A 57,671-nucleotide genomic window follows, 5' to 3' on the forward strand; every position below is an offset into this window, starting at 1 on the left:
TTATATTGAACTAGTTGACCGTGTTAAAAAGAGTCAAGAAAAGAAAGAAATTGTCAAGAAATAAAAATTGTGTGAAAAATAATTAAAATTCTTTTTAAGAAAAGATATTAATATTCTCTATAATTAAAAGCAAACGGAAGTTCGCCGTTTGCTCATCTTTTGGTATTTTTAATAAATATTAAAATAATACGTATTATATATTTTTTTTGTATTTAAATTAGATAATTTTTCCTGTATTAAACCAATCTTTTTTAGAAAAAACAATTTTTTCTACATTTATAATTTTTTTTCCAGGAAACTGTATTTTTTGAAGGTTTAATATTTGATGAGCTGTATTTATCTGAATTCCACATTTGTTAAAAGAAACTATTTCTCCTATAGAAATACCTTTTTTAACATTTGGTATAATTTTTGCTTTCCATACCTTTATTCGCGTTTTATTGACTATAAAATAACAAATAGGCCAAGGATTAAAAGCACGTATTGATCTTTCTAAAAGATATGCTTTAGTATTCCAATTTAGCAAAGCATCTTTTTTAGATATTTTTTTTGAAAAAGTTGCATATTTTTCATTTTGTTCTTTTTCAAAAATAGTGTTTTTCTTTATATAATATAAAGTTTCTAATAATGCCTTAATTCCAATTTTAATTAATTTAAATGTTAAGGTTTCAGTTGTGTCTTTACAAGAAATACTGCATTTAACTGAGTTTATTATAGGTCCAGCGTCCATTTTTTCATTCATTTTAATTATACTTATACCTGTTTCTTTGTCTCCGAATAGAATTGCTGATTGAATAGGACTTGCACCTCTCCATCTTGGCAACAATGAAGTATGAACGTTAATACAACCGTTTGGAAACATAGTCAGTATTTTTTTTGGTATTAGTTTTCCATAGGAAACGACTACCATTATATCTGGATTAAAAGTTAATATTTTATTTTGTATTTCTTCGTTATTTAGTTCTAATGGTTGCAAAAAAGGAATGTTTTTTTTTATAGATAGTATTTTTACAGGAGAAAAAATTATTTTTTGACCTCTTCCAGAAGGACGATCAGGTTGAGTAAACACAGCTACTACTTTGTGTTCAGATTTTATTAACTCGTCTAAGTATTTCATAGAAAAATGTGATGTCCCGGCAAAAATAATTTTTAATTTTTTCAAATTTATTTTTCCTTTTTTACTTTTTTTAAAAATTTTTATTTCATTCTTTTTTTAATTTTTTTTATTTTTTTTAAAAATCTTTCTTTTTTGAGGGCAGAAAGATAGTCTATAAAAAGCTTTCCGTTTAAATGATCTATTTCATGTTGTATACAAATAGACAGAATTGAATCTGCTTCTATTTTTATTTTGTTTCCATTTAAATTTATAGCTTCAATTTTTATATAATTAAAACGTGGAACAAAAGCACGATATTCTGGAATTGATAAACATCCTTCTTCAATACTACTGCTGCCTTTTTTTTCAATAATTTTTGGATTAATAAGAATTAAATTATTTTCTCTTTGATTCGTTTTATTAATCACAATTATTTGTAACTGAATATTTACTTGTGTTGCTGCTAAACCAATTCCTTCTTCTTGATACATCGTATCTATCATATTACTAGCAATAATACGTATTTCTTTAGTTATGTTTGAAACAGGTTTAGCTATAAGTCTTAGTCGTGGATCAGGATAATGTAGTATTTTTAAAACAGACATATATTTAGATATAAAATAATTTAATTTTATATACTAGTATAAACTTTTTTTTAATAATTAAAAGTTAACTTTTTATTCTTTTTTAAATTTTTAGAAAAAAGATAATTATTTTTTAATAAATGTGTAATCAATTATTAAATATTACATGTTATGTATATAACAATATTGATGAAAAAGTAATATAATGTATAAAATATTATATAAAAATTTAAACTTTTTAATATGTGATTGAGGATGTAATGTTTGAAATATTAATATATTTATTTGAAACTTATGTTCATAGTGAATCAGAAATTTCTATTGATTATGAAAGTTTAACTAGTGATTTATCGGATATAGGTTTCCGATCAAAAGATATTTATAAAGCTTTACATTGGTTAAAAAATTTGTCTTGTTATAAAAAAAATATTATTTCATCAATTAATTTATCTTTAAATCATACTACAACTCGCATTTATACTAAAGAAGAAGAATTGAAATTAAATTCTGATTGTCGTGGTTTTATACTTTTTTTGGAACAGTTGGAAATATTAACATTAAATACACGTGAAATAATTATTGAAAGAATTATGGCTCTAGATATTAGTTACTTAAACCTTGAGGATTTGAAATGGATTGTTTTAATTATATTATTCAACATTCCAGGATGTGAAATTGTTTACAGAAAACTTGAAAATTTATTATTTAATTTTAAAGCTGAAATTGTTCATTAAATTTTTATTATGAGAAATCTTTTAATGAGTAAAGATTATGTTTTTAGTTCGTTAATTCGATGTATACGTGTTCTGTATGATAAAAAAATTATTGCATATCCTACTGAATCAATGTTTGGATTAGGATGTGATCCTACAAGTGAAAAAGCGGTTAAAAGACTATTATGTTTGAAGAAGAGAAGTATAAAAAAAGGACTGATATTAGTTGCTTCAAATTATAATCAGATAAAAATGTACATTAATGAAAGTAAATTATCTGTACAGCAAAAAAAAACGATTTTTTTTCATTGGCCTGGACCTTATACTTTTTTACTTCCTGCAAACTCTTTAGTACCTTATTGGTTGACTGGTCAGTTTGATACAGTAGCTGTTCGAATCAGCGCCCATTTGGGTATAATTAAGTTATGTAATATTTTTGGAAAAGCATTAGTTTCTACAAGTGCTAATTTTTCAAATATGTCTCCATGTCTTACTCAAAAGGATGTTTTTAAAAATTTTGGAAAAAATTTTCCATTATTTTATGGTCCTATAGGAAATGAACGTCATCCCTCTAAAATCATTAATATTATTAATGGAAAATTAATTCGTTATGTGCAAACTTGAAAAGTTTAATTATGCTTTATTTGGAAATCCGATTGATCATAGCCAATCTCCTAAAATCCATGATTTTTTTTCTATACAGACAGGTATTTTACATATTTATAAAGCAATTAATATTCCATTAGGTCAGTTTTCTTTAGAAGTTTCTAATTTGTTTAAAAAAAACGTTAAAGGCGCTAATGTAACAGCACCTTTTAAAAAAGAAGCGTATTTTTTTTCTAGCAAATTAACTAAAAGAGCAAATATTGCGCAATCTGTAAATACTTTGAAAAAAGTAAACGATAAATGTATTTTAGGAGATAACACTGATGGTATAGGATTGTTATCTGATTTAATTAGATTAAAGTTTATAAAAAAAAATTTTTCTATATTAATACTTGGTGCAGGAGGTGCTGTTAAGGGAGTTCTTTTACCTCTTTTGTCATTAGGTTGTTCAATTTATATTCTGAATCGAACTGTTTCAAATGCTGAGAATTTAGTTAAACAATTTAATACATATGGAAAAATTTTTGTTTTTGAAAAAAAAGTTTTTAAAAAACAAAATTTTGATTTAGTTATTAACGCTATGTCAAGAAATATTAAGAAAAAAAACTTCGTACCATTATCTTTAATATCTGCTAAAACTTTTTTTTATGATATGAACTATAGTACAGAAAATACACCTTTTATTGATTGGTGTTCCAGAATAGGAGTAGATTTTGTTTCTAATGGAATAGGAATGTTAGTTTTTCAAGCAGCTTATTCTTTTTTAGAATGGCATAATGTATTTCCAGAAACAAACTATATTATTAATACTTTAAGTCGGAATTGATTTTTCTTTTATATTAATTTTTAAAAAAAATTTAATATTTACTTTTTATATTTTTATAAATGATTTTTTTATATATTCTCTTATATTATTAAAGAAAACACTTGACTCTTTTTTTTCGATCTGTATTATTTAATGTAATACTTTTAAAAAAATAAATTAAAAACTTATTTTATATTTTAAAAAAGTCCCCTTCGTCTAGAGGTTAGGACATCGCCCTTTCACGGCGGCAACAGGGGTTCAAATCCCCTAGGGGACGATAAATAAAAATATTTAAAAATATTTTAAAAAATATTGTATACTATTTTAAATTCTTGTGTTATCATTAAAAAATATTGAAAAAAATATTTTATTTTTTTTCAAAAAGCTCTTTAAAAATTCGGAAAACAAGCATAAATAATATTTATTGCAAAAAAAACACCTGTGGGTTGTAAGGTTAAGCAAATAAGCGTACATGGTGAATGCCTTGGCAGTCAGAGGCGAAGAAGGACGTGCTAATCTGCGAAAAGCGACGGCAAGCTGATATGAAGCGCTATAACCGTCGGTTTCCGAATGGGGAAACCCGATACATTTTATGTATCATTATTAGTTGAATTAAATAGACTAATAAAGCAAACCAAGGGAACTGAAACATCTAAGTACCTTGAGGAAAAGAAATCAACCGAGATTCCCTTAGTAGTGGCGAGCGAAAAGGGAAAAGCCCAGAACTATAATCAATTCTATATTATAGCAGAATGATTTGGAAAATTCAGCGATACAAGGTGATAGCCCCGTATGCGAAATAATTTTTATTGTGAGTTCAAAAAGTAGAGCGGGACACGAGAAATCCTGTTTGAATATGGGGGGACCATCCTCCAAGGCTAAATACTCCTGACTGACCGATAGTGAACTAGTACCGTAAGGGAAAGGCGAAAAGAACCCCGGCGAGGGGAGTGAAATAGAACCTGAAACCGTGTACGTACAAGCAGTGGAAGCATTAAGTATTTTAGAAATGTGACTGCGTACCTTTTGTATAATGGGTCAGCGACTTGTACTCTGTAGCAAGGTTAACCGAATAGGGGAGCCGAAGGGAAACCGAGTCCTAAATAGGCGTTAAGTTTCAGGGTACAGACCCGAAACCCGGTGATCTAGCCATGGGCAGGTTGAAGGTTGGGTAAAACCAACTGGAGGACCGAACCGACTGATGTTGAAAAATCAGCGGATGACCTGTGGCTAGGGGTGAAAGGCCAATCAAACCGGGAGATAGCTGGTTCTCCCCGAAAGCTATTTAGGTAGCGCCTCGTGAATTCATCTACGGGGGTAGAGCACTGTTTCGGTTAGGGGGCCATCCCGGCTTACCAATCCGATGCAAACTCCGAATACCGTAGAATGTTATCACGGGAGACACACAGCGGGTGCTAACGTTCGTTGTGGAAAGGGAAACAACCCAGACCGCCAGCTAAGGTCCCAAAGTCATAATTAAGTGGGAAACGATGTGGGAAGGCATAAACAGCCAGGATGTTGGCTTAGAAGCAGCCATCATTTAAAGAAAGCGTAATAGCTCACTGGTCAAGTCGGCCTGCGCGGAAGATGTAACGGGGCTCAAATTATGCACCGAAGCTGCGGCAATAAAAATTATTTTTTATTGGGTAGGGGAGCGTTCTGTAAGCCTATGAAGATGTATTGTAAAATATGTTGGAGGTATCAGAAGTGCGAATGCTGACATGAGTAACGATAAAGCAGGTGAAAAACCTGCTCGCCGAAAAACTAAGGTTTCCTGTCCAACGTTAATCGGGGCAGGGTAAGCCGACCCCTAAGGCGAGGCTGTAAAGCGTAGTCGATGGAAAACAGGTTAATATTCCTGTGCTTAATTTTACTGCGAAGGGGGGACGAAGAAGGTTAGATTATCCAGGTGACGGTAATCCTGGTTTAAATGTGTAGGTATGATAATTAGGCAAATCCGATTATCTTTAATCTGAGACATGATGACGAATCACTACGGTGATGAAGTAATTAATACCACGCTTCCAAGAAAATCCTCTAAGCATCAGGTAATATTAAATCGTACCTCAAACCGACACAGGTAGTTAGGTAGAGAATACTAAGGCGCTTGAGAGAACCCAGGTGAAGGAACTAGGCAAAATAGTGCCGTAACTTCGGGAGAAGGCACGCTAGTTTTAGGTGAAAGGATTTTACTCCTAGAGCCGAATCTAGTCGAAGATACCAGCTGGCTGCAACTGTTTATTAAAAACACAGCACTGTGCAAACACGAAAGTGGAAGTATACGGTGTGACGCCTGCCCGGTGCCGGAAGGTTAATCGAAGGGGTTAAAGGAAACTTGAAGCTCTAGACTGAAGCCCCGGTAAACGGCGGCCGTAACTATAACGGTCCTAAGGTAGCGAAATTCCTTGTCGGGTAAGTTCCGACCTGCACGAATGGCGTAATGATGGCCAGGCTGTCTCCACCTGGGACTCAGTGAAATTGAAATTGCTGTGAAGATGCAGCATATCCGCGGCAAGACGGAAAGACCCCGTGAACCTTTACTATAGCTTGACACTGAATTCTGAATTTTAATGTGTAGGATAGGTGGGAGGCTAAGAAGTTAAAACGCCAGTTTTAATGGAGCCAAACTTGAAATACCACCCTTTACAATTCGGTATTCTAACCTAGTGCCGTAATCCGGTGCAGAGACAGTGTCTGGTGGGTAGTTTGACTGGGGCGGTCTCCTCCCAAAGAGTAACGGAGGAGTACGAAGATTGGCTAATCACGGTCGGACATCGTGAGGTTAGTGCAAAGGCATAAGCCAGTTTGACTGTGAGCGTGATGACGCGAGCAGGTGCGAAAGCAGGTCTTAGTGATCCGGTGGTTCTGTATGGAAGGGCCATCGCTCAACGGATAAAAGGTACTCCGGGGATAACAGGCTGATACCGCCCAAGAGTTCATATCGACGGCGGTGTTTGGCACCTCGATGTCGGCTCATCACATCCTGGGGCTGAAGCAGGTCCCAAGGGTATGGCTGTTCGCCATTTAAAGTGGTACGCGAGCTGGGTTTAGAACGTCGTGAGACAGTTCGGTCCCTATCTGCCGTGGGCGTTGGAAGATTGAGGGGGGCTGCTTCTAGTACGAGAGGACCGAAGTGGACGTATCACTGGTGTTCGGGTTGTCATGCCAATGGCATTGCCCGGTAGCTATATACGGAAAAGATAAGTGCTGAACGCATATAAGCACGAAACTTGCCCCAAGATTAATCTTCCCTGAAACAGAAATGTTTACTGAAGGGACGTTGAAGACTACAACGTTAATAGGCTAGATGTGTAAGCATAGCAATATGTTGAGCTAACTAGTACTAATGACCCAAGAGGCTTAACCTTACAACACCAGAGGTGTTTTTTATAAAAAAATATAAAAAAGCTTGTTTTACTGAATTTATTGTTGTATTAATATATATATATTATAATAGCATTAAAAATGCCTGGTAAAAATAGTGTAGTGGTACCACCTGAATCCATTCCGAACTCAGAAGTGAAACGCTACAACGCCAATGGTAGTACGGGGTCTCCCCGTGTGAGAGTAGGTACCCTCCAGGCAAATACAAAAAAACCCGAAAATTTTCGGGTTTTTTTGTATTTGAAATAAAATTGTGTCAAATATTTACTTAAATAAATAGTTTTAATATGTAGAAAGTATAATTTTATTTTTTTAAATAACTTTTAGTGTTATTTTTAAAATAAATTACTTTCTGGCTAACAATAAATTTACATGTTAATCTATTAAAAATTTTCTATTATTTTTGATTTTTTTATAAAAAAATCATTTATAATTGTTTCAATGTGTTTTTTCAATTTAGTATATTTTTTTCATGTGAAGGTAATATAGATGTCCAAGATTAAAGGTAATGTTAAGTGGTTTAATGAATCTAAAGGGTTTGGTTTTATTACTCCAGAAGATGGTAGTAAAGATGTATTTGTTCACTTCTCAGCTATACAAAGTAATGGATTTAAAACTCTAGCAGAAGGTCAAAGTGTTGAATTTGAAATTACTGAGGGAGCAAAAGGGCCATCTGCTGCTAATGTTATTAGTTTATAGATTTTATTTTATTTTTTAACTAAAAAATAAAAATCTTTTTTAGTACGGCTCTTTATCGAGCTGTACTATGTAAGATCTTATATTTTTTATAAAACCATTCTTACCATATTTATTTTACTAATATCATGATATAGTGTTTCAATCTGTTCAAAATTTTTTGCACATATTGTAATAGAAACAGAAAGATAATTACCTCGATTACTTGACTTTACTTGAGGTGTATAATCTCCAGGAATCTGAATTTGAATGACTTTTATTATTTGATCAATAAGTTCAGGTTGTGCTAAACCAATGATCTTATAAGTAAAAAAACAAGGGAATTTTAACATTTCTCGTAATTTTGTCTTCATTAATTAATCCTGGTTTTATTTTTAATAAATTTTTTTAATTTTAAAAAAATGAATTAATCTGTTATATTTTTCATATAAACATATTATTTAAAATGTTTTACAAAAAAATAAATATTAATATATGTAATTATTTTAGCATATTGATATTATAGAAAATAATATATTTTTTTTATTTTTTTTTAAATATTGCATGAGAAATTTATGTTAAAAATTTTTAATACAGCAACTTCTAAAAAAGAAGTTTTTCAACCTATTAAAAACAAAAAAATTAATTTATATGTTTGTGGAGTTACTGTATATGATTTTTGTCATATCGGTCATGCACGTACTTTTGTCGTTTTCGATATGATAGTGCGTTATTTGCGCTTAATAGGATTTCAAGTAAAATATGTTCGTAATATTACAGATATTGATGATAAAATTATTTTAAAATCATTAAAAGAAAAAATTGATATTAATACTTTTACAAATACGATGATAAGAGAGATGAATAAAGATTTTTCTTTATTAGGTATTTCTCCTCCTGATGAACAGCCTCGAGTTACCAATTATATTAGCGATATAATTAAAGTTATTAAACAACTTATTGAAAATAAAAACGCATATGTTAATAATCATGGTGATGTAATTTTTTCAATAAATAGTGATTCATTATATGGAACTTTGTCTCGTCAATCCGTAGATAAACTAATATCCGGAAAACGTATTACTATAAATAAAACAAAACAAAACTTATTAGATTTTATACTTTGGAAAAAATCTAAAAAAGAAGAAAAACTTTTTTGGGATTCACCTTGGGGTAAAGGACGTCCTGGTTGGCATATTGAATGTACAGCTATAACTAATAGTTTTTTTAAAGATTGCATAGATATTCATGGAGGAGGTTCAGATCTTCTTTTTCCTCATCATGAAAACGAAATATCTCAATCAAGATGTTTAAATAAAAAATTTAAAGTAAAATTTTGGATGCATTCAGGATTAGTTATCGTTAAAAATCAAAAAATGTCTAAATCTTTAGGTAATTCATTTTTTTTAAAGGATGTTTTAATAAAATACAAAGCTGAAGTATTGCGTTTTTTCTTTTTGTCTACTCATTATCGGCATCCTATTTATTATACTGAAGAAAATTTAAAAAAATCTCAAATATCATTAGAATATTTATATATGACGTTATTTAATACAAAACCTATATTTAATGCCGTAGAAGGTTTAAATTTTGAAACAGATTTTTATAACGCTTTAAATGATGATTTTAATACACCTCAAGCTTTTTCTATTTTATTTAAATTAGCTCGAAAAATTAATTATTTAAAAAAAACAAATTTATCTAAATCAAATTTTTTTGCGTTTAGATTACAAAAATTAGCTGGTGATTTAGGTTTTTTGTTGAATGCATCACAATATTTGTTACAAAAAAAATCATTTTTTGATAATCAAACTATAGAAAGAATTGAATCTTTAATTAAAAAACGGAATCTTGCTAGAAAATTAAAGTTATGGAAAGAAGCTGATCAATTACGTAATGAATTAATGAAATTCAATATTCAATTAGAAGATTTACCTGAGAAAACCTTATGGTATTATAAAAAATAATATATTTTTAAATTTTTAACAATCATGATATTTTTCACATGCTTCTAAAGTGTTTTCAAGCAGTGTTGCAACTGTAATCGGACCAACTCCTCCCGGTACTGGAGTAATATAAGAAGCTTTTAGACATGCTGATTTAAAATCTACATCACCTACTATAGATCCATCTTTTAATCTATTAATACCTACGTCTATAACTATAGCACCTTCTTTTATCCAATCTCCATGTAAAAAATTTGGTTTTCCAACTGCTACTACTAATAGATCAGCATGTTTAACATGATCTTTTAAATTTTTGGTAAATCTGTGTGTTACTGTAGTAGTGCATCCAGCTAATAATAATTCCATGCTCATCGGTCTTCCTACTATATTAGACGCTCCTATCATTACGGCATTAAGTCCATTAGTTTTAATTTTTTGATGATTTAACATTGTGACTATTCCCTTAGGTGTGCAAGCTCTTAAGATAGGATTTCTTTGACATAAAGAACCTACATTATATGGATGAAAACCATCTACATCTTTATCAATTCTGATACTACTGAATATTTTATAATAATTTATTTTTTTAGGTATAGGTAATTGTACTAAAATACCATCTATATTGATATCATCATTCAATTTTTTAATAAGATTTAATATTTCTTTTTCATTAATGTCTATAGGAAAACTCCAATATTTAGAAATAAATCCAACATTTTTACACGCTGATATTTTTCTTTTTACATAAATTTCAGAAGCAGGATTTTTTCCTATTAAAATTACTGCTAATCCTGGTATTCTTTTTTTCTTTTCTTTTCTTTTTTCTATTTTTTTTAAAATGTTTGTTTCTATTTTTTTTGCAATTTTTTTGCCATTTATGATTATTGCGGACATTAAGTTCATAGCTCAGTTAATTTTTTGTTTTTTAATAAAAAATTTTTTAAATTTTGATATAATTTTTTATATACAATATATAAAATATTCATATTAATTTAGTTGCATATATGTTGTTTTAATGTTAAATTTTACTTTGATTAAAAAAATTATGTGCGTTCTTAGCTCAGATGGATAGAGCAACGGCCTTCTAAGCCGTAGGTCACAGGTTCGAATCCTGTAGAACGCAAAAAAATAAATATTTATCTTTTTTTTAAAATCATATTTATTTTTTTTTGAATATTTAAAATATCTTTTTTTCCGTCAATTTTAAAATAGTTTAACTTTTTTAAGTTTTTTTCTTTTAAATAATATTGATTTAATAAATAAGCATTTTCTTCATAATTCTCTAATCTTTTTTTAATAATCTCAATTTTATCATCTTCTCTTATACTTAATTTTTCTTGAGTTAAATCATCTTTTCCTTCTTCCTTTGGTGGATTAAAGTTTATGTTGTAAATTCTTCCAGATGGAGTATGTACTCTTCTTCCGCATATTCTTTTTAAGATCAATTCATATGGAACTATTAATTCTAAGACATAATCAATTTTTATTTTAAGATTTGATATATATTTAGCCTGTTCCCGTGTTCTTGGAAATCCATCTAATAAAAAACCATTAATACAATCTTTTTCTTGAATTCTGTTTCCTATTAAATTAGAAACAATCTCGTCAGAAACTAATTCTCCATTCTTTAAAAGATTATGTATTTCTTTACCAATTATATTTTTTTTTTGAATTTGTTCTCTTAATATATCTCCTGTTGATATTTTAGGGATATTATAATTTTCTGCAATCAATTTTGCTTGCGTTCCTTTTCCTGTACCTGGAGCACCTAATAAAATAACACGCATAATTGTCTTTTTATATTTAAAAAATAGTTTTAGATGTGAGATTACTACTATAAAAAAGTAGTAATCATATTTTTATTGTTCTAAAATTAATTTATTCATTCTAGCAATAAATTCATGTGGATTTTCTAAATTTCCTTTTTCAGCAAATAATGCTTGATCTAGCAATAATTTAATCCATTCATCAAATTTTTCATCTTCTTTTATTTTGCAAATTTTTTTTATTAATTCATGTTCTGGATTAATTTCAAATATATACTTTAATTCTGGAACAGTTTGTCCTGCTGCACTAAATAATTTTGCCATTTGAGTACTCATTTCATTTGAATCGCTTAATACAATACATGGCGTTTCTGTTAATCGATACGTTAATCGTACTGATTTTACTTTATCTCCTAAAGTTTTTTTTACTTTTTTTAAAAATTCTATTATTTCTATTGATTTTTCTTTTTGAGTTTTATTTTCTTTTATTAATTTATTTAACGACAAGTCTTCTTTACTGATAGATTGAAATTTTTTTCCTTTGAATTCAGTAAGATAGTTCATCATCCACTCATCGATTCTATCTGATAATAATAAAACATCAATGTTTTTCTTATTAAATAATTCTAAATGAGGACTATTCTTTGCTGATGTATAGCTATCTGCGGTAATATAATATATTTTTTCTTGTTTTTCATGCATATTAGACATATATTTTTCGAGCGAAATAGTTTGTTCGGAACTTTTATTTTGAACAGATGTAAATCGTAATAGATCTGCAATTAAATTTAGATTTTTACTATCTTCTGCTGGACCTTCTTTTAAAACTAATCCAAATTGATTCCAGAATTTTTGATATTTTTTATCATCTTTTTTTGATAGTGTTTGAAGCATTTTTAATGATCGTTTTATTAATGCTTTTTTTAAGTTTTGTGTAATAGAGTTATCTTGTAATATTTCTCGAGAAACGTTTAAAGGTAAATTATTTGAATCTATTAATCCTCTAATAAATCTTAAGTAGTTTGGAAGAAATTCTTGAGAGTTATCCATAATATAGACACGTTTTACATATAATTTTAAACCGGATTTATTGTCTCTATTCCAAATATCCCAAGCTGCTTTTTCAGGAATAAATAACAAACTAATGTATTCATTAGTTCCTTCTACATGATTATGACTCCAAAAAAGTGGATTGTTTTGATCATTTGTAAGGTGTTTATAAAATTCTTGATATTCTTTTTCGCTGATAGAAGATTTGTTTTTCGTCCATAATGCTTTAGCTTTATTAATTTGTTCCCAAAAATATATTTTATTTTTTTCATCATATTTTTGTATTTGAACTGGTACAGTAATATGATCGGAATATTTACTAACTATATTTTGAATTCTCCACAATTCTAAAAATTCTTCTTCTTCTTCTTTTAAGAATAAAGTAATTTCAGTACCTCTTGTTTTTTTCTTTACGTCAGTAACATTGTATTTACCTTCTCCAGATGATTCCCATAATACACCTAGATCAGATTTATTCCCTGCAAATCTTGTTCTTACTGACACTTTTTTTGACACTATAAAAGACGAATAAAAACCAACACCAAATTCTCCAATTAATTCATTTTTTACATTTTTTTCTTTTTTCTCTAAAGATTTTATAAATGATTTAGTGCCTGATTTGGCAATGGTTCCTAAGTTTTCAATTACATCTTGACGTGTCATTCCAATGCCATTATCACTAATAATTAAAGTTCGTTGCGATTTATTAATAGATATTTGAATTTTAACATCACTATTATTTTCATATAATTCTGGATTTGATATAGATTGAAATCTTAATTTATCTATTGCATCTGATGCATTAGATATTAATTCTCTTAAAAATATTTCTTTATTTGAGTATAAAGAATGAATCATTAAATGTAATAGCTGTTTGACTTCAGATTGAAAATTATAGACTTCTTTTTTTTGTGTATTCATATAAAAATCTCTTTTTAAAAAATAAATTATATAATTTATTTTAAAAATTTTTTTATTAAAAATTCCAATGAATTTTTAATAGATGTAAATTTTTTTAGTGTATTAAATAGAAAAATATGAAGTATAAATTAATTATAAATCTTAAAAAAAGATTTATTAAAAATCTATTATCTAGTAAATGATATTTCTTATTTTTTTTATCTTATATAATTTATTTATACTGGTATGTTAAATCCTGCAGGTAATTGCATTCCTGTAGATATAGCAGACATTTTTTTCTTTTGAACTTCAGATATTCTTCTAGTAGCATCGTTGAAAGCAGCAGCAGCTAAATCTTCTAGCATATCCTTATCATCTTTTAATAAACTAGGATCTACTTCTACACGTCTACAATTATGTGCTCCATTAATAGTTACCTTTACCAATCCTGCTCCTGCTTCTCCTGTAACTTCCATTTTAGCTATTTCTTCTTGTATTTTAGCCATTTTTTCTTGCATTTGTTGAGCTTGTTGCATAAGAGTTCCTAATCCACCTTTAGTAAACATATTTATTTTCTCTTTTTTTAAATTCTAATTTTAATAAATAATTTTTATTTTTTTATTTCTGTAATTGCTTGGAGTAAAGTCATTTCTACTCCCATTTTATGATTAGGTGAAAAACATAATTCTTTTCTACCTTTTAATAAAATTTTATAACATAACTGAATATTATACTTGCTGTTGTTTTCTGCAATTTTTTTAATTTCATTTTCATTTTTTTTTATGAAAATTTGATTCCATGTTTTTGGATAAGATTTTAACATAGCAATATGGTGTAAAAAGCGTAACATTTCTATTAAAATATTTTGCCATTCTAAACCTATCTTACTTATTTTATTCAATAAACACATCATTTTTTTTGAATCTTTTTCTAATAAAAATTTTGTTAATAAGAAAGCATTTTTTTTGTTTGGTATACCTAACATTTCAGTTGTATTTTTTAAATTAATATTATTTTCACTTAAATGTATAGCATGTTCTAATAAATTGAGTGCATCTCTCATGCTTCCATTAGCATAATAAGATATTATTTTTAATGCTTCTTGGTCAAAGTTATTACCTTCTTTTTCTAAAATATATTTTATATAATTAAAAATATCTTCTTCAGATAATATATTTAATTTAAAATACAAACAACGAGATATAATTGTTTTAGGTATTTTTTCTATATTTGTTGTAGCTAAAATAAATTTTATATGTTGAGGCGGTTCTTCAAGAGTTTTAAGAAGAGCATTAAAACTATGTTTAGATAACATATGAACTTCGTCAATTAAATATATTTTAAAACGACTTTTAGAAGGCGAGTAATAAATGTTATCTAAAATTTCTCGCATTTCTTCTACTTTCGTACGTGATGCTGCATCTATTTCAATAAAATCAAGACAAATACCTTTTTCTATTTCTTGACAAATAGTACATTTTCTACATGGAAAAGGTGTTATACCTTTTCTACAATTTAAGCTTTTAGCGATTAAACGAGCAATTGTAGTTTTTCCTACACCTCTTGTTCCAGATAGTAACCATGCATGATGAATTCTTCCGAGAGAAAATGCATTAGATATAGCTTTAACTATATATTTTTGACCAATGATTTCTTTAAAAGACTGAGGACGCCATTTTCTTGCTAGTATTTGATAAATCATATATTATTTTTCTTTATAAAAATATTATTATGCTATCAATATTTTTAATAATATGAAAGTATTCTCTTTTTATTGTAAAAACTTTATTTAATTTTTGTAATATTAAAAATATTAGTTGTCAAATATATATTTGGTCTATAAAATATAGAATTATATTCTATACCATAAAATTTAAAAATTTAATTATAAAATAGAGTTTTCTGTTAGCTCCAAGCACTGTTAAATTGAAAAATTGGTCAGATCTGGAAAGAAGCAGCCACATCAGTTGATACAGGTGTTTTGATAAAGCTAACAGGAACTCCTAAATGTTAACATTTAGATAGTTGAAAACTGTACATTTTCCAATAAAAACCTTTTTTTTCTAATAATTGATTGTGTTTTCCAAATTCAACAACATTTCCTTTATTTAGTACTACGATAGTATCAGCTTCAATAATCGTTGAAAGTCTATGAGCTATCACAATTAATGTGGTCTTCTTTCTTATAGAAGATAAAGTTTTTTGAATTAATTGCTCAGTTCCTGAATCAATATTAGCAGTTGCTTCATCTAATATAAGTATTTTAGGATTGCGTACTAGTATTCTTGCAATAGATAATAATTGTTTTTGTCCAAGAGATAAATTATTTCCTTCTTCTCCTAAAATAGAGTAAATGCCTTTTGGCATCGATTGAACTAAAGAAGAAAGGTGAACAGTTTTTAATACATTCCATATTTTTTCTTCAGATATTTTTTTTCCCAGTGTAATGTTAGAAAAGAAAGTGTCTGCTAGAATTATTGGATCTTGTTGTACCATCAGAATGTTTTTTCGTAAAACGTCATGAGATATACAATCAATAGATTTATCATCTAAATATATTTTTCCATTTTTTATAGGATAATATCCCATTAACAGATTAGCTAAGGTACTTTTTCCACTTCCTGTTTGACCTACAAATGCTACAAAACTTTTAGATGGAATGTAGATATTAATGTTATTAAGTATATTTTTTTCATCTTTTTTATATTTGAAACTTAGATTTTTAATGTTTATTTTTCCACTTTTTATTTCTTCTTTATTTTTTCCGTACTTTTGTTTTGGTGAATCTATAAGAGAAAATATTCTTTCTCCTGCTACTACGGCTTGTTGTAATATAGACTGTTGAATGGTAATTGAAATTAATGGTTCATTAAGACGACCAAGATACGTAATAAAAGCGTATAATATACCTACTTCAAGAAATCTATTAGAAAAACAACTGAATAAAAACATAAAACTACAAAGTACTAAAGCTGATAATAAACTCAACAGCGGTCTTAGTAAAAAACCATCTAATTTTAATATTTTCATTCTAGCTAAATAATGTAATTCGCTGCTTTCTTTTATGTTTTTTTCAAATCTTATTTGTTGTCTAAATTGTTGAATAACATTCATACCATTAATAGTTTCATTAAATTTATTATTAATATTAGCTACATAATATCGTACATTTCTTAATAGTGGAGTGCTATAGTATTGGTATACTGACATTACGATAATTACTAAAGGAATAATGAATATAGCTATCATTGCCATATGCCATTCTAGAGTAAACATTGCAAATAATATAATTATAATTAAAGTTATACTTCGAAAGAAAGTAGGGCCCACTGTATCGTACAATTCTTTAATAACTTCAGTATCATTAGTTACTTTTGAGATCATTTGTCCGATAGGTTGAGAATCAAATTGATTGATAGGTTGATTTAGTGCTGCATTCATGACATCATTGCGGAGTTTATTAATTATTCCTACAGCTATTTTATTAAAGAAAATACTTTGAAAGTAGTTAAAAAAAACTGCTAATATTTGTAGTACTATAAAAAATATTATAATCATCAGTATTAACTTAAAATTTAATGCATGTTTAGATAAAACATTATTAATGAAATAACTTATTAAAATTGGCCCTAAAACTTCACAGGTCGCACCACTGAAAAGTAAAAAAAATGCTAATATTATTTTTTTTTTCCAAGGTATTGCATAAATTGTTAAACGTTTTAAAATTGGCCAAAATTGTATTAAATGATCCATATTATAAATTTCTCGCTTATTTTTTAAATATCCTCAATTTCTGTTTCTAGCTTTTGATAGCGATACATAGACTGATACCAATTTTCTTCTTTTATTAATTTCGCATGATTACCCCTTTGAATAATACTACCTTTTTTTATTACTATAATTTCATCTGCATTAATTAATGCAGATAATCGATGTGCTACAATTATTAAAGAATATCCTTTTTCTTTCCATTTTTTTAAATTTTTTAAAATGTTGTTTTCTGTTTTACCATCTACTGCGGATAAAGCGTCATCTAAAATTAGTATTTCTGTACTTAACAATAGTGCACGTGCAATGGCTATTCTTTGTTTTTGACCACCAGAAAGCATTACGCCCCGTTCTCCTACTTGAGTATTATATCCTTGAGGTAAACATATAATATCTTTGTGTATATCAGCTAATTTAGCTGCTTTTTCGATTTCTTTTTTAGAAGCATTAGGTTTACCTAAAGCAATATTGTTTGATATACTATCTGAAAATAAAAATGAAGTTTGATTTACAACTGCTATTTTACTTCTCCAATAATCAATTTTTAGTTCCAACAATGACAAAGAATTATAAAGTATTTCTCCTTTATTAATTTTAAATTGTCGTTGAATTAGTTTTAACAGCGTGCTCTTTCCAGATCCTGTAGGACCACAAATTCCTAAAGTTTGTCCAGGATTAAGATTTAAATAAATTTTTTTTAAAGATGGTTTTTTACTTTTAGGATAAAAAAACATATCAATATTAATATTTAATTTTCTATTTATATTTAGTATTGTTTTTTTTCCATCTTCTATATATAAATTTTTATTAATAATAGAATGAATTCTATCCCAAGCTGCGCTACCTCTTTCAACAATGTTAAACATCCATGCTAATGCTAACATTGGCCAAATCATTAGACCTAAATACATAATAAAACTAGTCAATTGTCCGATTGTAATAGTACTATTCCAAACTAACCATCCTCCTGCTGCAATAGCTAATAAATTAGAGAATGCAACTGATAAATAAATTACTGGATCAAAACGAGCATCTATTTCTGCAACTTGCATGTTTTTTTTTCCAGTTTCATTAACAATTTGATTAAATTTTTTCAATTGATTTTTTTCTAATCCAAATGCTCTAATCATTCGAATACTAGTTAATATTTCTTGTGTTTGATTATTTAATAAAGAAAATGCACTTTGAGCATTTCGAAAAGTATTATGAAGTTCTTTTCCATATTTTTTTATTAAAATTGCCATAATTGGCATTGGTATTAATGATATTATAGTTAATAACCAACTAATTTGAGTTATCATGACTATTAATACTGAAATACCCATTACAGATGAATCTACTAGTGTTAAGACCCCTTCTCCTGCTGCAAATACCACTCGATCAACATCATTAGTGGCTCTAGCGATTAAATCTCCAGTACGATTTTTCAAAAAAAATATTTCACTTTGTTTGCTGAGATAAGAATAAAATTTTACTCGTAACTCTGTAGCTAATTTGTACGAGGCACCAAATAAAAGAATTCTCCATAAATAACGCAGTATGTAAACTATAATAGCAATAAAAAGAATAATCGAAATCCACGGTAGTATTTTAAAACCACTCATTTTTTCTTTTATGATTAAATCTATTAAAATTCCAATTATCTTAGGTGGCAACAATTGTAAAAAAGCTATTATTATTAATAATAAAATTGATCCTAAATAACGTTTCCATTCTTTTATAAAATACCATTTTAGTTGATTGAACAATCTCACAAAGGAATCCTAAAATTTAAATATTTAAAATATATATTTTTAATATTACATGTTTTTTTATTTAATTTTTAATTTTTTCTAAATTAAAAAAAAATTATATTTAAATTATTTTTATTCAAGTAGAAATTGAATTTTTTTTATAAAATGAATTTATATTTAAATATATTTTTGTAAATTAATCATATACAATATTAATTTCTAAATCGTTTTTATAAATTAATTATAAATAATTAAATGACTTAAAAATCATGAAAAAAATACTAATAATTTTTAGTGGTGGACAAGATTCAACTACTTGTTTGATACATTACAGTAATATATGTAAACAAATTTACTGTATTACATTTGATTACAATCAATTACATAAATCTGAAATTGATTCTGCTCGTTTTATATCAAATTATTTTAATGTTAAAAAACATATATTCGTAGATGTAAAATTCTTACAGAATCTTTCCACAAGTAGTTTAACAGATGAAAAACTTTCTATTTTTGATAATCATCCGTTAAATAATTTTTTACCAAGTACATTTGTTCCAGGTCGTAATATTCTATTTTTAACTTTGTCTTCTATATATGCTTTTAATAATGAAATTGATTCAATTGTTTTAGGGGTAAATGAAATCGATTTTTCTGGTTATCCAGATTGTCGAAACGACTTTTTAAAAAAATGAATGATGTAATTCAAGTTGGTATGAACTGTAAGATTAACTTTTTATCTCCTTTAATTAATTTAAGTAAAGCAGAAATATGGGCTTTGTCAGATTATTGGAATTCTACTCAATTTATTCTTGATAATACAGTAACTTGTTATAAAGGTATTCAAGGAAAAGGATGTGGTCAATGTCAATCATGTATTCTTCGAAACGATGGATTCAATAAGTGGAAATCTAATTCTTCTTATTATATGAAAAAATTAAAAGAAAAATTCAATTTCTATAATTAATTTTAGAAATTAAATATATAAATTTATTTAAATTGATAACAAGTTTTATTAATTTTTTTATAAATCATCTATTCTATTATATAGAATTGTTGATGTTTTATGTAAGTTTTGGAGAAAACATTGAAATATTGTATCTATATTATTTTTTTCTAAGTATTGAATAATAATTTTTTCTTCTTCTTCTGAAAATTTTTCATTATAAACTTTTTCCAATAACGCGATAACAAAATTTTTGTTTTTATTTTGATACATAGTATAAATTTTTTTTCCTTTTATTGGATATGGCATTGAAAAAATTATAGATAGATTTGGGTTTTCGTCATATCGAGATACAGTTTCATATTCTTTAAAAACAATGTTTTCTTGTTTTAAAATATTTTCGTTTCCATTATTTAATTGAAATAAAATTTTTTTTGATTTGTTTCTTATTTTTTCTGTTGCTTTCATGTATTTTATTCTGTTTATAATATTTTGCTTAACATCTTGAAGTTTTTTAATTTTTTTTTCTTGATAATTTTTTATACTTAATAGAAAAGATTTATGATTATTTAATATGATTAGACCAGAGTGCGATTTTAGTTTTTTTTGTCTATCTAATAGACCTTTTTTAAAAATCATTGTTTTTAGTATAGGATTTTTTAATTCTTTAGGAATAGAATTTTGATCAAACCAATTTGTTTCTGAAGGAATAATGTGAGCTTCTTTGAGAATTAAATCAAATCTATTAATATGTTTTTTTGCGATAGTAGAAATTTTATTTTTTAATTTGTGATACATATTTAAAGATTTTTTATATTTTATCTCTTTTTCAATAATATTTGCGACTTCATATATTTTCTTATATTTTTTCGGTAATATTTTGTTTAATTTAATTATTAAAAAATTTTTATTAAATTTAATAATGTTAGAGATTTGATTTATTTTTTCTAAATTAGAATTTTTTATTTCATTTGGTATTGAATTTATCTCTATCAATCCAATATTGCCTCCTCTTTTAGAGGAAATAGGGTCTATTGATTGTTCCTTAGCTATTTTTGAAAAATCTTCTCCTTTTTTTAGTTTTGATAAAATTGATAATGCTTCATTCTTAGTATTAATTTGGATAATACTGTACTCTCTTTTTTCTTGATTTGAATATTTTTCTATATTTTTTTTATACCAATTTTTTATTTCTTTGTTGTCACAATTTGTTTTAAATTGATTAGGTGTTAGTTGAATGTAACTAATTTTAAATTTTTCTGGAATATAAAATTCGTTTTTATGTTGATAAAAGTAATCATGTATTTCTGGTTCACTTACTTTTTGAGTATGAATAATAGGATTAACTTTTAGAATTGCTTTTTTAATAATTCTTTTTTCAGATAATAATTTTATTATATTTTTTTGTTCATTATCTAATATAAATTCTGTTGCAGAAATAGCGTTTATTAAATATGTAGTGTTTAATTTTTTTCTAATTAAATTTATATATTCATAATGTGTTAAATTTTTTGATACAAGATAATCTAAATATTTTTTTTTGTTAAATTTTTTATTTTCTTGAAACATCGATGTATTTAGTATTATTTTTTTTATTTTATTATCTTGTATATTAAAGTTAATTTTTTTCGTATACTGCTCTAAAAGAATATTATTTATTAATTGAGATAATACATAGTTATATGTTTCTTCTTTGAATTTTTTATTTTTTTTAATTTTTAAAAAATCCCCCCCTAATATTTTCTCTTGTTTTTTCCTTTCATCAGTATACATTTTTTGCAGTGTTGTAAAACTAATTTCTTCCCCGTTTATTTTAGCAATGTATTCTATTTTATCTTTATTAAAGTAATTACTTATAGTACCAAACGCTAATGATAAAATAATTATTCCCAAAATACATTTAACTAAAATTACATTTAATCGGGATTTTAAATATTTAATCATAATATAACTATCCTAGATAGTTTCAATTTTATATTGAAATTTTTAATTTTTTATTTAAGTTATAAAGGCTGACAATTCTTTGTCAGCCAAATTTCGATTTTTTTATACGTAAGGTGTTTTTTCTAATGCTATTTTTAAAACTTCTTCAATATTTTTCACTGGATGAATTATTAATCCTTCAATAATATTTTTTGGTATTTCTTCTAAATTACGTTTATTTTCATATGGTATTAACACAGTTTTAACACCTCCACGATGTGCTGCGAGTAATTTCTCTTTTAATCCTCCAATTGTTAATACTTTTCCTCTTAGTGTAATTTCTCCTGTCATAGCGATGTTAGATTTGACGGGATTTTTTGTTAAAGAAGAGACTATAGCTGTACACATCGCAATACCTGCACTTGGTCCATCTTTCGGTGTAGCACCTTCAGGAACATGGACATGAATATCATGTTTTTCATGGAAGTCTTTTTTAATTCCTAGTTTTTTAGCTTGAGAACGAACTACAGTCAATGCCGCTTGAATTGATTCTTGCATGACTTCTCCTAAAGAACCAGTATAAGTAAGTTTTCCCTTCCCTGAAACACATGCTGTTTCAATTGTTAACAGTTCTCCACCTACTTCTGTCCATGCTAATCCAACAACTTGTCCAATTTGATTTAAATTGTTTGTTTTACCGTAATCAAATCGTTTTATTCCTAAAAATTTTTTTAAATTTTTACTATTGATTTCTATTTTTTTCAAAGATTTGTTTAAAATTAACAGTTTTACTACTTTTCTACATATTTTAGATATTTCTCGTTCTAAACTACGTACTCCTGCTTCACGAGTATAATACTGAATTATACTAATAATAGCGCAGTCAGTAATCGTTAATTCATTCTTTTTTAATGCATTTCTTTCTATTTGTTTTGGATATAAATAGCACTTTGCTATATTTAATTTTTCACTTTCTGTATAACCAGAAAGACGAATTACCTCCATTCTATCAAGTAATGGTGCAGGTATATTCATAGAGTTAGAAGTTGCTACAAACATAACGTCTGAAAGATCATAGTCTACTTCTAGATAGTGATCGTTGAAATTTACATTTTGTTCGGGATCTAGTACTTCTAATAATGCAGATGCTGGGTCAACTCTTATATCGCAAGACATTTTGTCAATTTCGTCAAGTAAAAACAAAGGATTTTTTACCTTTGCTTTTACCATTTTTTGGATTAATTTTCCAGGCATTGAACCAATATATGTACGTCTATGACCTCTAATTTCAGCTTCGTCTCGTATTCCACCTAAAGCCATTCTTACATATTTTCTACCTGTTGACCTAGCAATAGATTTTCCTAAAGATGTTTTACCTACTCCAGGAGGACCTATTAAACATAAAATAGGACCTTTAACTTTATTTGTTCTGCTTTGTACAGCTAAATATTCTAATATTCGTTCTTTTACTTTTTCTAGACCAAAATGGTCTATATCAAGAATTTTTTTAGCTTCTTGAATGTCTTTTTTTATTTTTGTTTTTACATTCCAAGGAACTTGTATCATCCAATCAATATAACTTCGTACTACTGTCGCTTCTGCTGACATTGGTGACATCATCTTTAATTTTTGTAATTCTGATTCTGTTTTTTCTTTTGCTTCTTTAGGCATTTTTGAATTTTTAATTTTACGTTTTAAAACTTTGTTTTCATCTGGAATTTCGTCCATATCTCCAAGTTCTTTTTGAATAGCTTTTATTTGTTCGTTTAAATAATATTCTCTTTGACTTTTTTCCATTTGTTTTTTAACACGATTTCTAATTCTTTTTTCAACTTTTAATAAATCTATTTCTGTTTCCATTATAGCCATTAAAAATTCTAATCTTTCATTTACATTGTATATTTCTAGTACTGATTGTTTATCAGATAATTTTAATGGCATATGAGAAGCAATTGTATCTGCTAATTTTTCTGCATTTTTCGTATTACTAAGAGTATTAAGTATCTCTGACGGAATTTTTTTATTAAGTTTAATATAAGATTCAAATTGATTAATTGTTGTTCGAATTAATACTTCTTGTTCTTTATCTATAAGAGTAGGAGAAACAATCAATTCTACTTCTGCGACGAAATGTTCTCCATTGTTTTTTACATTTTTAATACAAGCACGTTGTAAACCTTCCACTAGTACTTTCACTGTTCCATCTGGTAGTTTTAACATTTGTAAAATTGAGCTAATAGTTCCTATATTAAATAAATCGTTTGTGCTAGGTTCGTCTTTTGATGCTTCTTTTTGTGCGATTAACATGATTTTTTTATCATTATTCATAGATGTTTCAATACACTGAATCGATTTTTTACGACCTACAAATAATGGAATAACCATATGAGGATACACAACTACATCTCTTAATGGTAAAACGGGAATTTTAATGCGTTCAGAACGCTCAGAATTCATAGAGCTCTCTCTTAGTTGAATTTCCGCTATTTATATTTATTAAAAACGGCAATATATTAAAATATGCAGCTATATTTATAATTAAGCCAAGTATATTGGAATTGTCGCTTGACATTTAATCTGAAGCGTTTGGCAAAATAAAGGGAGAATGCCTTTTTTTGAGATTATCTGATGTCTTTATTTTTTATTCACCGGATGCTTTTTTGGATTTATTTTTTTCTTCATATATTATTTTTGGTAGTGAATGAGAGTTTACAACTGATTCATCAATTAATACTTTTTTTACATTTTTCATAGATGGTAACTCGTACATGGTATCTAATAAAATATTTTCAACAATAGATCTTAATCCTCTTGCCCCTGTTTGTTTAGATAATGCTTTTTTTGAAATTGATAAAATAGCTTCTTTTGTGAATTCTAATTTGACTTTTTCTAAATTAAATAATGCTTGATATTGTTTGATCAAAGCATTTTTTGGTTTACATAATATCTTAACAAGAGCATCTTCATTTAATTCGTTTAAAATAGTTATTATAGGCAAACGACCAATGAATTCAGGAATTAATCCAAATGTTATTAAATCTTTTGATTGCACTTGTTGCAACAAATATTGTTCTGACTCTTTCTTTTTTTTCTTTTTAATACTAGCGTTAAAACCGATTGTATTTCCAGTATCAATTCTTTTAGAAATAATTTTAGAAAGTTCTGAAAATGCTCCTGCACATATGAATAAGATATTTGAAGTATTAACTTGTAAAAATTCCTGTTGTGGATGTTTTCTCCCACCTTGTGGTGGAATTGATGCTAAGGTTCCTTCAATTAGCTTTAATAAAGCTTGTTGTACCCCTTCTCCAGAAACGTCTCTAGTAATAGAAGGATTATCAGATTTTCTTGCAATTTTATCTATTTCGTCTATATAAACAATTCCTAATTCTGCTTTTTTAACATTGTATTTGCATTTTTGAAGTAGTTTTTGTATCACATTTTCTACGTCTTCTCCAACGTATCCTGCTTCAGTTAAAGTAGTTGCATCAGCAATACTAAAAGGTACATTTAATAATTTTGCTAGTGTTTCTGCTAATAAGGTTTTTCCACTTCCAGTCGGTCCAATTAATAAAATATTACTTTTTCCCATCTCAACTTTATCTGAATTTTTAGAAATATTACGGATACGTTGATAGTGATTGTAAACAGCTACAGATAGAACCTTTTTTGTATGGTTTTGACCGACTACGTAATTATCAAGATGTTTTTTAATTTCATGCGGTGTAGGCAAGTAATTTAATTCATCATTTTCTTTTTCTTTTTTAGTTTTTATTTCTTTAATAATGTCATTACATAATCTTATGCATTCATCACATATATAGACTGCTGGACCAGCTATTAATTTTTTCACTTCTTTTTGGTTTTTACCACAAAAAGAACATTGAAGTAATTTTTTAGAATTGTCTTTACTCTTATCTGTCATATTCTTAACCTCGTTATTAACATATTTATTGATTTTTTGAGTAAATAGATTCTATTTTATTCTCTTTAAATAAAAATTTTTTATCAACGTTGAGTTAAAATTAAATCAATTAATCCATATTTTATAGATTCATGTGCTGATAAAAAACAATCTCGTTCTGTATCTTTATTAATTTTTTTAATAGATTGACCAGTATGAAAAGACATTAGTTGGTTTAATTTTTTTTTCATTTTTATAATTTCTTGTGCATGGATAGCGATGTCTGATGCTTGTCCTTGGTATCCACCTAAAGGTTGATGAATCATAATTCTTGAATTTGGTAAGCAAGATCTTTTACCCTTAGTTCCAGATGAAAGTAAAAAAGCTGCCATTGAACATGCTTGTCCGATACAAATAGTATGAACTTCAGGTTTTATAAATTGCATAGTGTCGTAAATAGACATTCCTGATGTGATAATACCACCTGGTGAATTTATATATAAAAATATGTCTTTTTCTGAATCTTCTGATTCTAGAAACAACATTTGTGCTATAATTGTGCTTGCCATGTTGTCTTCAATGGCACCTGTTATAAAAATTATTCGTTCTTTTAACAATCTAGAATATATGTCATACGAACGTTCCCCTCTTGAATGTTGTTCGACTACCATGGGAATTAATACTGATTTAGATCTCATTTAATTTTCTCTATAAATATAGTAGTACATATTTTTGTTAAAATTATTTAAAATTTAATTTTCTAATATAAAATATGTTATTTAAAATTATTTTTCTAATATATTAGAATTTTTAAAAAAACACCATTTTTAGATAAAAAGTTCTTCATTACGTTTCCAGTTATAATTCATAATTTCATCTAGAGTCCACTTTTTTTTAATAATTTTAACTTTTTTTATTAAAAATTGCATAACTTGCATTTCTACTTCTATATCTTTTATCGTTTGTCTTAATGTTTCATTATTTTTATATATATTAATAATTTCTAATGGTTTTTTATAGTTTGAAGATATTTTTTTTATTAAAAGTTCTACTTTTTTTTCATTTACTGATATTTGGTTATCTTTAATAATTTTTTCTATAATTAATTTTATGTGCAATCTTTTTTTAGCTTTTGATTCAAGATTAGTATGATATTTTCTTTCCAAAATATTATCTTTTTTTTCTTTATATTCGTTTATAAATTTATTATGTAAAAAAGCTATTTCTTCTTTTAATAAAATTGGAGGTATATTTATAGGATTTTCTATTATTAATTTTTTTATGATTTGATTTTGCAAATGATTTTGAGTTAATCTTTTTATTTGTTCAATAAGATTATTTTTTATCGTCTGATACTGTAATTCAGTAATCTTACTTTTTTTAATTTTTTTTATATCATTTTCTGATTCAATATTTTCTTGTCTTTCTTCAATATTCAATATTTTAATTTTAAATGTTATATCTTTACTACATAATTCTTTTTCTGGATGAAACTTACAAAAGTTAATTTTAAAAAAAATAATATCGTTTATAAAATGATTTATTATTTTATTGTTTACTTCATGTATAAAATTATTTTGAGACACGATAAATTTAAGTTTTTCTACGTTAAATTTTTCTATTTTTTTATTTTTTTCATAAATACAATAATTAATTGTTACTAAATCATTAACTTTAACTGCTCTATTGACTTTATTCCATGTTTCTTCTTTATATTTTTGTTTTTCTATGTTTTTTTTTATATCTTCATCTGTAATATTTACTATTATTTTTTCTGCTGTAATAAATGTTATATTTTTTATTTCGAATTCTGGGTAAATTTCATAGTTTACAGAATATTTAAAATATTCTTTTTCATCTTCATTTTCATGCATAAAGTATTTTGGAAAACCAATTATTTTTATTTTTTCTTTTTTTATAAATTCATAAAAAAATTTTTGCATTAGTTTATTAAATACATCATAATAAACTTTATTACCATATTTTTCTTGTATAATTTTAATAGGAGTTTTTCCTTTTCTAAAACCATTTATTTTTGTTGTTTTATTAATTTGAATGAATTCTCGAATAAGGTCATTATTCACTATTTTTTTCGGAATATTAATTGTGACACAATGACTATTGTTTTTGTTTTTTTCCATAAAAAACTTCATTTCTTTGCCTCAAATAATTATATTTATTTAGTTTTTAAAAATTCTGTAATTTTAAAAAATATTCTACGTTTTTACGTATTTCATTTTTTTAAAGTGAAAAATTGATTTTTTTTTAAACCTATAAAAATTTCTGATATATTTTTTAATTTTCTTGAGTATTTTAGAAAAATATTTCTAAAAATTTTATAATTTAAAGTTTATCCTGCTAAATAGTTTTTTAAAACATTTGTTTTAATAATTTTAAAAATATATTAAATAATTATTTTTTTAGAGTTAAATTTTTTATTATTTTTTAATACATTTTATGGAACTAAATTCTTTATTTTTTTTATCTTTCCATTCATTTAAAGTATAAGTGTATAGTGTGATTGAGTATATACCTTCCTTTTCTATTTCTTTTAAAGCTTTAAAAATTATACGATGTCTAGTAATTAAATTTTTATTAATAAAATCGTTGCTAACGATAATAATTTTCAGATGACTAATCATATTTTTATTCGTAGAATAATTATGGAGTTTGCTATCGTTGCAAATTTTAATAGAACTTATATTAATTTTTGATTCTAAGTGTTTCTTTATTTTTTCTAAATACATGAAGTTATTGTTATATCCTAATTAATTTTAGATGAAAGATAGAAATTGTGATACAAAATATTTTGTATTATATTTATAGTGTTTTTTTAAAAAAAATTGTTTTTTTGAATGAAAATTCAATGGAGAATTTATTTTATTGATAAAAATATATTTTTTTTATTTTAAATGTTATCAATTTTTAAAAAATAATTCAATTATTTCACAAATTATTGATTTTATAAGAGTATTTCTTTTTAGTTTATTATTAAATAAAAAATTTAATTAGGATTTAATTAAGAATAATTTTTTATAAGATAAAAGTTTTTAATAATAAATATTATATTTTGAGGTTTTTTGATGATATCTATAAATTTTAATAATTTTTTTAAGACATTATTATTAATTTCAGTTTTTTTTACGTTACATGGTTGCAACAGTGTTGTATTAAATCCTCATGGAACAATTGCTATAAAAGAATGTTCAATATTATTAGTATCTTTTTTAATGATGTTGGTTGTAATCATTCCTGTAATTTTTATGACTATATATTTTTCAGTTAAATATCGTGCCTCTAATATAAATGAAAAATATAAACCAGATTGGTCTGATTCTAAAAAAATAGAAGTAGTAGTATGGACAGTTCCAGTTTTAATAATTTCTTTTTTAGCTTTTTTAACATGGAATTATAGTCATATACTAGATCCTCAAAAATCTATAATTTCTAAAAATAAACCTATAAAAATAGATGTTATATCATTAGATTGGAGATGGTTATTTATTTATCCGGAATATCATATAGCAACAATCAATGAAATTATGTTTCCTGTAAATACACCTATAATTTTTCATATTACTTCTAATTCTGTCATGAATTCTTTTTTTATTCCATCTCTTGGTAGTCAAATATATGCTATGCCTGGAATGATAACTAAATTGAATTTAATTGCTAATGATCCTGGAAAATATAAAGGAATATCATCTAATTACAGTGGTAGAGGTTTTTCGAATATGAAATTTACCGCAATCTCTGTATTAAATATAAAAACTTTTGAAAATTGGATTAAAAAAGCACAAAAATCTCCTAAAAAATTAAATAATATAAACATTTTTAATCTCATTTCTTTTCCTAGCGAAAATCATTTCATAGAATATTTTTCTGATGTTAAGAAAAATTTATTTAATGAGATAATTAATGACACTTATTTAAATAAAAAAGTATTCAAACATTAGAAAGATTTAATATAAAATATTAAGTGTAGAGGAAATAAAAATGTTTGGAAAATTGACATTAAATGCTATACCTTTTGATGAACCAATTATAATGGTTACATATATATCTATTATTTTAATTGGATTATGTGTTTCTTTCAGTATTACTTATTTTAAAAAATGGAAATATTTATGGTTTGAGTGGTTTACTACTGTTGATCATAAAAAAATATCTATTATGTATGGAATACTTGCATTTATTATGTTGTTTCGTGGTTTTGTTGATGCAATATTAATGCGAACTCAACAGGTAATTGCATCTTCAGGAAATATAGGTTTTTTACCACCTCATCATTACGATCAAATTTTTACAGCTCACGGTGTTATAATGATTTTTTTTGTAGCTATGCCTCTTGTAATTGGATTAATGAATTTAGTTGTTCCATTACAAATTGGGGCTCGTGATGTAGCTTTTCCTTTTCTTAATAATCTAAGTTTTTGGTTGAATGTTAGCGGTGCTATTTTGCTCACTCTTTCGTTAGGTATAGGCGAATTTGCACAAACAGGATGGCTAGCTTATCCGCCATTGTCTGGGATAAAATATAGTCCAGGAGTAGGAGTAGATTACTGGATTTGGAGTCTTCAAATTTCTGGTATTGGAACTACTTTAACAGGTGTTAATTTTTTAGTAACAATTTTAAAAATGAGAGCACCAGGAATGTCCTTTTTTAAAATGCCAGTTTTTACCTGGGCTTCTTTATGTACTAATATTCTTATTGTAATTTCTTTCCCAGTTTTGACTACCACTCTTTTATTATTAACTTTAGATCGTTGTTTTGATTTTCATTTCTTTACTAATGATTTTGGTGGAAATGCAATGATGTATGTTAATTTAATATGGATTTGGGGTCATCCAGAAGTTTATATTTTAGTTCTTCCAGTATTTGGTGTTTTCTCAGAAGTAGTTGCTACTTTTTCAAAAAAACGTTTATTTGGATACGTATCTTTAGTTTGGGCGACTTTAGCTATTACTATTCTATCTTTTATAGTTTGGCTTCATCATTTTTTTACTATGGGTGCTGGCGCGAATGTTAATGCTTTTTTTGGCATTACTACTATGATTATAGCAATTCCTACTGGAGTAAAGATTTTCAATTGGTTATTTACTATGTATCAAGGTCGTGTTTATATGCATTCTTCTATGCTATGGACAATTGGATTTTTAATTACTTTTTCTATCGGTGGAATGACAGGTGTATTATTATCTATACCTCCTGCTGATTTTATTTTGCATAATAGTTTGTTTTTAGTCGCTCATTTTCACAATGTAATAATTGGTGGTGTTGTTTTTGGTTGTTTTGCTGGAATTAATTATTGGTTTCCTAAATTGTTTGGTTTTATTTTAAATGAAGTTTGGGGTAAGCGTGCTTTTTGGTTCTGGATTATAGGTTTTTTTACTGCTTTTATGCCATTATATTTTTTAGGTTTTATGGGAATGACTCGTCGTTTAAGTCAAAATATTGACATGGAATTTCACTTTTTGTTATCTATTGCTGCTATTGGTGCTGTTCTTATTGGTATAGGTATACTATGTCAAATAATTCAATTTTGGGTGTCAGTAAGAGATCGTCATGTTAATTTGGACATTACTGGTGATCCATGGGATGGAAGAACTCTAGAATGGTCTACTTCTTCTCCTGCTCCATTATATAATTTTGCCATTATTCCTAATGTTAAAAACAAAGATGATTTTTGGGAAAGAAAAAAACAAAAAAATCAAGTTCAAAAAAATCAATACAATGAAATTCATATGCCTAAAAATACAGGACTAGGTGTCTTCATTAGTTTTTTTTCTTTAATGTTTGGTTTTTCTGCAGTATGGAATATTATCTGGTTATGCTGTTTATCTTTTTTAATTATTATTATAAGTTTAATTGTTAAAAGTATAGATGAAAATAGTGAATACACTATATCAGTTAAAGAAATTAAAAGTATTGAAAATAAATACTTAGAAAATTGTAAAAAAGCAGGTTTAAAATGATAAAAGAAAAAATAAGAAATAATAAGTTATTTGGTCTATGGATATATTTGATGAGTGATTGTATCATATTTGCTGTGTTGTTTGCTGTATATGCGATTTTTTCTTCAAATTTTTCTACAAATTTTATTAATCATAAAATTTTTAATTTATCTTATGTTTTTTTTGAAACATTTATTTTATTATTAAGTTCATTATCATGTGGTATGTTAACTATACAAAAAAATAAAAAAAACATTAAAATAATATATTTTTATTTATTTGTAACATTTTTTTTAGGTTTATCTTTTTTGTTAATGGAAATAAATGAATTTCATGAACTTATTTTAGAAAAATTTAGTCCTAGTCAGCATGCTTTTTTTTCTATTTTTTTCACTCTTGTTGGTGTTCATGGAGCTCATGTTTTTTTGGGTTTAATTTTTATATTATCTATTTTGTATCAATTATTTAATTTAGGAATAACTGAAACTATTCGTATTAGAATATTATGTTTTAGTTTATTTTGGCATTTTTTAGATATTATATGGATCTGTGTTTTTACTTTTGTTTATTTAAATGGAGTTATTTAATGAATAAATGTGAAAAAATAAAAAATAACTTTAATAAAGAAAAAAATTCTTATATAGTAGGTTTTTTACTCTCTTTGTGTTTAACTATTATTCCATTTTTCTGTACTTTAAATCATTTATTTTCTAGAGAAATTAATTTTTTTATAATTTTACTGTGTGCTTTAAGTCAAATTATAATTCATTTCGTATTTTTTTTACATTTGAGTTTTTCCAAAAAAAACTCATGGAACATTATATCTTTGTTATTTGTATTAATTATTGTTTTTATTGTTGTATTTGGTTCTATATGGATTATGTATAATTTAAATCATCATCTGATGTTTTAACTACTATTTACTTTAAAGATATCGTGTTTATATGTTGAAAAATTACTTAGAAATAACAAAACCTCGTATTATTATTGGAAATATTATTTTAATAATAGGTAGTTTTTTATTTTCATCTTTTCCTTTTTTTAATTTTTTTTTATTTTTGTTTACTATTTTTGGAACTTCTCTAGTAATTGCTTCAAGCTGTGTTTTGAACAATCTTATTGACATAGATATAGATAACAAAATGAATAGGACTAAAAATAGAGTTTTAGTAAGGAACTTAATAAACCCCACATCAGCATTAATTTTTGCTTTTTTTATCGGAATTGTGGGGTTTTTTATATTAGGTTTTTTAGTAAATATTTTATCAATGTTTTTAGCTTTTATAGGGTTTATTATCTATGTTTTTTTCTATACATTTTTATTTAAAAGAAAATCAATATATTCAACTTTTATTGGAAGTTTTTCAGGTTCTATTCCTCCTGTTATTGGACATACTGCTGTTAGCAATGATGTGAATTTATTTTGTTTTTTGCTATTTATTATTTTTATTTTTTGGCAAATGTCTCATTTTTATGCTATTTCTATTTTTTACATTAATGATTATAGAAAAGCACATTTACCTTTTTTTCCTGTGGTAAAAGGTATTTCAAAAGCTAAAAAACATATTTTTTATTATATAATATGCTTTATTGTTTCTACTTCGATGTTAACTTTTTTAGGTTATTTAAGTTATATTTTTCTTTTGTTTTTTTCTTTTTTTAGTTTTTATTGGTTGTATATATCTTATTTAAGTATTCGAAAAAACGATGACAAAAAATTTTCCAGTAAACTTTTTCATTTTTCTATTTTAATAGTTATGTTATTTAATTTTTTAATATCTATAGATTATTATATATTTTAAATTTTATAAACATTGTGAAGGTTTTGGTATACCAGCTATTTTACTTGCTTGTTTAGCTGGTCCTTCAGGAAAAAGTTTAAATAAATAAATACTATTACTTTTTTCTCGACCTATTTCTTTTTCTATGCTTGTAATTAACATTCTCATAGATGGTGAGATATTAAATTTAAAATAAAATTTCCTTATAAAATTTATTACCTTCCAATGATCGTCTTGTAAAATAATTTTTTCTTTTTTTGCAATTTCTTTTGCTAATTCTGTACTCCAATCTGTAGTTTTCTTTAAATATCCTTCGCTATCTTTTTCTATTTTTTTATGACTTATTTTTAACATAATGTAAATAAAATATAAAATTATTAATAATAATTGAGTTGAATATGAAAAATTATAAAATGAATTTTATAGAATTACAAGTCACGTTAAGTTTTTGTATTGTTTTCTTATTACGGATGTTAGGTGTATTTTCAGTTCTTCCTATTTTAAGTAAATATGGCTTGTATCTAAATGGTGGAAACAAATTTTTAATTGGATTATCTATTGGTATTTATGGAGTAACTCAAATAATATTTCAAATTCCTTTTGGAATATTATCTGATAGGTTTGGTCGAAAACAATTGATTATATTTGGTCTTTTTGTTTTTTTCGTTGGAAGTCTTGTTTCTGTTAGTACTAATTCAATTTGGAGTTTGATAATTGGTAGAGCTATACAAGGATCTGGAGCTATCTCTGGTGTTTCTATGGCACTTTTATCTGATTTAATTAGTGAAGAAAACCGTGTAAAATCAATTTCTGTTATAGGCGCAAGTTTTGCTATTTCTTTTTTAATTTCTATTGTTTCTGCTCCAATTATTACTGAAAATTTTGGTTTTTTTTCTATTTTTTGGATTTCGGCTATATTTTCTATCTTTTGTATTTTAATTGTTTTTTTTCTTATTCCCTCTTCTCGAAATGAAAAGTTCAGACATCGAAAAAAAAACATTTATCAAAAAAAAATAAAATATATTTTTAATAAAAAATTTTTTAGATTTTATTTAGGTGTATTTTTTCTTCATTTTTTATTAACTATGAGTTTTTTAATTATACCTTATGAGTTGGAATTATCTGGTCTTTTGTTGCATAATCACTGGATAGTTTATTTTACTACTATAATTATTTCTTTTTTTATTTTATTTTTTATTGTTTTTTATTTTAAATTTTATTTTTTTTTAAAAAATGTTATTGAAATATGTATTTTTTTTATTTTTTTATCATTTCTGTTTTTTTTGTTATCACAACACAATTTGATATGTTTAATATTTGCTTTGCAAATTTTTTTTATTGCTTTTAATATATTAGAAATTTTTTTTCCTTCACGTTTAAGTCAAGAAATAACTATAAATGATTACAAAGGAAGTATTATGAGTATTTATTCTACAAGTCAGTTTTTAGGAATAGCTTGTGGAGGTATTTTAAATGGATGGTTATATACTTTTTTAAGTGTTACAGATCTTTTTTTGTTCGAAATTTTTATTACTTTTATATGGTTGATATTTAGTTTTTTTTGTAAGAAATAATTTTTTTGTAGTATAATTTACATAAATATTATAAATATTTTAAGTTTATTTTTTTCTTGATCTAACAATTAATATTGTTTTAGGTGTCAGAATATGAATTTTTCTCATGTATATGAGATTTATTGTAATCGCATAAATAAAAAGTTATTCGAAATAATACAAGACTTGCCTTTTCAAAACTCTGTTCTTTTAAAAGCTATGAAATATAGTACATTATTAGGAGGTAAAAGATTACGTTCATGTTTAATATATGCTACTGGAGAAATATTTCAAATAAATATTACTACACTTGATGTTATATCTGCAGCTGTTGAATTAGTTCATTCATATTCTTTAATTCACGATGATTTACCGTGCATTGATAATGATTATTATAGAAGAGGAAAAATATCTTGTCACATAAAATATGGTGAAAATATTGCTTTATTGGCAGGTGATGCATTACAGGGATTAGCATTTAATATTTTGTCAAATAATAATATGCCAGGAGTACATGATGCTATTCGTTTAAAAATGATTTCTGAGTTTTCCAATTCAATTGGTTATTCCGGAATGTGTATTGGTCAAATGCTAGACTTAGAAAAAACAAGAAAAGAAATAAATATATCTGAATTAAAAAAGATTAATTTATATAAAACCGCATTTTTAATTCGATGTTCTATACGTTTAGCTTATTTTTCTTCAAATAATTTTTCTAAAGAAGTTTTGTTGATTTTAGATAAATTTTCAGTATCTATTGGTTTAGCTTTTCAGATTCAAGATGATATTTGTGATTTTAAACATGATATTAAAAAATTCAAAGATAAAAAAAATAAAATAAAAAACACATATCCATTATTAATAGGATTAAAAAAATCTAAAATTAAAATAAAAGAACTATACGAAGAAGCTTTATTTGCATTAAAAATTTTGAAAAAAAATTTTGATGTCAATATATTAGAATTACTAACACGATTTATAATTAAAGATTTTAAATAAGTTTAATAAAGAGCTTCCAATGAATTTTGATATTACAAGATATCCAATTTTATCTTTTGCTAATTCAGTAAAGCGTTTACGACTTTTATCAATTGAACAATTACCACAATTATGCATAGAATTACGAAAATATTTATTAGATTTATTTTCTATTACTCAAGGACATTTTGCGTCTGGGTTGGGTGTGATTGAAATCACAGTTGCTTTGCATTATGTGTATGATACTCCATTTGATAACTTATTATGGGATGTAGGACATCAATCTTATCCTCATAAAATATTAACGGGAAGAGCTGAGAAAATAGATAGTATCAGAAAAAAAAATGGATTACATCCGTTTCCTTTTAGAGAAGAGAGCAAATATGACATTTTAAGTGTTGGACATTCTTCTACTTCTATTAGTGCGGGATTAGGATTGTCAATTGCCGCTAAAAAAGAGAAAAAAAACAGAAAAACTATTTGCGTGGTCGGTGACGGAGCTATGACTGCAGGTATGGCTTTTGAAGCAATGAATCATGCTGGTATGATACAATCTGATCTTTTAGTTGTATTAAACGATAATCAAATGTCTATTTCGAGAAATATAGGTGCTTTAAATAAACATTTAAAATTTTTAAGAAATATAAAAAAAAGAAATAAAATTTTTAATTTTTCAATATTTGAAAATTTAAGTTTTAAATATTTAGGTCCGTTTGATGGTCATAATATTTTTAAATTAATTAAAATTTTTAAAAAAATAAAAGCTACTAAAAATAGTTCCTTGTTACATTTAATTACTAAAAAAGGAAAAGGTTATCTTCCTGCAGAATTAGATCCAATTAAATGGCATACAGTATCTCAACCTTTTTCTTCATCTTCTAAAAGTCTCACTTATTCAGATGTTTTTGGTTCTTGGTTATGTGAAGTAGCTAAATTTGATAAAAAAATAATGGCTATCACACCTGCTATGTGCGAAGGTTCTGGAATGTCAGAATTTTCTCGTCTTTTCCCTAATCAGTATTTCGATGTTGCTATTGCTGAACAACATGCAGTTACTTTTGCAGCTGGTCTCGCTATTGCAGGATATAAACCTGTTGTATCAATTTATTCTACTTTTTTACAACGTGCTTATGATCAAATTATACATGATGTAGCATTACAAAAACTATCAGTTTTATTTGCTATTGATAGAGGAGGAATAGTAGGACATGATGGTCCAACACATCAGGGAGTTTTTGATTTATCTTATTTAAGGTGTATTCCTGGAATTATTATTATGACTCCAAGTAATGAAAATGAATGTAGACAAATGTTGTATACAGGCTATATGTATAAAGAAGGCCCTAGCGCAGTTAGATATCCTAAAGGTAAGGGTATTGGAATATCATTGACACCTATGAAGCTAATTCCATTAGGCAAATCTATTATTAAAAGAATTGGAGAAAAAATAGCAATTTTAAATTTTGGAACTTTGTTACAAAACGCTTATTTAGCGGCAGAAAGCTTAAATGCCACACTTGTCGATATGAGGTTTGTTAAACCATTAGATACAAATATAATTTTAAAATTATCGTTAAAATATAAATTTTTAGTTACACTTGAAGAAGGTGTCGTTGCAGGTGGTGCAGGTAGTGCAGTCAATGAGTTTATTATGATGAAAAAAATTTTACTCCCAGTTTTAAATATTGGATTGCCGGATTTGTTTATTTCTCAAGGCAGTCAAGAGGAAATTAAACATGATTGTCAACTAGACTCAGAAGGAATTCAAAAAAAAATACTTTCTTGGTTATCAAATTAAAATAACAAAAATTTTTTTAATTATTATTTTTTATTTTTTTATTTTTAATGCTGCTTTATCTAAAACACCATTAATAAACTTATGACTATCTTCAGATCCAAATAATTTTGCTAATTCAATACCTTCATTAATAGACACCTTATAAGGTATATCGTTTCTTTTATACAATTCATAGAATGAAATTCTAAGAATAGCTTTTTCGATTTGTCCTAGCTCTTTTAATGAACGAGACAAATATGGTTTCATCAAAGTATCTATACTTTTACAATCATAGGTTATTCCTATGATTAATTCATAAAAATATATAATATCAATATTTTTTTTGTTTTTTTCTTTTAGAAATTCTATTGCACTATCTCTTATATTGTTTTGCGAAATTTCCCAAGAATATAGCATTTGTAAAGCACAGGCACGAGCTTTTCTTCGAAAATTTGGTTTTATTATCATGTATTTGCCCAATGTTATTTTAAAATTTTTTATTTTTAGGTTCTAATTTTAATCGTATATCTGGTCCTATGCGACGAATATCTTTAAAACTAAATTTGAAACAGTCAAACAACTTTAACTTATTTTCAAACATAAATAATGGTTTTGCTTCATGTCCTAATATTTTTGGTGCTATATATATAATAATTTCATCGACTAATTCTAGTTTTATAAAACAACCAGATAAAATGCTTCCTGCTTCTATCCATAAGTTATTAATCTCGGAATCTCCTAAAAATTTTAAAACAGATAATAAGTTAATTTTTTCTTTATATGGTTTTATTATAGTTTGTTTTACGTTTTCTGGCCATATTTCTTTATCTAATTTTAATCTCATTAATAAAATTTTTTCTTTTGTTTGTATTATTTTATGTGATTTTTTAATACGATTTTTACTATCTATAATAACCCTTATAGGGTGTTGGAATATTTTTTTAGGAAAAATAGATAGTGTTTCTTTATCAAATTCTCTATGACGTACAGTTAGTAAAGGATTATCGTTTAATATAGTAGCACTACTAGTAAGAATAGCTGAACTTTTTGCACGAAATTTTTGTACATCTCTACGTGATTCTTTCGAAGTAATCCATTGACTTTCTCCGTTTTTCATTGCTATTCTTCCATCTATTGACATTGCTAATTTTAATCGTATTCATGGTAGTCCCGTTTTCATTCTTTTAAAAAATCCTTTGTTATATTTCTGAGATTCTTTTGACATTAAGCCTATTTTTACGTAGATACCATTTTTTCTAAGATACGATACTCCCTTTCCAGACACTTTAGGATTAGGGTCTAAACTAGATATTATTACTTTTTTTATCCCAGATTGTATAATTGCATCACAACATGGTGGTGTTTTTCCAAAATAGTTACATGGTTCGAGTGTTACATAAATAGTGGAGTCTTTTGCTTTTTCTCCTGCCATATTTAAAGCATTAATTTCAGCATGATTTTTTCCGTATTTTTTATGCCAACCTTCTCCTATGATTTTATTATTTTTCACTATTACACATCCTACATTCGGATTTGGAGAAGTTGTAAACTCTCCTAATTTACTAATTTTTATTGCTCGTGTCATATAAAATCTATCTTTCATATTTCACCAATATTTTTATATTTGTTTTTTAAATGAAATGATTGAATCCAGATTTTGTAAAAATTATTTTTTTTTTATTTTTTATTAAATTAAACCCGTTTTCTACGGTTGTAATATAACCGATGCACGTACATTTAATTATTTTGTTTTTAATAGCTATATTTAATTTTTTAATATTTTTTTTTGAAATAGTAAAACATAATTCATAGTCTTCTCCAGAATTTAAAGACCAGTTTAAATATTCATTAATCTTAAAATTATCAATTAAAATTTTAGAAATAGGTATTTTATTTAAATCAATATTAGCTCCACATTTGCTGTTTTTTAATATGTGACCTAAGTCGGAAATTAAACCGTCTGATATATCGATAGCCGCATTAGCAATATTTCTTAATGCTATTCCTTCAGAAATCCTAGGAATAGGTTTTAGATGTTTTTTAATTAAATAATTGTATATTTTTATATTTTTTAAAAAAGTTGTTTTTTGCAGTAAAGACAAACCTGCAGCACTTTCTCCTAGTTTTCCTGTTACATATATTAAATCTCCTTTTTTAGCATTACCTCGTAGTAATGTACGTTTTCCCTTTGTTAATCCATAAATGCTTAACGTTATGCTTAGAGGGCCGGAATTTGTATCTCCTCCAATTAATTTTAATTTATATTTATTTAAAATATTAAAAAAACTTGTGCTGAATGATGTCAACCATATACTGTCAGATTTTGGCATGGTAATAGATAATGTAATCCATTTTGGTCTTGCTCCCATTGCAGCTAAATCACTAAGATTAACTGCAACAGCTTTATATGCTAAATCTTTAGGATCTATATTTTTTAAAAAATGTGTTCCTTCAACTAAAGTATCAGTGCTGACTGCAAGAAGATTATTTTTTGGTATTTTTATTAATGCACTATCATCTCCAATTCCTTTAATTTGATTTTTATCTTTTTTTTGACGATCTTTAAAAAATTTAGATATAATTTCAAATTCGTTATATTTCATAGTTTAATTATTTATTTTTTTTAATTTTCTCATAACGTTAATCATTTCTAATGCAGCTAATGCAGCTTCAGATCCTTTATTACCCATTTTTGTACCAGATCTTTCAATAGATTGTTGAATATTTTCTGTAGTTAATATTCCTATTGTAATTGGTATAAAATACTTTACGCTTATTTTCGAAAGATTACTATAAGTATCATTTGCAATATGTTTAAAATGATCAGTATTGCCTTTAATAATTGTACCAATTGTAATTATTGCATCATATTTTTTGGTATTTGCAATGTAACTGGCTACTATAGGTATTTCATAAGTCCCAGGAACATATATTTTTAAAATTTTTTCTTTTTCTATTTGACCTATTCTTGTTAATGTATCTATTGCCCCAGATAATAAATTTTTGTTAATAAATTCGTTAAATCTTGCTATTACTATAGCAATTGAAGCATTTTCAACGGTAATTCCTGATTGAATTATATTCATAATGTTCCTTTTTAGTAGTTTGTTAATTAAATTTTAAGCACCCAAGCGTATCCATAGTGATTATAAAAACCTGCCAATGTGCCTGCTTTTTTTCCTATTCCTTGGTAAACATCAAAGTGTTGTCCTTTAATAACACCACCGACATCTAATGCAATTAATAAATGCAGTCCATATTTATGATTAAAATTTCCTTTTTTATCAAGAATAGGTATTTGTACTAAAACTACACTTCCACTTTTTATTATGGATTTATCTACAGCTATTGCTGCTTTTCCAATTAATGGAACTGCACTGGAACCATATGCTTCTTTTCTTTTAGTTTGTTTAAAAAAAACAAAAGATTTATTTTGTTCAAATAATTCTTGTATTTCCTTTTGAGTATGATTTTTGCACCATTTTTTAATGGTTTTCATTGACATATTATTTTTTTTTATATCTCCTCTTTTTATTAAAATTTGACCAATACTTGTATAAGGCCAATTATTTTTTTTTGAATAACTAAAAAAGGTTAATGGTTTTTTATCACCATAATCTATAAAACCACTCCCTTGAACTTCCATAATAAAATTATCTATTAAAGAATTACTATAAGCTAAAATATATTTTTTTTTTAAAATACCATTGTATATATCTTTTCTCTGTGGTAATTTTTGATTTTTTTTAAAATTAGAAGGCATTCTGTATATAGGATATATGAAGTTCTTTTTTTTTATTTTACTTGCCTGTACTATTGGTGTGTAATATCCAGTTATTTTAACATTCCCATAATTGTCTACACCTTTCATTTGGAATAAATTGATTCCAAATTTTTTCATTTCGTTTATATCTGATTTTTTTTTTAACCATTTTAATATTGCATTATAAGTAGATATATTTTTTGCGTATAAAGTTGGAGAAAAAGATTTAATTTTTTCAAGTTGTAGAAGAAATTCTTTTTGATTCACTAATTTATTTTGTATATTTATGTTTTTGACGTTCGTAAAATTTTTTATGAATTTATTTTTGTATTGTTGACCATGATTGATATTTTTAGTTGAAAAAGCAACTGAAAAAATAAAAATGAAAATTAAAATTATTTTTTTTATATTTTTTTTCTTTTTAATTTTATTAAACGTATAAGGATTAAGCATAGCAGTTTTATTAAATATTTTTAAGTTTTTTTAATAAACAATATATTAGAATTTTTTAAGAAAAATCATTAAAAAAAGGTTGCTTTTTTTGTGTTAAAGATGTATTCTTTATTACTAAAAGGCGCGGGGTGGAGCAGTCTGGTAGCTCGTCGGGCTCATAACCCGAAGGTCGTTGGTTCAAATCCAGCCCCCGCAACCAAAAAAAATTTTCAGAATTCTAAAAAAAATAATCCCATCTTAAAAAAATATTCCAAATCTTACCTTTTTGAAAGGTCATATCATAATTTATAAAAAATTTTTATTTTTTATTTTTTTTAAGATAAATTATATGTGTTTAAAAAAAAACAAAAAAGTGAATTATATAAAAAATAATATATAGATTTAAATAAAAATGCAAGAGGATTGTCATGAAAGAGCGTACTACTGAATTAGTTCAGGGTTTTCGCCATAGTGTACCCTATATTAATGCTCATCGCGGTAAAAAATTTGTAATAATGCTAAGTGGTGAAGCAATTAAATATGGAAATTTTTCTGGTATTATCAATGATATAGGATTATTGCATAGTTTAGGTATTCGCTTAATTGTAGTATACGGGTCTTGTCCTCAAATTAACGCTAATTTAAAAGAAAAAAATATTAAAGTAGCTTATCACAAATATATACGTATTACTGATTTATTATCTCTAGAACAGGTAAAACAAGCAGCAGGAAGATTACAACTAGATATAACAGCACGTCTTTCAATGAGTTTAAGCAATACTCCTTTACAAGGCGCTAATATTAATGTTGTTAGTGGTAACTTTATTATTGCTCAACCTTTAGGTGTAGATGATGGTGTAGACTATTGTCATAGTGGTCGTATAAGAAGGATTGACAAAAAAGCCATCGAGTGTCAACTAGAAAATGGAGCTATAGTTTTAATTGGACCAGTCGCAGTTTCTGTTACAGGAGAAAGTTTTAATTTAACTTCTGAAGACATTGCAACTCAAGTCAGTATTAAGTTAAATGCAGAAAAAATGATAGGTTTTTGTAGTAAGCAAGGTGTTATTGATAGTCAAGGAAAAACTATTTCTGAATTACTACCTAATGATATACAAAAAAAAATTAAAAAATTAGAACAGAAAGGTGATCATATTTCTTCAACAGTTCGATTTTTAAAAGGAGCTATCAAAGCTTGTAAAAGTGGAGTGAATCGTAGTCATTTAATTAGTTATTATAAAAAAGGTGCATTACTACAAGAATTGTTTTCACGTGATGGAATTGGAACACAGATGGTTATGGAATCTGCAGAAAAGATTAGACAAGCAAATATTAATGATATTGGAGGTATTCTAGAATTAATTCGTCCCTTAGAAAAAAAAGGAATTTTAGTGCGGAGATCAAGAGAACAATTAGAGATAGAAGTAGATAAATTTACTATTATTGAACGTGATAATTTAACTATTGCTTGCGCTGCATTGTATCCTTTTTTTAAAGAAAAAATAGGTGAAATGGCTTGTGTAACTGTTCATCCTGATTATCGAAATTCTTCAAGAGGAGACTTATTACTAAAAAAAATAAAATTCAATGCTAAGAAAATGAATCTAAAAAAACTTTTTGTTCTTACTACTCAAAGTATTCATTGGTTTCAAGAAAGAGGTTTTATTTTAGTAAATGTTGAAATGCTTCCTGAAAGCAAAAAAAGAATGTATAATTATCAACGTTGTTCTAAAATGTTGATGATTGATTTATTTTAGACCATTTCAATTTTGTAAGATTGTTTTAATGAATATTTCTTTTTTTGAAAAAATGCTTAATTGTTTTCGAGTTCTTGTAATACCAGTATATAAAATATCTTTTTTTAAAATTTTTAAATCTTTATTTGGAAGTATTAACGTTACGTTATTAAATTCAGAACCTTGTGCTTTGTGTACAGTCATTGACCAAGCAGTTTCATATTTTTTTAATATTTCTACAGGAATATCGTTCACGATATTATCTTTTTTTAAAAAAGATACTTGTAAAGTATTTTTTTTACTAAGATTAGTAATACCTATCTCACCGTTAGATATTCCTAGACATTTATTATTTTCTGTAATGATAATTGGTTTTCCTATATACCATAATTTATTTTTTATATAAAAGTATTTGTCAAAAATATTTGTTTTATACATTTCTTCTTCTAGAACTTTATTTATAAAATTTACACCAAAAAAACCGTTTCGCATAATGCATAATACTTGATAATTTTTAAAAACATTTATAATTTCTTTTATATCCCGTTTTTCATGTATTTTTTTCCAAAATTTTTTATAATTATTAATTATGATGTTAATCATATTTTTATATTTTATTTCAGAAGTAACTTCATAGAAAAAAACATTTTTTATTGAGTTTTGAAATAATTTTTTAAAAACTTGATTTTTATTTGTACGAATTGCGTTTGATAACATATATATTCCTGTATTTTTTTTAAATCTATAGCTTTTTTTGAGAATACATACCTTATCACTTATATCAGCAGTATTTTTTTTATTTATTTTATTTTTTATTATTGGGTTTTGTGTAATTTTTTCTAAAATAGATTTAGTTTTAGAACTATATCCATGTTCAGCATAATAGTAAATATCTTTTAATATAGAACTTGATTTTACTGGTTTTAATTGATTATGATCTCCAACAAAAATTATTTTAGTTGTTTTAGACACTGCTAATAGTATATTGTTCATCATCAAAATATCTATCATAGATGCTTCGTCAATAATCAAGACATCTATAGTTAACTGTCTTTTTTTATTAAAAAGAATTTTTTCAGATGTTTTTGAAATTCCTAGCAATTGATGTATAGTAATTGGATGAAGAAGAATTTTCTTTTTTTCTTCTTTACAAAAATAATCATTAAACCATTTTTTCTTTAATATTTCTATTAAATTTTTTGTAGCTTTTCCCGTTGGAGCTGATAATTGAATTTTTTTTATTTTGTTATAACTTTTTATTAATGCAATAATAATTTTTAATATTGTAGTAGTTTTTCCAGTTCCAGGTCCTCCAGTTATAAAAACAATATTGTTTATTAAGGTTAATGCTACTGCTATTTTTTGAACGTTGTATTCTTTTTCCGGAAATAAGTTATTTAATATTTTTAAGCATGTTTTTATATTACTCTCATCAAATGAATTTTGTTGACATACACGTTCTAATATATTTTTTTCAGCTTTCCACATTTTATAAAGATATACCTTCCCTTTATATAATACTAAAGGAGTTATAATAGAACCATTGCCAAAAGAAGAATGTTTTGATAATTCTAATGACCAATTTATTTTTTTTTTTAAACATTCTAAAATTTTTTTAATAAAATTTTTATTTGATATAGAAAAAAAACAGTTTTTTTCGAAGTATTCAATTGGTAAAAAAATATGATTATTTTTACTTTCGAAGCTTACACAAGCTGAGACTAACATAACAATAGGATTTTTTTTTGAAATAAACTGAGAAAAATAAAAGTCAATCAAATTTATGATTTTTTTATTTGCTAAAACTTTTAATAAACGAGACATGTTCATTTTTTTAAATTAGTTTTTTTTTGAAAAAGTAAATTACTTAATTTTTTGATTAATAAATAATCTGGAATAGTATAAAAAATACTATCTTGTAGATTTATACCTCGTAAGAATATATAAAAAACTCCACCGAAATGAATTTTATAGTGATAGTTTTTTAATTTTTTCTTTAAATATTGATGTAATGCTAACGTATATATTTGATATTGTATATCATATCGATGTTGAATAATTTCTTTTTTTATATTTTTAAAGCAATAAGAACTATCATTGTCACCTAAGTAATTAGATTTATAATCAAGTATATAATATTTTTTATTAAAAATAAAAACTAAATCGATAAAACCTTTTAAAATTCCTGTTACAGGATTAAAAAGTATTTTTGGAGAAACAGAAGAAATTAAATCAAGAGATTGAATAGTTTTATTAAGATCGTTACTATATAATATATTTTTTATAGGTAAAAAAAATTCTAACTCTTTTATATATTTTGTTTTTTCTAAAGATGATAAAGTAATATTTAATTTATTTATTTTTAAATTTAAAAAGTCATTAATCCAACATTTTAATATTGGAGCCCATTTTTCTGAAAATTCATATTTTTTTAAAATTTCATAAAACCAATCCGTTGTTAGTCGACTATTAAATTCTATTTTTTTTAATATATAATGAATGAAGATACCGGCTTTATTACCGCGTGGAAAATTGTGAATCGTTAGTGTTTTGTCTTTTTTTTTAAAACAACATGATTGAACATATTCATGTTTAATGTTATTTAAATACTTATTTTCGTTTTTTAGTTTTGTAAAACTAGTTATCTGAGAAGACAATTTTATTTCTCGTAGCAAAAATTGGGGTTGAGATAATTTATAAAGATTATCTTTAATAGTTAAACGTTTTAAATTTATAGCTTCATATTTTACTTCAATATACGATTTTTTATTTAATATTTTTAATTCACTTAGCAATTCTTTATAATCCATACATTTTCCATTTTGTATAATATATCCTAAAGAACTTTTATGAATATCGCTATTTTTTTTATTTTTTTTTCTTTTTTTAATTAAGTATGCTATACCTATGCTGCAATGATTAACTGATCTTGTTAAAGCCACGTATAAAAAACGTAAATCTTCAGCTAATCTTTCTTCATCTGATTTTTTTAAAGTTTCAGAATTTTTTCTATTATCAAAAAATATTTTTAGCGTTTTTTGTTCGTGATAAAAATATGATTTTGATTCATTAAAATCTATCATAAACGGTATCCAAACAATAGGATATTGCAATCCTTTTGATTTATGTATAGTGATAATTCTTATTGCTTGTGATTCTTCAAAATTTTTAATATATTCATTTTCTAAAGTGTTTTTTTCTGATATTTTTTTTTCAAACCAGCGGATTAAAGAGTTTTCTTCATAAAAATATTGAGATTTTTCTTGTAATAATTCAGCTATATGTAAAAAATTTATATTTTTTTTCTGATTTTTATAGATTTGAAAATCATTAGAATTTTTTTGATATTCTAGTATCATTGTTTTAATAGTATAAAATATACCTATATTTTTCCATTTTTCATTGTATTCATATAACTTTTTTATTAAGTAATATGATATTTCTGTTTTAGAATTTTCTTTTATTTTTCGAACGGCAATTTTATTCAAAATATGTGTTAAAATAGATTTTTTTAATAAATTTATATTCGTTGGATCTAAAATAGATTTAAGTATTGCTAGTAATTCAGAAGCATCTAAAGTTTTAAATACGCTTTCGTACGGAGATGAATATTTTGATGTAATATTAACTTTTTGCAATGCTTTTTGAATAATTTCTGCTTCTGTTCTATTTTTAACTAATATAACAATATCTTTTTCTGTTAAAACTCTCTCTTTATTTTGATGTAATATTACAGCTTCACCTTTTTTGGCGCAAGTTAACCAGTAACTGATTTCATTTGAACATTGTTTTGCAATCCAATCTCTATAATCTGAAATAGACACTCCTTCTTTTTTTTGAAAGAAGAAAGAAATTGCAGCTTGATTTATTCCTTTTATTTTAAATTTTGTTCTTTCATTTTTAGAAGATGATAAAATAGGTTCGAATGTAATACTTTTAAAATAAAAGGGATTGTTGTTTCGTGAAAATAAATAATTAATAGATTGACATATATCTTTTGAAGAGCGCCAATTTGTATCAAGATAGTAATAGTCTTTAATTTTAGATTTAGCGTGTAAATATGAAAAAATATCAGCTCCTCTAAAACTATATATGGATTGTTTTGGATCTCCAACTAAAAACAATGCTAATTTTTTATTCTTATATAAAATATTAAAGATTTGATATTGTTGTATGTTAGTGTCTTGAAATTCGTCAATTAATGCTACTGGATATTTTTTAATTATTATTTTTCTCAAAAATTTTTCTTTTTTTATGTTTTTTAAAAGAATTTCTAATAAATCATTGAATCCTAATAATGATTGTTTTTCTTTTTCTTTTTTTATAAATTCAGGAATTTTTTGTATAGCATAAAACAAAATAATATTTTTTAAAGAAAAATTTTTTTTTAGTATTTTATTAATATCTTTAAAAAAAACATGTTTTTGAAGATTATAATTCTTTGTGTTTTTTTCTATATTATTTTCTGAAAAATATTTTAAGCAAATTGGAATTTTATAATTTTTGGTTTCAGATTCAGCCCATTCTGTAATATTTTTTTGCCATTTAAAGATATTAAATGTATTGTATATTCTTTTATTCACATTTAATTTATCAATTTGTTTTAGGATAATTAAATTGTAATTTAACCATTTTTTTTTAAAAATATTTATTTTTTTTATTATTTTTTCGTGAAAACTTATTAAAGTTTCTTTTTTATCAATTTTTTTTTTAAAATTTATTGATGCGTTAATTTGTAAAATTGGTTTTATTTCTTTTAAGAGAGTATTTGGATCATTGTATTCTTCACGAATAATTTTAATAATTTTTTTTGGTAAATTATAAAAAAAACGTCTCCAAAAATCTTGTGTAGCTTGCAAATATAAAAAGGATTCGTTTTCAATTATTTCTTTATTAAAATTAAATGTATTATTTTGTAAAACATCTTGACAAAATCCATGTATTGTATAAATAGCGGCATTATTTATGTTTATTTTGGCTTTTTCTAGTATATAAATAGCTTCGTCAAAATTTTTATTTTTTTTAAAAAAGATTGAAAAATAGGATTTTCGCTTTTTTTATTTATGAGTGACGAATGTAATTTCTCAATATTTTTTTTTATTCGTATATACAGCTCTTCTTTTGCTGCATTAGTAAAAGTTACTACTAGTATTTCTTGTACTAGTAATTTTTTTGTATTTTTTTTATTTTCTTCTAATCCTAATAATAAACGGAGATATAAAAGTGAAATCGTATTCGTTTTTCCTGTTCCTGCGGAGGCTTCAATCAGGTTAATTCCCTTTAAAGGCATTTGAAATATATTTAATTTTTTTTTCATTATGTTAATGTTACAAATTTTTTATTTTTTTTGATTTTGTAGTATTGGAGTAAACCACTTTTGAGAAATTTTACAAATTTTTTTTATATTTAATTCAAAAATAATTTGTTGTATATATAAGTCTTCTTTTTCTCCTATTATATATTTATTTCCTAACCATGTTTGACATAGTATTTTATATGCTTCTCTTTTTATATTATTGTCTTTGTTAATACAATTGTTTTTTTTATCATAAATTTTATCAAACCAATTTGATCCTGATTTTGTGAGTAACAAAGGATTTTTCATTCCATGTATGTATCCTTCAATATACTTTAAGAGATAATTATACGCTACGTTATGTGGTAAGGTACAAAAAGAAAAAATTTGTTTTTTATATCCTATTATTTTACTTTCCCCAGTACCTATTAAAATAGAGTAAATTAAATGTTCTAACCATAGCGACATCCTATCTTTATAATTAATTACACCTAATTTCCATCGAAGTAAACATGTACTTTGTATTTCATCCAAAAATCCATGAATGTTATATTTTTCTATTTTTATATCAAAAAATTTTTTTTGAGGTGATATTCGGTAGTTAAAAATTATTTCTAATATTTCTTCTATTTCTTTTTTTTTCTCTTCTAATAACAACAATCCAAAATTTCCATATGGTAAAACACCCGATAGAATAATTTTTTTAAAAGTATTTATTACATTTTCTTTGTTTAACATTTTTTTAAATATTATATGACTTATTTTAAAATGATCTAATTGATTAATTGAAAATGGCTCTGTTATAATGTTTTTTTCTTTTTTTTCGAATTTTATATTTAAAGTATGATTAAAGAAATAACGTATTGGATTTTTCCAAAAAGATATTATATCTTTTAGATTAATTTTTATAACATCAGGAATTGTTAGATCTTTTTTAGAAAAAATTTTATTATATATTTCTTTATTTATTTTTTTTATTTCTTGAATTTTATTTAAATTAATTTTTTTTATGTCTTTTTTCTCATAAAGATTTTCTTTTTTATGTTTTTTACAAATATGTTCAAATATTTTCTTTTTATTATCTTTTAAATTAAAATCTTTTGAAAAATAAAAATTTGACATTATGTAATTTAATAACTGATCAATTAATATTGAAGGATAAATTTTATTATCATTTTTTACAGAATATCCAACGTAACTAATGTAGAAAATGTCTTGAGTAGAAATGAAGTTGTGAAGAAATATTTGATAACTTTCGTCATAAGTATTAAAATCGCCAATCAATGGATATTTGTTTAGTAAATTAAAAGAATTTATATTTTTTTTTTAGGAATTTCTTGATTATCTGCTCCAATAATACATTTTATTTTGAATGGTATGTAAGATGTTAAAGACGGATGACAAAAATTTATTACACCTGGTAAGAATTTTTTTCTACTAAAGTAATTCATAGAATATAAGAATTTTCTCTTTAAAATACTTATAGGAATTTTTTTTTGATAATTAGACAACAGTGCATCATCAATCATTTTTGTCCAATTTTTATTAATAATATTGATACTATTGCCTATTTTTTTATTTTTATGAAAAAAATCATTTATAAAGCAAATAAATAATGTACGCCACGATTTAATTTTTTTTGAAAAAGATAATTTATTTCTCCATTTATCAAGAGTTTCAATAAAATTTATTAGTTTTCCTATTAATTCTGTTCTTGAAGTATTAATAGAAGTAAATGATAAAGTATTATTGCAAATTTTTTCTTCTTCATTAATTGCATAACTCATAAGTAATTTTTTAATACCATAAAACCAAGTATTTTGATTATTTTTTGGAAAAATTAAATGTTTTTTTTGTTTTTGATGAAGACCCCATCTTATATTTGATTTTTCAATCCATTCATACAAAACATTTATTTCTTCTTCTGCAATATGAAATTTATCTCTTATATCTTGAATTTCAATTAAATCTAATATTTCTTCATTACTAAAACGGATATTAGATAAATTTAGTATTTTATTAAAAACAAATAGAATTTTTTCTGTTGTATTAGAATGTTTTTTAGATATATAAAAAGGTATTTTTTCTTTTTTATTGTCAGATTTAAATATTGAGTTAATATAACTTATATAAGTATCTAACGAAAATGAGGTAACGACGATATCACTAGCTTTTAGTTTTGGATTATGATTAAATAAAGTCAATATTTTTTTATGTAAGACTTCAATTTCATGTTTTTTGTTGTAGCAAATATTGATTGATATTGAATTATCTTGTGGTAAAAAAGATCTTTTTTTTATTATACTTTCGACTTTTTTTAAACTTAAAAAATCATTTTTAATGATGTTTAGTAAATTTTTTTTATTGTTTTTTTGAAAAAAATTATTGAATTTTATTTTTTTAAATCTTTTAAAAAATAAGAAATAAAATTTTTCATATTTTTCCCATAAATTTATCAATGAATTGTTTTCTTGAAGGACATAGTTTTTTTTTATTCCTATAAAACTAGTATGAAAAAATTTTTTTTCGGAAGCGTTTATAGATAAAAAATATACATCTGTATGCGCACTTATTTTTTTAAAAATTTCCATGTACGTTGGATTTAAATTTAAAGAAGAAATAATAAAAATACGTTTTGGAAGTTTTATTTTTTCTTGTTTTATTAATAAAATAAATCTTTTTAATAAATTAGGAAAATGGCATTTTGATTGTTTAAGTTTTTCTGTATAATTTATAATTTTAATCCATAACTTTCCTTGCCATTCATCATTTGTATCGATTTTTAGTATTTTTTTTTGATTTTCTTCCCATTTATTAATCCAATTTGGTCGATATAAAATATATTTTTCATATAAACGAGCCATTAAAAATGCAAAATCAAATTTTTTTGTTATTTTATCTTTTTTTTGAATAAATTCAATAAAACAATTTTTTTCTATAATTTTCATGATTTTCCAAGTGATAATGGATTCTGAAAATATGTTATTTAATTTAATATTAGGTAAGTTTTTTTTAAATAATTTCCATATAAAAACATTAGGGTGAATTAATTTAAAATATGCAGAAATTCCTGTATTATTTGCAATAAATGTATTCAAATATTGAAATAACACTTCATTATCATTAATAATAATTTCTCTGTCAAAAATATTAAGAAGAGGTTTTTCTTTTATTATTTTGTATACTTCGGTAAATAGAATATTAATTTGGTTTGATTTATAAACGAAAAACATAAAAACCTTATTTTTAATAAAATAGAAATTTAGATGATAATCTACTCTAAATTAGAATAATTAACTTTTATTTTTTTTGTAAAGATGAACGTCTATTTGAGGATACGGAATATTAATATTATTTTTATCTAATGCTTTTTTAAACTTAGCCATTAAATCCCAATATACTGCATTCAATTCATCATTACTGCTCCAACATCGAATAATAAAATTTAAAGAAGATGGAGCTAATTCACTTAAACCAATAACAATATCGCGATCTTTCATAACTCTATCTTCATTTTCTATTACTTTTCTGAGTACTTTTGTTACTAAATCAATATCAGTATTATATGAGACACTAATAGAAAATTCATTGCGACGAGCAGGTTCTCTAGAATAGTTAATAATATTTCCAGAAATAATTTTATTGTTTGGAACTACTACAATTTTACCATCCAAGGTACGCAAAGTAGTATAAAAGATATGAATATTTAAAACTGTTCCCGCTACATTACCTAGATTAACGTATTCTCCTGTTTTTAAAGGTCTTAAAGTTACTAATAATACTCCTGCTGCAAAATTAGATAAAGAACCTTGTAATGCTAATCCAATTGCCATACCAGCCGCTCCTAATATCGCAATTACTGATGTTGTTTGTACTCCAATTCTTCCTAGTGAAGCAATAAGTGTAAAAGTAATAATAATATATCGCATTAACGCAGAGAGAAAACCAGCAATAGTAGCATCTATATGACGTGTTATTAATATTTGATTTACTCCATTAGAAACTATTTTAGCAATAAACATTCCAGAAATTAAAATTATAATCGCTGAGGTTAAATTAATTAAATATCCAAATAATAATTCTTGATTTCGTATTAACCAATTTCCTGCATGATTAATATCATTGACTACGTTTAATTCATCCATTTTTATCTCTATTTGTTTTTTATTAACATAAACAATTTTTATTAAAAAATATTAAATTATCTTAATTTTTTAAAAGAATAAATTTTTTAAAAAATTTCGGAGAATATTTTTATTTATTCCCCGTACTTAAATATAAAATTTTTTTATTTATTTTATAAAATATTAAAAGAATTAAGATTTTTAAATGTTTCTTCTAATCTTTTAGACATTGATTCTTGAGATGCTCTGATCCATGATCTAGGGTCATAATATTTTTTATTAGGTAGATTTGTGCCATTTTTATTTCCGATCTGTTGCTGTAAAAAGTCTTGATTTTTTTTATAAAAATTTAAAACTCCTTTCCAACTTGCCCATTGCATATCAGTATCAATGTTCATTTTTACTACACCATATTCAATAGATTCATGTATTTCTTTCAAATCTGAACCTGATCCACCATGAAAAACTAAATTTAATGGAAGTTGTTTGCTCAAATTATTTTTAATTCTGACATATTCTTGTGATTTTTTTAGAATATTTGGTTTAAGATTAACATTTCCAGGTTGATATACACCGTGAACATTACCAAAAGAAGCAGCAATAGTAAAATTTGTACTAATTTTTCTTAATTTTTTAAATGCATAATTAACTTCTTTCGGCTGTGTATAAAGTAGTTTTTTATCTATTTTGCTATTGTCTATACCGTCTTCTTCTCCTCCTGTACATCCTAATTCAACTTCTAACATCATATTCATTTTTTTGATTTTTTTTAAATAATTGCTACATATAGAAATATTTTCTTCTAAATTTTCTTTTGATAAATCAATCATATGAGAAGTAAAAAGCGGTTTTCCAAAATTTTTATAGTGTTTTTTACCTTCTTCTAGTAGTCCATCAATCCATGGTAGCATTTCTTTAGAACAGTGATCTGTATGAAGTATGACGGGAATTTCGTAGTATTTTGACATTAAATGCACGTGTTGAGCACCTGATATAGATCCTTGAATAGCTTGATTTTCTTGATTTTTTAAAGATTTTTTCTTATAACCTGCAATAAAAGAAGAACCTCCATGAGAAAACTGTATAATAACTGGAGATTTTACTCTAGAAGCAGTTTCTAAGACTGTATTTATTGAATCAGTACCTATACAATTAACAGCTGGTATGGCAAATTTCTTTTTTTTAGCTAACTCGAATATTATTTGACATTCATCACCTGTTAAAACTCCAGGTTGAATAGAATTTGAAATTTTCAATTTTTTTCCTATTATTTAAATTATTTTATTAAAAAATCAATTATTTAAAGCTTATTTATTAAAATTTTCTTCTAGCATTTTTATTGCAGGCAATGTTTTTCCTTCTATAAATTCTAAAAAAGCTCCTCCTCCTGTTGAAATATAAGAAATTTTATTTTTTATTTGAAACATGTCAATTACAGATAGTGTATCTCCCCCTCCAGCTATTGAAAATCCATTATTTTCTGCAATTGTTTTTGCAATCATTTCAGTTCCTTTTCGAAAATTAGGAAACTCGAACACTCCAACAGGTCCATTCCAAAGAATCGTTTTTGATTTTTTAAGAATTTTAATGATTTTCTTTATTGTTTTATCACCAAAATCCATAATTTCTTCATTTTTTTCAATTTGAGATGGTAGTTTTATTGTGCATTTTTCACTATAAGAAAAGTTTTTTCCGACGCGAGAATCAATTGGTATAACAATATTATTGTATTTATCACGTAATTTTTTAGCTTTTAGTATAAATTCTTGTTCATGTAATGATTTTCCAATATTATTATCAATAGCTAAAAATGTATTAGCTATACCTCCTCCAACAATTATTGTATCTGAAATTTCAACTAATTTATTTAATACATTAAATTTGGTTGATACCTTTGCACCTCCTACTATAGCTACCATAGGACGCATTGGATTTTTTAACGCTTTTTTTAAACTATTAATTTCAGATATCAAAAGAGGGCCAGCACATGCAATTTTAACAAATTTTCCAATACCATATGTTGAAGATTGCATTCTATGTGAACAGCCAAAAGCATCCATGACAAAGATATCACATAAATTAGCGTATTCTTTAGATAAATTGTCATCGTTTTTTAATTCTCCTACGTTAAAACGAACGTTTTCTAAAATTAATATTTCACCTGAGTTGATTTTAATTTTTTCTAAATAATCATCAGAAAAGTAAATTTTTGTTTCTTTTAATTTTTTCTTTAGATATTCAAAAATAGGAAATAAGGAATATTTTTTTGTATAATGCCCTTCTTTGGGACGTCCTAAGTGAGACATAATAATTACTTTAGCTTTTTTTTGAACTGCTATTTTAATAGTAGGAAGAGCCGCAAGAATTCTTGCATCAGATTGAATTATTCCATCTTTTATAGGAACATTTAAATCAGTTCTTATTAAAACTGTTTTTCCTGTTATGTTTAGCTCATTCATTTTTCTTAAATTCATAAAATAACCTTTTTTTATAAGAATTTTTAATTTTTAAACCATGCTCTTATTCCATCAAGAAACATTTGCGTGGAGAGCATTATTAATATCAGACCCATTAATCGTTCTAAAGCATTTACACCTTTATCTCCAAATAATTTTAAGAATAAACCAGATAATAACAATATTATAATTGTAAAGCACCATGCAATTAACAAAGATCCTACTAAATAAGACATATGATGCAGATACTGATGAGACAATAGCATTAATGTAGCTAATAAAGATGGTCCTGCAACTAACGGTATAGCTAAAGGAACTAAAAATGGTTCTTCGTCTGAAGAAATTCCATTGTTATTATCATCTGAGGGAAAAATCATTTTGATAGCAATAAGAAATAAAATAATTCCTCCAGATATAGAGACTGTTTCAGTTTTTAAATTAAGAACAGTAAGTATTTTTTCTCCGACAAATAAGAATATTAACATCACAAATAGAGCTATAATCATTTCTCGTATTACTACTATTCTTCTCCTTTTTGCATCTAAATGTTTTAGTATCGTCATAAAAATTGGAAGATTACCTAAGGGATCCATTATTAAAATTAGCAATATAGTCGTAGAAATTATTTCATTCATTTTAATTTATTATGTCCTTTTAAAAATGTAAAGTTTTTAACGATATGCATATTGAATAAAACATTAAAAAATTTTTTTAATATAAATATATTAATATTATTTTTTTATATATAAATCTTAATTTTAAGATAAATTTATAATTTTATAGTATATTAAAAATTTAAATAAAATTTTATTTTTTCCATAAAAAAACTACTTTTTTTAGTAAAAAGTATACAGTATTTATATTTTTTTTCGGAGGACGGAGAACTTTTACTTTAATTAAATTAATTATTAATTTTAATAAAAACTATTAATTTAAAAGTCCGTATATTAATTAATGATTAAATCTGTTGGAATAATTGGTTGGCGTGGAATGGTAGGATCAGTTTTATTAAAAAGAATGCAAGAAGAAAAAGATTTTTCAAAAATTATTCCTTATTTTTTTTCAACTTCGCAATCTGGTCAAAATGGTCCTATTATAAATAATACATTATCTAAAAATTTAAAAGATGCTTATAACATTAATTCATTACAAGAAATGGATATTATCATTACATGTCAAGGAAGTGCTTATACTGAAAAAATTTATCCACAATTAAGAAATAATAATTGGAAAGGTTATTGGATAGATGCTGCTTCTACATTACGAATGGAAAATGATTCTATAATCATATTAGATCCTGTTAACTTAAATATTATAAATAATGCATTAGATAAAGGAATTAAAACGTTTGTAGGTGGTAATTGTACTGTTAGTTTAATGTTAATGGCTCTAGGAGGATTGTTTTCAAATAATTTAATAGATTGGATTTCTGTATCTACTTATCAAGCAGCATCAGGTGCTGGTTCTCGTTATGTAGTTGAACTATTAAAACAAATGGGTTGTTTATATAGTGTTGTTGCTGAAAAATTATCAGATCAATCTTGTTCTATTCTAGATATTGAGAAAAAAGTTACTCTCGAAAGTCATAGTAAAAATTTTCCATCAGAAAATTTTTCTGTACCGTTAGCAGCTAGTTTAATACCTTGGATAGATATAGAAATGAAAAACGGTCAAAGTCGAGAAGAATGGAAAGGACAAGCTGAAACAAATAAAATTTTAGGTCTGAAAAAACAAGTATTAATTGACGGAACATGTGTTCGTATAAGTTCAATTCGATGTCATAGTCAGTCTTTTTTAATTAAATTGAACAAAGATATTTCTCTAGAGAGTATAAGAAAAATAATTGTTAATCATAACCAATGGGTTAATATTATTCCGAATCATATGCAAGAAACGTTATATAATTTAACTCCATCTGCAGTTACTGGTACATTAAATATACCAATAGGTCGATTAAGAAAATTAAGTATGGGTAATCGATATCTTTCTGCTTTTACTGTAGGAGATCAGCTATTATGGGG

Annotated in this window: 46 protein-coding genes, 3 tRNA genes, 2 rRNA genes, 1 other RNA gene and 2 pseudogenes (2 of these 54 cut by a window edge); 23 read left to right on the forward strand and 31 right to left on the reverse strand. The window is 25.2% G+C overall.

From position 1 onward, the window contains the following. Positions 1-64, forward strand: the end of a protein-coding gene (rplQ, locus tag D8S97_RS01235; protein ID WP_158361097.1) for a 50S ribosomal protein L17. 332 nt of this gene lie to the left of the window's left edge; the window shows 64 of its 396 coding nt (coding positions 333-396); its start codon lies beyond the left edge, outside the window; it ends in the stop codon at positions 62-64. A 153-nt stretch (positions 65-217) separates the two neighbouring features. Here rplQ and fmt read toward each other — a convergent pair whose 3' ends face one another. Together fmt and def are read right to left on the reverse strand one after the other, a co-directional pair. Beyond that, positions 218-1,162, reverse strand: coding sequence for a methionyl-tRNA formyltransferase (fmt, locus tag D8S97_RS01240; protein ID WP_158361098.1), 945 nt, complete (start codon positions 1,160-1,162; stop codon positions 218-220). A 35-nt stretch (positions 1,163-1,197) separates the two neighbouring features. Then, on the reverse strand, positions 1,198-1,701 hold the full coding sequence (gene def, locus D8S97_RS01245; protein WP_158361099.1) for a peptide deformylase: 504 nt from the start codon (positions 1,699-1,701) through the stop codon (positions 1,198-1,200). A 239-nt stretch (positions 1,702-1,940) separates the two neighbouring features. On the opposite strand from def, the gene D8S97_RS01250 reads away from it, so the two are divergent. The 7 genes from D8S97_RS01250 to cspE all read left to right on the forward strand — a co-directional run bounded on the left by D8S97_RS01250 (position 1,941) and on the right by cspE (position 7,887). After that, the gene (locus tag D8S97_RS01250) at positions 1,941-2,414 is read left to right on the forward strand and encodes a DUF494 family protein (protein WP_158361100.1); all 474 of its coding nucleotides are present in this window, start codon (positions 1,941-1,943) and stop codon (positions 2,412-2,414) included. Positions 2,415-2,525: 111 nt separating this feature from the next. After that, a complete protein-coding gene (locus tag D8S97_RS01255) occupies positions 2,526-3,017 on the forward strand; it encodes a Sua5/YciO/YrdC/YwlC family protein (RefSeq protein WP_410002696.1) in 492 nt (163 codons plus the stop codon). Next, positions 3,004-3,825: a shikimate dehydrogenase gene (gene aroE, locus D8S97_RS01260; RefSeq protein WP_158361102.1), complete on the forward strand. Its 822-nt coding sequence runs from the start codon at positions 3,004-3,006 to the stop codon at positions 3,823-3,825. The genes D8S97_RS01255 and aroE overlap by 14 nt, the downstream gene beginning before the upstream one ends. Positions 3,826-4,009: 184 nt before the next feature. Beyond that, positions 4,010-4,081, forward strand: a tRNA-Glu gene (locus D8S97_RS01265). Positions 4,082-4,256: 175 nt separating this feature from the next. Next, positions 4,257-7,172 (forward strand): 23S ribosomal RNA (locus tag D8S97_RS01270). Positions 7,173-7,272: 100 nt separating this feature from the next. Continuing rightward, positions 7,273-7,388, forward strand: a 5S ribosomal RNA gene (rrf, locus tag D8S97_RS01275). 289 nt (positions 7,389-7,677) lie between these two features. Continuing rightward, the gene (gene cspE, locus D8S97_RS01280) at positions 7,678-7,887 is read left to right on the forward strand and encodes a transcription antiterminator/RNA stability regulator CspE (protein ID WP_009874442.1); all 210 of its coding nucleotides are present in this window, start codon (positions 7,678-7,680) and stop codon (positions 7,885-7,887) included. Positions 7,888-7,973: 86 nt separating this feature from the next. Here the strand turns inward: cspE and ybeD are convergent, their stop codons facing one another. Then, on the reverse strand, positions 7,974-8,237 hold the full coding sequence (gene ybeD / locus D8S97_RS01285; RefSeq protein WP_158361103.1) for a DUF493 family protein YbeD: 264 nt from the start codon (positions 8,235-8,237) through the stop codon (positions 7,974-7,976). A gap of 201 nt (positions 8,238-8,438) precedes the next feature. On the opposite strand from ybeD, the gene cysS reads away from it, so the two are divergent. After that, positions 8,439-9,830 (forward strand): cysteine--tRNA ligase, encoded by a 1,392-nt coding sequence (cysS, locus tag D8S97_RS01290; RefSeq protein WP_158361104.1) that lies wholly within the window; start codon positions 8,439-8,441, stop codon positions 9,828-9,830. A 15-nt stretch (positions 9,831-9,845) separates the two neighbouring features. Here the strand turns inward: cysS and folD are convergent, their stop codons facing one another. Then, entirely contained in the window at positions 9,846-10,703 is an 858-nt protein-coding gene (gene folD, locus D8S97_RS01295; protein ID WP_158361105.1) for a bifunctional methylenetetrahydrofolate dehydrogenase/methenyltetrahydrofolate cyclohydrolase FolD, read from the reverse strand. A 155-nt stretch (positions 10,704-10,858) separates the two neighbouring features. Between folD and D8S97_RS01300 the strand changes: the two genes are divergently transcribed. Then, positions 10,859-10,932 (forward strand) — tRNA-Arg (locus D8S97_RS01300). A 13-nt stretch (positions 10,933-10,945) separates the two neighbouring features. Here D8S97_RS01300 and adk read toward each other — a convergent pair. From adk to dnaX, 4 genes are all read right to left on the reverse strand, one after another. Continuing rightward, positions 10,946-11,596 carry an adenylate kinase gene (gene adk, locus D8S97_RS01305; protein ID WP_158361106.1) on the reverse strand — a complete coding sequence of 217 codons (651 nt, stop codon included), beginning with the start codon at positions 11,594-11,596 and terminating at the stop codon, positions 10,946-10,948. Positions 11,597-11,668: 72 nt separating this feature from the next. Next, entirely contained in the window at positions 11,669-13,546 is a 1,878-nt protein-coding gene (htpG, locus tag D8S97_RS01310) for a molecular chaperone HtpG (RefSeq protein WP_158361107.1), read from the reverse strand. A gap of 215 nt (positions 13,547-13,761) precedes the next feature. Next, positions 13,762-14,091: a YbaB/EbfC family nucleoid-associated protein gene (locus tag D8S97_RS01315; protein WP_158361108.1), complete on the reverse strand. Its 330-nt coding sequence runs from the start codon at positions 14,089-14,091 to the stop codon at positions 13,762-13,764. A gap of 44 nt (positions 14,092-14,135) precedes the next feature. Beyond that, complete coding sequence (gene dnaX / locus D8S97_RS01320) at positions 14,136-15,227, reverse strand: DNA polymerase III subunit gamma/tau (protein WP_158361109.1); 1,092 nt, start codon at positions 15,225-15,227, stop codon at positions 14,136-14,138. A 201-nt stretch (positions 15,228-15,428) separates the two neighbouring features. On the opposite strand from dnaX, the gene ffs reads away from it, so the two are divergent. Beyond that, positions 15,429-15,524, forward strand: an RNA gene (gene ffs, locus D8S97_RS01325) — signal recognition particle sRNA small type. Between the two features lie 11 nt (positions 15,525-15,535). On the opposite strand, the gene D8S97_RS01330 is transcribed toward ffs, so the two are convergent. Both D8S97_RS01330 and D8S97_RS01335 read right to left on the reverse strand, forming a co-directional pair. Then, positions 15,536-17,278, reverse strand: coding sequence for a SmdB family multidrug efflux ABC transporter permease/ATP-binding protein (locus D8S97_RS01330; RefSeq protein ID WP_158361110.1), 1,743 nt, complete (start codon positions 17,276-17,278; stop codon positions 15,536-15,538). 23 nt (positions 17,279-17,301) lie between these two features. Then, complete coding sequence (locus D8S97_RS01335) at positions 17,302-19,047, reverse strand: SmdA family multidrug ABC transporter permease/ATP-binding protein (RefSeq protein WP_158361111.1); 1,746 nt, start codon at positions 19,045-19,047, stop codon at positions 17,302-17,304. A 248-nt stretch (positions 19,048-19,295) separates the two neighbouring features. Here D8S97_RS01335 and queC point away from each other — a divergent pair. Beyond that, positions 19,296-19,993: pseudogene (gene queC, locus D8S97_RS01340) on the forward strand (7-cyano-7-deazaguanine synthase QueC). Positions 19,994-20,050: 57 nt separating this feature from the next. Here queC and D8S97_RS01345 read toward each other — a convergent pair. From D8S97_RS01345 to D8S97_RS01370, 6 genes are all read right to left on the reverse strand, one after another. Continuing rightward, complete coding sequence (locus D8S97_RS01345; protein ID WP_158361112.1) at positions 20,051-21,916, reverse strand: SurA N-terminal domain-containing protein; 1,866 nt, start codon at positions 21,914-21,916, stop codon at positions 20,051-20,053. A 102-nt stretch (positions 21,917-22,018) separates the two neighbouring features. Then, positions 22,019-24,352: an endopeptidase La gene (lon, locus tag D8S97_RS01350; RefSeq protein ID WP_158361113.1), complete on the reverse strand. Its 2,334-nt coding sequence runs from the start codon at positions 24,350-24,352 to the stop codon at positions 22,019-22,021. Between the two features lie 184 nt (positions 24,353-24,536). Continuing rightward, positions 24,537-25,820 (reverse strand): ATP-dependent protease ATP-binding subunit ClpX, encoded by a 1,284-nt coding sequence (clpX, locus tag D8S97_RS01355; RefSeq protein WP_158361114.1) that lies wholly within the window; start codon positions 25,818-25,820, stop codon positions 24,537-24,539. Between the two features lie 83 nt (positions 25,821-25,903). Next, positions 25,904-26,497, reverse strand: coding sequence for an ATP-dependent Clp endopeptidase proteolytic subunit ClpP (gene clpP, locus D8S97_RS01360; protein WP_158361115.1), 594 nt, complete (start codon positions 26,495-26,497; stop codon positions 25,904-25,906). 129 nt (positions 26,498-26,626) lie between these two features. Further along, complete coding sequence (tig, locus tag D8S97_RS01365) at positions 26,627-27,952, reverse strand: trigger factor (RefSeq protein ID WP_158361116.1); 1,326 nt, start codon at positions 27,950-27,952, stop codon at positions 26,627-26,629. A 285-nt stretch (positions 27,953-28,237) separates the two neighbouring features. Beyond that, positions 28,238-28,546, reverse strand: a complete 309-nt coding sequence (locus D8S97_RS01370; protein ID WP_158361117.1) for a BolA family protein — start codon at positions 28,544-28,546, stop codon at positions 28,238-28,240. Between the two features lie 336 nt (positions 28,547-28,882). On the opposite strand from D8S97_RS01370, the gene cyoA reads away from it, so the two are divergent. From cyoA to cyoE, 5 genes are read left to right on the forward strand one after another with little or no spacing between them, the layout of a single operon-like run. After that, positions 28,883-29,755 carry a ubiquinol oxidase subunit II gene (gene cyoA, locus D8S97_RS01375; RefSeq protein ID WP_158361118.1) on the forward strand — a complete coding sequence of 291 codons (873 nt, stop codon included), beginning with the start codon at positions 28,883-28,885 and terminating at the stop codon, positions 29,753-29,755. A gap of 40 nt (positions 29,756-29,795) precedes the next feature. Next, positions 29,796-31,775, forward strand: coding sequence for a cytochrome o ubiquinol oxidase subunit I (cyoB, locus tag D8S97_RS01380; RefSeq protein WP_158361119.1), 1,980 nt, complete (start codon positions 29,796-29,798; stop codon positions 31,773-31,775). Next, positions 31,772-32,341, forward strand: coding sequence for a cytochrome o ubiquinol oxidase subunit III (cyoC, locus tag D8S97_RS01385; RefSeq protein WP_158361120.1), 570 nt, complete (start codon positions 31,772-31,774; stop codon positions 32,339-32,341). Before cyoB ends, cyoC begins: the two co-directional genes overlap by 4 nt. Beyond that, a complete protein-coding gene (gene cyoD, locus D8S97_RS01390) occupies positions 32,341-32,667 on the forward strand; it encodes a cytochrome o ubiquinol oxidase subunit IV (RefSeq protein ID WP_158361121.1) in 327 nt (108 codons plus the stop codon). Before cyoC ends, cyoD begins: the two co-directional genes overlap by 1 nt. A 31-nt stretch (positions 32,668-32,698) precedes the next feature. After that, positions 32,699-33,556 carry a heme o synthase gene (gene cyoE, locus D8S97_RS01395; protein ID WP_158361122.1) on the forward strand — a complete coding sequence of 286 codons (858 nt, stop codon included), beginning with the start codon at positions 32,699-32,701 and terminating at the stop codon, positions 33,554-33,556. A 3-nt stretch (positions 33,557-33,559) separates the two neighbouring features. Here cyoE and D8S97_RS01400 read toward each other — a convergent pair whose 3' ends face one another. Further along, positions 33,560-33,889, reverse strand: a complete 330-nt coding sequence (locus D8S97_RS01400) for a TusE/DsrC/DsvC family sulfur relay protein (RefSeq protein WP_158361123.1) — start codon at positions 33,887-33,889, stop codon at positions 33,560-33,562. A 44-nt stretch (positions 33,890-33,933) separates the two neighbouring features. On the opposite strand from D8S97_RS01400, the gene D8S97_RS01405 reads away from it, so the two are divergent. The 3 genes from D8S97_RS01405 to dxs all read left to right on the forward strand — a co-directional run bounded on the left by D8S97_RS01405 (position 33,934) and on the right by dxs (position 37,864). Then, the gene (locus tag D8S97_RS01405; RefSeq protein WP_261789588.1) at positions 33,934-35,109 is read left to right on the forward strand and encodes an MFS transporter; all 1,176 of its coding nucleotides are present in this window, start codon (positions 33,934-33,936) and stop codon (positions 35,107-35,109) included. Positions 35,110-35,202: 93 nt separating this feature from the next. Continuing rightward, positions 35,203-36,087 carry a polyprenyl synthetase family protein gene (locus D8S97_RS01410; protein WP_158361124.1) on the forward strand — a complete coding sequence of 295 codons (885 nt, stop codon included), beginning with the start codon at positions 35,203-35,205 and terminating at the stop codon, positions 36,085-36,087. Between the two features lie 19 nt (positions 36,088-36,106). After that, positions 36,107-37,864, forward strand: coding sequence for a 1-deoxy-D-xylulose-5-phosphate synthase (gene dxs, locus D8S97_RS01415; RefSeq protein WP_158361125.1), 1,758 nt, complete (start codon positions 36,107-36,109; stop codon positions 37,862-37,864). 30 nt (positions 37,865-37,894) lie between these two features. On the opposite strand, the gene nusB is transcribed toward dxs, so the two are convergent. The 5 genes and pseudogenes from nusB to mltA form a co-directional block, all read right to left on the reverse strand. Then, complete coding sequence (nusB, locus tag D8S97_RS01420) at positions 37,895-38,305, reverse strand: transcription antitermination factor NusB (protein ID WP_158361665.1); 411 nt, start codon at positions 38,303-38,305, stop codon at positions 37,895-37,897. Between the two features lie 25 nt (positions 38,306-38,330). Then, positions 38,331-39,446: pseudogene (gene ribD / locus D8S97_RS03120) on the reverse strand (bifunctional diaminohydroxyphosphoribosylaminopyrimidine deaminase/5-amino-6-(5-phosphoribosylamino)uracil reductase RibD). Positions 39,447-39,474: 28 nt separating this feature from the next. Then, positions 39,475-40,446, reverse strand: a complete 972-nt coding sequence (gene thiL / locus D8S97_RS01435; protein WP_158361127.1) for a thiamine-phosphate kinase — start codon at positions 40,444-40,446, stop codon at positions 39,475-39,477. Between the two features lie 3 nt (positions 40,447-40,449). After that, a complete protein-coding gene (gene ribE, locus D8S97_RS01440) occupies positions 40,450-40,929 on the reverse strand; it encodes a 6,7-dimethyl-8-ribityllumazine synthase (RefSeq protein ID WP_158361128.1) in 480 nt (159 codons plus the stop codon). A 26-nt stretch (positions 40,930-40,955) separates the two neighbouring features. Beyond that, positions 40,956-42,059, reverse strand: coding sequence for a murein transglycosylase A (gene mltA, locus D8S97_RS01445; protein ID WP_158361129.1), 1,104 nt, complete (start codon positions 42,057-42,059; stop codon positions 40,956-40,958). Between the two features lie 122 nt (positions 42,060-42,181). On the opposite strand from mltA, the gene D8S97_RS01450 reads away from it, so the two are divergent. Both D8S97_RS01450 and argA read left to right on the forward strand, forming a co-directional pair. After that, positions 42,182-42,258: transfer RNA gene (locus D8S97_RS01450), tRNA-Met, on the forward strand. 208 nt (positions 42,259-42,466) lie between these two features. Then, the gene (argA, locus tag D8S97_RS01455; RefSeq protein WP_158361130.1) at positions 42,467-43,795 is read left to right on the forward strand and encodes an amino-acid N-acetyltransferase; all 1,329 of its coding nucleotides are present in this window, start codon (positions 42,467-42,469) and stop codon (positions 43,793-43,795) included. 6 nt (positions 43,796-43,801) lie between these two features. Here the strand turns inward: argA and recD are convergent, their stop codons facing one another. The 9 genes from recD to D8S97_RS01490 all read right to left on the reverse strand — a co-directional run bounded on the left by recD (position 43,802) and on the right by D8S97_RS01490 (position 56,285). Continuing rightward, positions 43,802-45,604: an exodeoxyribonuclease V subunit alpha gene (gene recD / locus D8S97_RS01460; protein WP_158361131.1), complete on the reverse strand. Its 1,803-nt coding sequence runs from the start codon at positions 45,602-45,604 to the stop codon at positions 43,802-43,804. Continuing rightward, entirely contained in the window at positions 45,601-48,807 is a 3,207-nt protein-coding gene (recB, locus tag D8S97_RS01465; protein ID WP_315968479.1) for an exodeoxyribonuclease V subunit beta, read from the reverse strand. The genes recD and recB overlap by 4 nt, the downstream gene beginning before the upstream one ends. Continuing rightward, positions 48,759-49,091 (reverse strand): UvrD-helicase domain-containing protein, encoded by a 333-nt coding sequence (locus tag D8S97_RS03180; protein ID WP_261789590.1) that lies wholly within the window; start codon positions 49,089-49,091, stop codon positions 48,759-48,761. Before D8S97_RS03180 ends, recB begins: the two co-directional genes overlap by 49 nt. Positions 49,092-49,112: 21 nt before the next feature. Further along, positions 49,113-50,354, reverse strand: a complete 1,242-nt coding sequence (locus D8S97_RS03185) for an exodeoxyribonuclease V subunit gamma (protein ID WP_261789591.1) — start codon at positions 50,352-50,354, stop codon at positions 49,113-49,115. Positions 50,355-50,383: 29 nt separating this feature from the next. After that, positions 50,384-52,303, reverse strand: a complete 1,920-nt coding sequence (locus tag D8S97_RS03190) for an exodeoxyribonuclease V subunit gamma (protein ID WP_261789592.1) — start codon at positions 52,301-52,303, stop codon at positions 50,384-50,386. 60 nt (positions 52,304-52,363) lie between these two features. Continuing rightward, on the reverse strand, positions 52,364-53,215 hold the full coding sequence (gene mscS / locus D8S97_RS01475; protein WP_158361132.1) for a small-conductance mechanosensitive channel MscS: 852 nt from the start codon (positions 53,213-53,215) through the stop codon (positions 52,364-52,366). Between the two features lie 152 nt (positions 53,216-53,367). Next, the gene (gene fbaA / locus D8S97_RS01480) at positions 53,368-54,450 is read right to left on the reverse strand and encodes a class II fructose-bisphosphate aldolase (protein ID WP_158361133.1); all 1,083 of its coding nucleotides are present in this window, start codon (positions 54,448-54,450) and stop codon (positions 53,368-53,370) included. Between the two features lie 51 nt (positions 54,451-54,501). Continuing rightward, entirely contained in the window at positions 54,502-55,668 is a 1,167-nt protein-coding gene (locus tag D8S97_RS01485) for a phosphoglycerate kinase (protein ID WP_158361134.1), read from the reverse strand. 26 nt (positions 55,669-55,694) lie between these two features. After that, positions 55,695-56,285, reverse strand: a complete 591-nt coding sequence (locus D8S97_RS01490) for a YhgN family NAAT transporter (protein ID WP_158361135.1) — start codon at positions 56,283-56,285, stop codon at positions 55,695-55,697. 322 nt (positions 56,286-56,607) lie between these two features. Here D8S97_RS01490 and asd point away from each other — a divergent pair, with 322 nt between their 5' ends. Then, positions 56,608-57,671 carry the 5' portion of an aspartate-semialdehyde dehydrogenase gene (gene asd, locus D8S97_RS01495; RefSeq protein WP_186821886.1) on the forward strand. It continues 49 nt past the right edge of the window, so the window shows 1,064 of its 1,113 coding nt (coding positions 1-1,064); its start codon is at positions 56,608-56,610; the stop codon falls past the right edge of the window.

It is taken from the genome of Buchnera aphidicola (Rhopalosiphum maidis) (genome assembly GCF_003671935.1).
Classification (GTDB): domain Bacteria; phylum Pseudomonadota; class Gammaproteobacteria; order Enterobacterales; family Enterobacteriaceae; genus Buchnera; species Buchnera aphidicola_AL.

Excerpts from the sequence above, each read along its gene's own strand:
- cyoC (WP_158361120.1), top strand. The coding sequence starts at position 31,772 with ATGATAAAAGAAAAAATAAGAAATAATAAGTTATTTGGTCTATGGATA.
- D8S97_RS01405 (WP_261789588.1), top strand. The coding sequence starts at position 33,934 with ATGAAAAATTATAAAATGAATTTTATAGAATTACAAGTCACGTTAAGT.
- aroE (WP_158361102.1), top strand. The coding sequence starts at position 3,004 with ATGTGCAAACTTGAAAAGTTTAATTATGCTTTATTTGGAAATCCGATT.
- D8S97_RS01410 (WP_158361124.1), top strand. The coding sequence starts at position 35,203 with ATGAATTTTTCTCATGTATATGAGATTTATTGTAATCGCATAAATAAA.
- D8S97_RS01370 (WP_158361117.1), bottom strand. The coding sequence starts at position 28,546 with ATGTATTTAGAAAAAATAAAGAAACACTTAGAATCAAAAATTAATATA.
- cspE (WP_009874442.1), top strand. The coding sequence starts at position 7,678 with ATGTCCAAGATTAAAGGTAATGTTAAGTGGTTTAATGAATCTAAAGGG.
- cyoE (WP_158361122.1), top strand. The coding sequence starts at position 32,699 with ATGTTGAAAAATTACTTAGAAATAACAAAACCTCGTATTATTATTGGA.
- clpX (WP_158361114.1), bottom strand. The coding sequence starts at position 25,820 with ATGACAGATAAGAGTAAAGACAATTCTAAAAAATTACTTCAATGTTCT.
- folD (WP_158361105.1), bottom strand. The coding sequence starts at position 10,703 with ATGTCCGCAATAATCATAAATGGCAAAAAAATTGCAAAAAAAATAGAA.
- argA (WP_158361130.1), top strand. The coding sequence starts at position 42,467 with ATGAAAGAGCGTACTACTGAATTAGTTCAGGGTTTTCGCCATAGTGTA.
- lon (WP_158361113.1), bottom strand. The coding sequence starts at position 24,352 with ATGAATTCTGAGCGTTCTGAACGCATTAAAATTCCCGTTTTACCATTA.
- D8S97_RS01490 (WP_158361135.1), bottom strand. The coding sequence starts at position 56,285 with ATGAATGAAATAATTTCTACGACTATATTGCTAATTTTAATAATGGAT.
- D8S97_RS01485 (WP_158361134.1), bottom strand. The coding sequence starts at position 55,668 with ATGAATTTAAGAAAAATGAATGAGCTAAACATAACAGGAAAAACAGTT.
- thiL (WP_158361127.1), bottom strand. The coding sequence starts at position 40,446 with ATGAAATATAACGAATTTGAAATTATATCTAAATTTTTTAAAGATCGT.
- cyoA (WP_158361118.1), top strand. The coding sequence starts at position 28,883 with ATGATATCTATAAATTTTAATAATTTTTTTAAGACATTATTATTAATT.
- D8S97_RS01250 (WP_158361100.1), top strand. The coding sequence starts at position 1,941 with ATGTTTGAAATATTAATATATTTATTTGAAACTTATGTTCATAGTGAA.
- D8S97_RS03180 (WP_261789590.1), bottom strand. The coding sequence starts at position 49,091 with ATGAAAAAAAAATTAAATATATTTCAAATGCCTTTAAAGGGAATTAAC.
- dnaX (WP_158361109.1), bottom strand. The coding sequence starts at position 15,227 with ATGATTTATCAAATACTAGCAAGAAAATGGCGTCCTCAGTCTTTTAAA.
- dxs (WP_158361125.1), top strand. The coding sequence starts at position 36,107 with ATGAATTTTGATATTACAAGATATCCAATTTTATCTTTTGCTAATTCA.
- D8S97_RS01345 (WP_158361112.1), bottom strand. The coding sequence starts at position 21,916 with ATGATTAAATATTTAAAATCCCGATTAAATGTAATTTTAGTTAAATGT.
- ybeD (WP_158361103.1), bottom strand. The coding sequence starts at position 8,237 with ATGAAGACAAAATTACGAGAAATGTTAAAATTCCCTTGTTTTTTTACT.
- mscS (WP_158361132.1), bottom strand. The coding sequence starts at position 53,215 with ATGGATGAATTAAACGTAGTCAATGATATTAATCATGCAGGAAATTGG.
- cysS (WP_158361104.1), top strand. The coding sequence starts at position 8,439 with ATGTTAAAAATTTTTAATACAGCAACTTCTAAAAAAGAAGTTTTTCAA.
- htpG (WP_158361107.1), bottom strand. The coding sequence starts at position 13,546 with ATGAATACACAAAAAAAAGAAGTCTATAATTTTCAATCTGAAGTCAAA.
- clpP (WP_158361115.1), bottom strand. The coding sequence starts at position 26,497 with ATGAGATCTAAATCAGTATTAATTCCCATGGTAGTCGAACAACATTCA.
- D8S97_RS03190 (WP_261789592.1), bottom strand. The coding sequence starts at position 52,303 with ATGTTTTTCGTTTATAAATCAAACCAAATTAATATTCTATTTACCGAA.
- ribE (WP_158361128.1), bottom strand. The coding sequence starts at position 40,929 with ATGAATATAATTCAATCAGGAATTACCGTTGAAAATGCTTCAATTGCT.
- D8S97_RS01400 (WP_158361123.1), bottom strand. The coding sequence starts at position 33,889 with ATGTTAAAAATAAGTCATAAAAAAATAGAAAAAGATAGCGAAGGATAT.
- adk (WP_158361106.1), bottom strand. The coding sequence starts at position 11,596 with ATGCGTGTTATTTTATTAGGTGCTCCAGGTACAGGAAAAGGAACGCAA.
- D8S97_RS01315 (WP_158361108.1), bottom strand. The coding sequence starts at position 14,091 with ATGTTTACTAAAGGTGGATTAGGAACTCTTATGCAACAAGCTCAACAA.
- def (WP_158361099.1), bottom strand. The coding sequence starts at position 1,701 with ATGTCTGTTTTAAAAATACTACATTATCCTGATCCACGACTAAGACTT.
- tig (WP_158361116.1), bottom strand. The coding sequence starts at position 27,952 with ATGAAGTTTTTTATGGAAAAAAACAAAAACAATAGTCATTGTGTCACA.
- cyoD (WP_158361121.1), top strand. The coding sequence starts at position 32,341 with ATGAATAAATGTGAAAAAATAAAAAATAACTTTAATAAAGAAAAAAAT.
- mltA (WP_158361129.1), bottom strand. The coding sequence starts at position 42,059 with ATGCTTAATCCTTATACGTTTAATAAAATTAAAAAGAAAAAAAATATA.
- D8S97_RS01330 (WP_158361110.1), bottom strand. The coding sequence starts at position 17,278 with ATGGATCATTTAATACAATTTTGGCCAATTTTAAAACGTTTAACAATT.
- D8S97_RS01255 (WP_410002696.1), top strand. The coding sequence starts at position 2,526 with ATGTTTGGATTAGGATGTGATCCTACAAGTGAAAAAGCGGTTAAAAGA.
- cyoB (WP_158361119.1), top strand. The coding sequence starts at position 29,796 with ATGTTTGGAAAATTGACATTAAATGCTATACCTTTTGATGAACCAATT.
- recD (WP_158361131.1), bottom strand. The coding sequence starts at position 45,604 with ATGAACATGTCTCGTTTATTAAAAGTTTTAGCAAATAAAAAAATCATA.